Raw genomic sequence first — 55,694 nt, forward strand, 5'->3', positions numbered from 1 at the left:
CGAGCGCGACCACCTGGATCAGGTGCTGGCGACCTTCGGGCTGATCCTGATCCTCAACGAGGGCGTCAAGATGATCTGGGGCGCCGCGCCGATGAGCGTTCCCATTCCGGACCTCCTGTCGGGCTCGATCCCGCTGATCGGCTTCATGCGCTATCCGGTGTTCCGGATCGTGATCATCGCCGCCGGACTGCTGACGGCCCTCGGCCTCTATCTCCTCGTCAGCCACACCCGCATCGGCATGCTGCTGCGGGCCGGCGCGACCGATGCCCCGATGGTCTCGGCGCTCGGCGTCGACATCAAGCGGCTGTTCATGCTGGTCTTCGGCCTCGGGGCGATGCTCGCCGGTTTTGCCGGGGCGATGGTCGCGCCGATCCTGTCGGTGGAGCCGAGCATGGGGGACAGCGTCCTGATCCTCACCTTCGTCGTCATCGTCATCGGCGGCGTCGGCTCGGTGCGGGGCGCCTTCGTCGCAGCGCTCCTCGTCGGCCTCGTCGACACGCTGGGGCGCACCTTCGGCCCGATCCTCCTGCGCTCCATGATGGAGCCCTCGGCCGCCGCGCAGACCGGCCAGACCCTCGCCCCGATGCTGATCTACATCCTCATGGCGGCGGTCCTGTTCTTCCGTCCGTCCGGCCTGTTCCCCTCCAGGGGAGCGGTGGCGTGAGCGCCGCGTCGCAGGTCTCGCCGGCCGCGACGCCGGGCGTCGCGGAGCACCGGCAGGGCGGCATGCTGGCGGGCCGCGGCGCGGCCATGGCCGCCGCGGTGATCTTCCTCCTGCTCGCCCTCCTCCCGCTCGCCGCGACCGCGCTGAACGACCCGTTCCTGATGGTGACGGCGACGCGGATCATGATCTTCGCCCTCGCCGCGCTGTCGCTCGACCTCGTGCTCGGCTACGGCGCGATGGTCTCCTTCGGCCATGCGGCCTTCATCGGCATCGGCGCCTATGCGGTGGCGATCCTGTCGGCCAACGGCGTCGGCGACATCCTCGTCCAGGCCATCGCGGCGGTGGCCGCCTCCGCGCTCTTCGCCCTCGTCACCGGCGCGATCTCGCTGCGGACGCGGGGCGTCTACTTCATCATGATCACCCTCGCCTTCGGGCAGATGGCGTACTTCTTCATGGTGTCGCTGTCGGCCTATGGCGGCGACGACGGCATCACGCTTCCCGCCCGCTCGACCCTCTTCGGCGCGCCGCTGCTCGACGACGACATGGCGCTCTTCTATGCCGTCCTGGCGGTCCTGATCCTTGCCTTCGCCGGGCTGCGGGCCGTGGTCGCCTCGCGGTTCGGTCGGGTGCTCCGGGGCACGCGGGACAACGCCCAGCGCATGCAGGCCATCGGCTTCTCGCCCTTTCGCTACCAGCTCACCGCCTATGTCATGGCCGGCGCGATCGCGGGGATCGCCGGGGTCTTCCTCGCCAACCAGGCCGAGTTCGTCTCGCCGGCCTACATGACCTGGCAGCGGTCGGGCGAACTCATCGTCATGGTGGTCCTCGGCGGGATGGGCACGCTGGTCGGCGCCATCGCCGGCGCCATCGCCTTCCTCCTGGTCGAGGACTGGCTGGCGATCTTCTCCGAGCACTGGAAGCTCGGCCTCGGCATCCTTCTCGTCCTCCTCGTGCTGTTCACCCGCGGCGGCATCGTCGGCGGCGTCGAACGCCTGACCGGGCGGTCGCAACCGTGAGCGACGCGCCGATCCTGTCCGTCGCGGGCCTGCGTAAGGCGTATGGGGCGCTGACGGTGACCGACGACGTCTCCTTCGACGTGCGGCCGGGCGAGCTGCACGCCATCATCGGCCCGAACGGGGCGGGCAAGACCACGCTGATCCACCAGCTGTCGGGAAGCCTTCGCAGCGACGCCGGCCGCGTCTCCTTCGCCGGCGAGGACATCACCCGGCTGGACATGGTCGAACGCGTCCGGCGCGGCGTCGCCCGCTCCTTCCAGATCACCTCGGTGCTGGAGGGCTTCTCCGTCCTGGAGAATGCCGCGCTGGCGGTTCAGGCCCGCTCCGGGTCGAGCTTCCGCTTCTTCGCGCCGGCTGCCCGTGAGGCGCAGCTCAACGCGCTGGCGATGGATGCGCTGGCGCGCGTCCAGCTCGACGACCGGGCGCAGCGGCGGGCCGGCAGCCTGTCGCATGGCGAGAAGCGCAAGCTCGAGATCGCGATCGCGCTCGCCAGCGGGGCCCGGCTGCTGCTTCTCGACGAGCCGCTCGCCGGCGCCGGCAAGGAAGAGACGGCGGTGCTCGTCGAGCTGATGCAGGACCTCAAGCAGACCCACACGATCGTCCTCATCGAGCACGACATGGAAGCGGTCTTCGCGCTGGCCGACCAGGTCAGCGTGCTCGTCTACGGCCGGATGATCGCGACCGGCACGGCCGCGAGCGTGCGCAGCGACCCCGACGTGCGTGCCGCCTATCTCGGCGAAGAGGAGGCGGCGTGATGCCGGGTTCCGCACCATGCTGACGGTCGACGCGCTCGAGAGCGCCTATGGCGACAGCCGCATCCTCTTCGGCATCGACCTCACCGTGCGGGCGGGCGAGGTCGTCACGCTGCTCGGCCGCAACGGCATGGGCAAGACGACGACCGTGAAGTCGATCTTCGGGCTGCTGAAGCCGCGGGCCGGCCGCGTCGCCGTCGACGGCGAGGACGTCACCGGCAAGCCGCCGCACGTCATCGCCAAGCGTGGCCTCGGCCTCGTGCCCGAGGGGCGGCACATCTTTCCGACGCTGTCGGTCGAGGAGAACCTCCTCGCGACCCACCGCAGCGATCGCGGCGGCCCGGCGAAGTGGACGCTCCAGAGCGTCTACGGCCTGTTCCCGCGCCTCAGGGAGCGGCGCCGCAACATGGGCAACCAGCTCTCCGGCGGCGAGCAGCAGATGCTGGCGATCGGCCGGGCCCTGATGACCAATCCCCGGCTGGTCGTCCTCGACGAGGCGACCGAGGGCCTGGCACCGCTGATCCGCGAGGAGATCTGGACTTGTCTGACGGCGATCAAGGACGCGGGCGAGGCGATCCTCGTCATCGACAAGAACGTCGACGCGCTCGCCCGCTTCGCCGACCGGCACGTCGTCATCGAGAAGGGGCGCGTCGCCTGGACCGGCACCACGTCCGAGCTGCGGGCGACCCCGGACATCAAGGACAGATTCCTGCATGTCTGAGACCTCAAGGCCCCAGCACCACCGCTCCGTCGCGCGCCATTCGACAGAGATGCGACAGTCAAACCCGAAGGAGCCCCACCCATGCCCAACATGACCATCGGCGTCACCCCGGCCAACGAGGGGATCGAAGGCATCCGCTGGAACATTCTCGGCCAGATCTACGTGCCGAAGCAGCATTCCGAGCACTCGCTCTCCTGGCATGCGACCTTTCCGGTCGGCACCTTCGTGCCGCCCCACATCCATCCGACCCAGGACGAATTCGTCTACATGCTGGAGGGACGGCTCGACGTCCTCCTCGACGGCAAGGAGGGCTTCGCCGGGCCAGGCGACCTCGTGCGCCTGCCGAAGGGCGTGCCGCACGGGCTGTTCAACAAGTCCCACGCCGAGGTGAAGTGCCTCTTCTGGGTCTCGCCGGCACAGCGCCTCTACGACCTCTTCTGGGCGCTCCACAATCTCGGCCCGACACCCGATCCGGCCGAGGTCGTGGCGATCTCCGCCCGCCACGAGGTGGATTTCCTGCCGCCGCCGGACGCCGGCTGATCCGGCAGGAGGGCCGATCGAGGGCGCAGGGACGTTCGCTGAAGGGAGCGCAGCCATGAAGGTGATCATCGTCGGGGCCGGCATCGGCGGCCTCACCACCGCGCTGATGTTGCATCGGCGGGGCATCCGCGCCGAGATCTACGAGCAGTCGTCGGCCGTGCGTGAGGTCGGGGTCGGCATCAACACCCTGCCGCACGCGATCCGGGAGCTCGCCGAGATCGGCCTGCTGCCGGCGCTGGACAACACCGGCATCCGCACCCGCGAGCTCTTCTACTACAACCGTCAGGGCCAGGAAGTCTGGCGCGAGATGCGCGGCGTCGATGCGGGCCATCCCGTGCCGCAGTTCTCGATCCACCGCGGCCGGCTGCAGAAGGTGATCCACGACGCCGTGATCGACCGGCTCGGCCCTGCGTCGGTCAGGACGGGGCACGCGCTTTCCGGCTTCATCCAGGATGAGGGCGGCGTCACCGCGCATTTCACCGATTCGGTGCGCGGCGCGGCCGGAACGACCGTTCGCGGCGACGTCCTGATCGCGGCCGACGGCATCCACTCCGCCGCGCGGCGGCTCTTCTACCCGCACGAGGGCGCCCCGTCGTGGAACGGCGTCCTGATGTGGCGCGGCGCCACGGAGTGGAAGCCCTGGCGGGACGGACGCAGCATGGCCATCGGCGGCGGCATGGGCGCGAAGTTCGTGCTCTACCCGATCGCCGAGGCCGAGGGCGGCCGGCAGCTGATGAACTGGGTCGTGAACATCAAGATGGCCGACGGCGCGACCTCGCCGCCGCCCAAGGAGAGCTGGTCGCGCGTCGCCCAGCGTTCGCTGGTCCTGCCCTATGCCAAGCGGTTCAAGATCCCGGACTTCGACGTCGAGACTCTCGTCGAGGCGACGCCGCAGGCCTTCGAGTATCCGATGTGCGACCGCGACCCGCTGCCGCGCTGGACCTTCGGCCGCGTCACGCTGCTCGGCGACGCCGCCCATCCGATGTATCCGGTCGGCTCGAACGGTGCCAGCCAGGCGATCCTCGACGCGCGGTCTCTCGCCGACGCCCTGGCCCGCGCCGAGCATCCGCGCCAGGCCCTCTGGGACTACGAGCGCGATCGCCTGCCGAAGACCGCCGAAGTTGTTCGGATGAACCGCAAGGGCGGTCCGGAACGGGTGATCGACGAGGTGGAAAAGCGCGCGCCGGCCGGGTTCGCCAATGTCGAGGACGTGATCCCGCGGGCCGAGCTCAAGGCGATCGTCGGCGGTTATGCCGGCACGGCAGGCTTCTCCGTGGAAACGGAGCGATCCTCGCCAGAGCGGCGCGCGGCCAACGCGTGAGTTGTACTCGCAAGGGGCATACCGGTTGCCGCCGCCTCGCGAAATAGTTTAAGATTAAAAGAACTCGTCACGGACCCGACCCTTGTCATCGACACCTGCGCCCCGTCATGTCCTCGTCACCGGCTCGTCCCGCGGGATCGGCCGGGCCATCGCGGCGGCCTTCATCGCTGCCGGGGACCGCGTCACGGTGCACGGCCGGACGCCGGAGAGCGCCGCACGCGCAATGGCCGAGCTCGGCGCTGCCGGGGCGATCGGCGCCGACGTCACGGAGGGCGCCGCGCTCGAGGGCGCAATCGGCAACGCCGTCGAGGCGAATGGACCGGTGGAGATCCTCGTCAACAATGCCGGCGGCGCGTCGACCGGGCCGCTCTCGCGGCTCGACGTCGATCAGCTGCGCCGGATGATGGCGCTGAACCTCGAGCCGGTGCTGACCGCGACGAAGGCGGTCGTCCCGGCGATGAAGGCAGCGGGCACCGGGCGCATCGTCACGGTCGCCTCGACGGCGGGCCTGAAGGGCTATGCCTATGTCGGCGCCTACACCGCCGCCAAGCACGCCGTCGTCGGCCTCACCAAGGCGCTGGCGCTGGAGCTCGCCGGGAGCGGCATCACCGTCAACGCCGTCTGCCCGGGCTACAGCGACACCGACCTCATCGGCGATTCCCTGGACAAGCTCGCGGCGAAGACGGGTCGCGCGCGGGAGGATCTCCTCGGCGACTTCACCAAGGTGAATCCGCTCGGCCGGTTGATCGAGCCGCAGGAGGTGGCCGACTGCGTGCTCTGGCTCGCCGGCCGCCATGCGGGCGCGATGACCGGCCAGGCGATCGCGGTTGCGGGAGGCGAGATTTGAGCTTCACACGCGCAGTCCTTCCCGAACACATCGACGCCGAGTTCAAGGTCGGCGAGAGCCCGCAGCATCACCGCGGCGAACTGCGGCTCTGGCTGCGGCTCCTGACGGTCGCGAACCTCATCGAGGCGGAGATCCGCAAGCGCCTGCGCGAACGGTTCGGGACGACGCTGCCGCGCTTCGACCTGATGGCGCAGCTGGAGCGGGCTCCGGAGGGCATCTTCCTCGGCGAGCTGTCCCGCCGGATGATGGTCTCCAACGGCAACGTCACCGGCCTCGTCGAGCGCCTGGTCCAGGAGGGCCTGATCGAGCGCCAGGTGTCCGAGCGCGACCGCCGCGCCGCCCTGGTGCGCCTGACCGATCACGGCCACACGGTCTTTGCCGAGATGGCGCGGGCCCACAGCGACTGGGTCGCGGAACTCCTCAGCCAGCTTACGGCCGAGGAGCAGAAGGCGCTGTGGTCGAAGCTCGGCGACCTCAAGCTGTCGGTCCACGCAGCGACCCAGCCCCGCGCCGAAGCCGGAACGACGGAGGAGGATCGATGAAGCGCCAGAACGCCATCGCGGCGCCGCTTGCGGGTTTCGTGCCGGAGCACTTCAGACTGTCGATCGAGGCCGGCATCACCACGATCACGCTGAACCGGCCGGAGAAGAAGAACCCGCTCACCTTCGAGAGCTATGCCGAACTGCGCGACACCTTCCACGCGCTGCGCTTCGACGATGCGGTCACCGCCGTCGTCATCACCGGCACCGGCGGCAACTTCTCCTCGGGCGGCGACGTCTTCGAGATCATCGAGCCGCTGACCCGGATGGAGGCGGCGGAGCTGCACGCCTTCACCGCGATGACCGGCGACCTCGTCAAGGCGATGCGCGCCTGCCCGCAGCCGATCGTCGCCGCGATCGAGGGGATCTGCGCGGGCGCCGGCGCGATCCTCGCCATGGCCTCGGACATGCGGGTCGGCGCGGCGGGTGCCAAAGTCGCTTTCCTGTTCAACCGGGTGGGCCTCGCCGGCTGCGACATGGGCGCCTGCGCGATGCTTCCCCGGCTCGTCGGCCAGGGCCGCGCGTCGGAGCTTCTCTACACCGGTCGCTTCATGGGCGCCGAGGAGGGCGAGCGCTGGGGCTTCTTCAACCGCCTGGCCGAGGCGGGCGGCGCGCTCGCCGCAGCGATGGAGCTGGCGAAGGCGCTGACCGAAGGGCCGACCTACGCCAACGCCGTCACCAAGAAGATGCTGCACATGGAATGGGCGATGGGGGTCGACGAGGCGATCGACGCCGAGGCCATCGCGCAGGCGCTGTGCATGAAGACCGGCGACTTCCGCCGGGCCTTCGAGGCCTTTGCGGCGAAGCAGAAGCCGGTCTTCGAGGGGAACTGACGCCGTGGCCGACCGCAGCTTCCTCGACTGGCCGTTTTTCGAGGCGCGCCATCGCGCGCTGGCGGCGGAGGCCGAGGCCTGGGCGCAGGACCACGTCGCGGGGCTGGTCGATCACCATGACGTCGACGGCAGCTGCCGACGGCTCGTCGAAGCGATGGGCGTGGCGGGCTTCCTCGCCCATGCGGCGCCCGGGGACGGCCGCTTCGACGTTCGCTCGCTGTGCCTCCTGCGCGAGATCTTCGCGCGGCACGACGGCCTCGCCGACTTCGCCTTCGCCATGCAGGGGCTCGGCACGGGGGCGCTGACGCTGTCCGGCAGCGAAGCGCTCAAGGCGGCCGTCCTGCCGGGCGTGCGAACCGGTCGGACCATCGCCGCCTTCGCGCTGACCGAGCCGGAGGCCGGCTCCGACGTCGCCGAGATCGCGCTCGCCGCGACCCTCGTCGACGGCGACACGATCCGGCTCGACGGCGAGAAGACCTGGATCTCCAATGGCGGCATCGCCGGCCATTACGTCGTCTTTGCACGCACCGGCGAGGCGCCCGGGGCGCGCGGCCTGTCGGCCTACTCGGTGCCGGCAGACACACCGGGACTGGCCATCGCCGAGCGGCTGGAGACGATCGCCCCGCATCCGCTCGCCCGGCTGAGGTTCGAGAACTGCCGGATCCCCGCCGCGAACCGCATCGGCGCGGCGGGCGCCGGCTTCAAGATCGCCATGGCGACGCTCGACGTCTTCCGCTCGACGGTCGGCGCGGCGGCGCTCGGCTTCGCCCGGCGGGCGCTCGACGCGACGCTCGACCGGGCGCGCAACCGCAAGCTCTTCGGTGCGCCGCTGGCCGACATGCAGCTGACCCAGACGGCGCTCGCCGAGATGGCGACGGCGATCGACACCTCCGCCCTTCTCGTCTACCGCGCCGCCTGGACACGCGACATGGGAGCGGCCCGCATCACGCGCGAGGCCGCGATGGCCAAGATGGTGGCGACCGAAAGCGCGCAAGGCGTGATCGATCGCGCCGTGCAGCTGCATGGCGGCGAAGGCGTCCGGTCGGGCTCGGTGCCCGAGACGCTCTACAGGGAAATACGGGCGCTGCGGATCTACGAGGGCGCCACCGAGGTGCAGAAGCTGATCATCGCCCGCCAACTCCTGTCGCAGCCTGCCTGAGGAGGCCAGTCATGTCCGGGACCTGCCATGTCGACACCTTCGTCCTCGACAACATGCCGCCGGCGGACCTCATGCCGGACTTCATCAACCTCGACCGGCTCGGCTACCCCGAGGCGCTGAACGCCACCGTCGAACTGGTGGACCGGCACGTCGCGGAGGGCCGCGGCGACCGGGTGGCCCTCCTCGCCCCCGGTGGGATCCGCTGGACCTACGGCGAACTCGCCCGGACCATCGACCGGATGGCCAACGTCCTCACGCGGACGCTCGGCCTCGTCCCGGGCAACCGCGTCCTCCTGCGGTCGGCGAACAACCCGACCAAGGTCGCGCTCTACATGGCGATCATCAAGGCCGGCGGCATCGTCGTCGCGACGATGCCGCTCCTCAGGGCGCGCGAACTCGTCCAGGTGCTCGACAAGGCGAAGATCGGCCTCGCGCTCTGCGACGCGTCGCTCGTCGAGGAGATGGAAAAGGCCGTGGCGGGCGCCGTCGCGCCGGCCCGGATCGTGACCTGGACGGGCACCGCCGGCGGCGAGCTCGGGGCTCTGCTCGAGGGCGCGCCGGACCACTTCCACGCCCCGGCGACGCGAGCCGAAGATCCCTGCCTTCTCGGCTTCACCTCGGGTACGACGGGGATGCCGAAGGCGACGATCCACACCCATCGCGACCTTCTCGTCATCTGCGACTGCTACGCCCGCGAGGTGTTGCAGGCGACCGAGGACGACATCTTCATCGGCTCCCCGCCGCTCGCCTTCACCTTTGGCCTCGGCGGCCTCGTCCTGTTTCCGTTCCGGGTCGGCGCATCGGCCGTGCTTCTGGAGCGTGCGGGCCCGCCGGATCTGGCGAAGGCCATCGGCGAGTACCGCGCGACGATCTCCTTCACCGCGCCGACCGCCTACCGGGCGATCCTCGCCAAGCGCGCGGACTACGACCTCTCCTCCCTGCGCAAGTGCGTGTCGGCCGGCGAGACGCTGCCGAAGCCGACCTTCGACGCATGGCTGGAGGCGACCGGGATCAAGCTGATGGACGGCATCGGCGCGACCGAGATGCTGCACATCTTCATTGCCGCCTGCGAGGACGACATCCGCCCCGGCGCGACGGGCAAGCCCGTGCCGGGCTACGAGGCGAAGATCGTCGACGCGAACGGGGCCGACCTGCCGCGCGGCACGCCGGGCCGGCTGGCGGTGCGCGGCCCGATCGGCTGCCGCTATCTCGCCGACGAGCGCCAGAAGGCCTATGTCGAGAAGGGCTGGAACATCACCGGCGACACTTATGCCGAGGACGAGGACGGCTACTTCTGGTTCCAGGCCCGCAACGACGACATGATCGTGTCGGCGGGCTATAACATCGCCGGACCGGAGGTGGAGGCCGCGCTCCTTGCTCATCCGAGCGTGTTGGAGGCCGGGGTGGTCGGCGCACCCGACGCCGATCGCGGTCGCATCGTGAAGGCCTATGTCGTTCTGAGCGAAGGCCATACAGCATCGCCCGAGCTCGCCAAGGCGCTGCAGGAGCACGTCAAGCGCGAGCTCGCGCCCTACAAGTATCCGAGGTCGGTCGTCTTTGTCGACGCGCTGCCGAAGACCGAATCAGGAAAGCTGCAACGCTTCGCGCTCCGCCGACAGGCCGAGGCGGACGCTGCGAAAGAGGGAGAAAACGTGTGAACCTGCCCCGACCGCTTGCCGGCGAAGCGGCGTCGTCCACGGTGCGACAGAGCGACGAGACGCTGACCGTGCTGCAGCCCTCGAACTGGAAGAAGCCGAAGGGCTACGCCAACGGCATGATGGGCCGCGGCCGCATGGTGCTGACGGGCGGACTGGTCGGCTGGGACGAGAACGAGGTCTTCGCGCACGGCTTCGTCCCCCAAGTCGAGCAGACGCTGAAGAACATCGTCGCCGTGGTCGAGACCGCGGGCGGCGGGCCGGAGCACATCGCCCGCCTGACCTGGTACGTGAAGAGCATTCCGACCTATCGCGCCGCTCTCGGCGAGCTCGGTGCCGTGTACCGCGCGGTGCTCGGCCGGCACTACCCGGCGATGGCGCTCGTCGAGGTCTCCGATCTCGTCGAGCCGGAGGCGCTGGTCGAGATCGAGGCGACGGCGATCCTGCCGGATTGATCGCGCGTCCATCGGGACCGCGCCTCCAGCCGACGCCGACGGCGTCAGACCCCCACCCGGCCGCGCGTCGTGCCCGCCGGTGTGACTCAGCGATGCAAGACGACGACGAGAGGATTACGCCATGTCCACCGCCCCGGCACACACTTCGGCCCATGCCGCGCAGAGCGCCAGCTTCGACTGGGCCGACCCGTTCCGCCTGGAGGACCAGCTGACTGAGGACGAGCGGCTGATCTACGAGACCGCCCGCGCCTTCGCCGAGGAGAAGCTCCGTCCGCGGGTGATCGAGGCCTACCAGAACGAGACCACCGATCGCGCGATCTTCAACGAGATGGGCGAGCTCGGGCTCCTCGGCATCACCGTTCCGGAAGACTACGGCTGCGCCGGCGCCTCCTACGTCTCCTACGGGCTCGTCGCCCGCGCGGTCGAGATGGTCGATTCCGGCTACCGCTCGATGATGAGCGTCCAGTCCTCGCTGGTGATGTATCCGATCTACGCCTATGGCGACGAAGCCCAGCGCAAGAAATATCTCCCCAAGCTGGCGACCGGCGAGTTCGTCGGCTGCTTCGGCCTCACCGAGCCCGACGCGGGGTCCGACCCGGCCGGCATGAAGACCCGGGCCGAAAAGATCGACGGGGGCTACCGGCTCTCGGGGGCCAAGATGTGGATATCCAACTCGCCGATCGCCGACGTCTTCGTCGTCTGGGCGAAGTCGATGGCCCATGACGGCAAGATCCGGGGCTTCATCCTGGACAAGGGCATGAAGGGGCTGACTGCCCCGAAGATCGAGGGCAAGCTGTCGCTGCGGGCCTCCATCACCGGCGAGATCGTAATGGACGGCGTCGAGGTGCCCGAGGAAAACCTCCTGCCGAACGTCTCCGGCCTGCGCGGCCCCTTCGGCTGCCTCAACCGGGCGCGCTACGGCATTTCCTGGGGCACCATGGGCGCGGCCGAGGACTGCTGGAAGCGGGCGCTGTCCTACACGCTGGAGCGCACCCAGTTCGGCCGTCCGCTCGCCGCGACGCAGCTCGTCCAGAAGAAGCTCGCCGACATGCAGACCGAGATCGCGCTCGGCCTCCAGGCCTCGCTCCGCGTCGGCCGCCTGTTCGACGAGGGCAAGATGGCCCCGGAGATGATCTCCATCGTCAAGCGCAACAACTGCGGCAAGGCGCTCGACATCGCGCGGGTCGCCCGCGACATGCACGGCGGCAACGGCATCATGGGCGAGTACCACGTGATGCGGCACGCGCAGAACCTCGAGACGGTGAACACCTACGAGGGGACGCACGACGTCCATGCGCTGATCCTCGGCAAGGCGCAGACGGGGCTTCAGGCGTTCTACTGACCCCCCGGCCGCGCGCATCGATCGGCTCAAAAGGAGCAGCCAGCCATGGACCTCGACACGATCTGGACCGGCGGCGAGCGTCTCGCCGATTATGACACGGCCTATGACAACAGCGGCGCGATCGAAGGCGCCGCCCAGTTCGTGCCGCGCTGGCAGGCCGATGCGAAGGCGTTCCGCAGCGAGCTCGCAGGCGCCGGCCGCGCCGAGCTCGGCCTGCGCTACGGGGACCGTCCTCGCCAGCACTACGACCTCTTCCTGCCCGAGGCTGCACCGGTCGGGCTCGCCGTGTTCATCCACGGCGGCTACTGGAAGAGCCAGGAGATCGGCAACTGGTCGCATTTCGCCGCCGGCGCGCTTGCCCGCGGCTTCGCGGTCGCTCTGCCCGAGTACACCCTCTGCCCGGACGCGACGATCCCCGAGATCACCCGCGAGATCGGCCGCTTCCTGGACCAGGTGGCGGGCCGCTTCGAAGGGCCGATCAACCTGTCCGGCCACTCGGCCGGCGGGCACCTCGTCTCCCGCATGCTCTGCACCGATGCGCAGATCGCGGCCGAGACGGCGGCGCGCATCGAGCGCGTCGTCTCGATCAGCGGCTGCCACGACCTTCGCCCGATCATGCTCACCGGCATGAACGCGGCGCTCCGGCTCGACCGTCCGACGGCGCGCGCCGAGAGTCCGGCCCTTCTGGAGCCGCGCGCCGGCATCGACCTCACCTGCCTCGTCGGCGGCGCCGAGCTTCCCGAGTTCCGCCGCCAGAACGCGCTCCTCGCCAATGCCTGGCATGGCTTCGGCGTGACGACCCGGGCGATCGAGCGGCCGGGACGGCACCACTTCGACGTCGTCGACGACCTGATCGATCCGAACAGCGAGCTCGTCGCACGCCTGACCGGCGCGCGCCCGCTCTAGACCGATCATCCCATCGCCTGGCGGCGATGCCCGCAGGCGCTCACGCAGGCGACAGGAGACCCCCGCCATGCAAGCCATCTTCGTGCAGTTCAAGTGCCGGCCGGGCATGGCCTACAAGGTCGCGGACGACCTCGTTCAGGAGATCGAGGAGATCTCGGAGGTGTTCTCGACCTCCGGGCACTACGACCTGATCGCCAAGTTCTACCTGTCGCACGAGCAGGACATCGGCCGCTTCGTGACCCAGCGCCTCCAGATCATCGACGGCGTCGCCGACACCTTCACCCTCGTCGCGTTCAAGGCGTTCGGGTAGCGCGAACGCCGCGCGTCCTGCTTCAAGGCTGCGGGGCGACCACCGCCTCGGCCTCGATCTCCACGGCATAGTCGCCGACGAGCGCGCCCGCCGCGAGCAGCGTGTTGGCCGGCCGAACGTCGCCGAAGGCCCGGCCATGGGCGCGCGACACCGGCTCCCAGTCGGCGACGTCCCGCAGATAGACGCGCGTGCGCACCACGTCCTCCATCGTGCCGCCCAGCGCCTTGAGGCTCGCGGCGATCTTGTCGAGGGCGTAGGTGGCCTGCGCTCCGGGATCGCCTGACGCGACGACCCGGTCGCTGCCGTGCGTGGCGGTCGTGCCGGAGACGAGGATGCGGTCGCCCTCGCGCACCGCGCGGCTGTATCCGGCGAGCGGCTCCCAGACGCTGCCGGAGGAGACGCGGGCGCGGCCCGGCCGCCCCGGCACCGGCTCGGCCGTGTAGATCGACGGGATCGCATCGAGATGATGGCTGAGGTCGCCGGACGCGGTGAGGTAAGGCGGCTTGCGGTACTCGTCGCCGCAGTCGCCCGGGATCGGCGTCGCCTTGGCCAGCGCCTCGCTCAGCTGCGCCCGGTCGGCCTCGTCGAAGGCGAAGTCGAAGAGCTTCAGGTTGTCGGCGCGGTGCTCACGCTCGCCGAGCCGGGCGCCGATGATCACCCCGGCGACCGCCGGATGATCCAGCACCCAGCGCGTCGCGACATTGGCGATCGAGACGCCGTGTCGGCGGCCGATCGCGGCAGCGGCCTCGAGGATGGCCTGCAGCACGCTCCAGCCGCCGGCGGCGTCGATGAAGCGCTTGTACTTCATGCCGCTCCAGTCGCCGATCGCCTCCGGCTCCGGCTGCCCGAGCCAGCGATCAGTCAGGAACCCGCCGCACAGCGTGCCATAGGCGAAGAGGCTGGTGCCGGTGCGCGCGCAGACCGCCGAAAGGTCGCCGCCGGCCCGCCGGTCGATCAGCGAGAAGGACACCTGGTTGGAGACGACCGGAATGCCGTCCGCGACGGCCAGCGCCAGATGCGCCGCGTCCACGTTCGTCAGTCCGATCGCGCCGATCCGCCCCTCCTCCTGCAGCGCCTTGAACCCGTGCAGCGCATCGAGCCAGGCCGGATGCTCGAAGGTCCACCAGTGGAACTGCAGGAGGTCGACCCGGTCGACGCCGAGCCGCTCCAGCCGCTCCTCGACGCCGGCGCGCACGGTCTGCGGCGTCATCGGGCCAGGCGCGGGGCACCACTTGGTGAAGGCGAGCGGCCGTCCGGCGCCCTGCCGCCCGGCCAGCAGCCGGCCGGCGACGAGCTCGGCGCTGCCGTAGTGATCGGCCATGTCGAAGGTGTCGAAGCCCGCGTCGGCATAGGCGCCGAGCGCGGCGGCCGCCGCGTCGAGCTCGAGCGGGCCGGCATCCTTCTCCATGTCGGCGACCTGCCAGAGGCCGGTCAGGATGCGGCTGATGGAAAGGTCCGGCGTGAGCTGGAAGCGCTCGGGACGGTCGGTCATGGGGATCACTCGTCGTTGTCGGAGAAGCGGCCGGCCTCGTGCCGGCGTCGGACGCAGGATTGAGCGGAGCTCAGAGGCGCGTGCGCAGGTCCCACAGCTCCGGGAAGAGCCGCACCTTCAGCATCGCCTCGAGATAGTTGACGCCGCTGGTGCCCCCGGTGCCGCGGCGATAGCCGATGATGCGCGCGACGGTGGTCATGTGGGCAAAGCGCCAGTTGCGGAAGGCCTGCTCGAAATCGACCAGCTTCTCGGCCAGATGGTACAGGTCCCAGTGGCGGTCGACGTCGCGATAGACCGCGAGCCAGGCCTCCTCCACCGTCGGATCCCCCTCGTAGGGCCGCGTGAGGTCGCGGTCCAGATGCGCCGCGTCGATCGCGAAGCCGCGCCGCGCCAGGAGGCGCTGCACCGCGTCGTAGAGGCTCGGCTCGGCCAGCAGCGCACCGAGCTCGGCATGGATCGGCGGCCGATGCGCGTGCGGGCGCAGCATCGCGGCGTTCTTGTTGCCGAGGATGAACTCGACCGCCCGGTACTGGTGCGACTGGAAGCCGGAGGACTTCCCCAGGAGATGGCGGAACTGCATGTAGTCGGCGGGTGTCAGCGTCGACAGCACGTCCCAGGCCTGGATCAGCTGCACGAAGATCCGCGCCACCCGCGACATCATCTTCTCGGCCTGGTCGATGCGGTCGGCGGCGATCGCCCCGCGCGCCCCCTTCAGCTCGTGCAGGATGAGCTTCAGCCAGAGCTCGGTGGTCTGGTGCTGGATGATGAACAGCGGCTCGTCGTGATGGTCGCTGATCGGATGCTGGGCCGACAGGACCTGATCGAGGGCGAGATAGTCGGCATAGGCCATCTCGCCGGCCATCGAGAGGTGCGCGCCCTCCGTCTCGGCGACCCGCTCGTGGCCGCGCGGATCCGCCCCGACGTCGTGTCCGCCCGTCGTCATGTCACGGCCCTCCGCACGTTGAACTCGGGTCGCTCCCATTCGCCCGACGCGAGAACCTCGTGCATCACCGCCGCGGCGTCGAAGGCGTCGGTGTAGCGCGTGTAGAGCGGGGTGAAGCCGAAGCGCAGGATGTCGGGCGCCCGGAAGTCGCCGACGACGCGGCGGGCGATCAGGGCCTGCATGACGGCATAGGCGTTCGGGTGCGCGAACGACACCTGGCTGCCCCGCCTGTCCGCCTCGCGCGGGCTGACGAGCGCGACGCCGAGACCGCGGCAGCGCGCCTCGACCTGCGCCAGGAAGAGCTCGCACAGGGCCACCGACTTCGTCCGCAGGGCCGCCATCTCGACCGCGTCGAAGATGTCGAGCGCGGCGTCGAGCGCGCTCATCGAGATCACCCCGGGCGTGCCGGTCAGGAACCGGTCGATGCCGTCGGCCGGGCGGTAGCCGGAATCGAAGGCGAAGGGCGCCGCATGGCCGAACCAGCCGGACAGCGGCTGCGTCGCGCGGGCCTGCAGGCCGGGGGCGACATAGAGGAAGGCCGGGGCGCCCGGACCGCCGTTCAGGTACTTGTAGCCGCAGCCGATGGCGAAGTCGGCGTCGGCGCCCTCGAGGTCGACCGGCAGCGCGCCGGCGGAGTGGGCGAGATCCCAGATCGTCAGGGCGCCGCAGTCGTGGGCGCGGCGGGTGAGATCGGCCATGTCGTGGATCAGGCCGGTGCGGTAGCTGACATGGGTCAGCATCAGGACGGCGACGCGCTCGTCCAAAGCGGCAGGAATTTCGGCCGGATCGTCGACGAGGCGCAACTCGTGACCGCGGCCGGCGAGGCTCGCGATGCCCTCGGCCATGTAGAGATCGGTCGGAAAGTTGCTGCGCTCCGAGACGATCACCCGTCGCTCGGGCGATAGCTGCAGGGCGGCGGCGAGAACCTTGAAGAGGTTGACCGAGGTCGAGTCGGTCGCGACCACGCTCCTTGCCTGAGCCCCGACCAGCCGGGCGATCTTCCCGCCGACGCGGCGCGGGAGGTCGACCCAGCCGGCGTCGTTCCACGAGCCGATCAGCCCGTCGGCCCATTCCTGCTCGACCGCCTTGCGCACCCTTTCGCGCACCCGATGCGCCATCGGGCCGAGCGAGTTGCCGTCGAGATAGAGCAGGCCATCGGGCACGTGGAAGGCATCGCGAAGGCCGCGCAGCGGATCGTTCGCATCCAGCGCCTCGACGTCGGCCCGCGCGAGCCCGGCGAAGTTGGTCGTCGTCATGGTGTCGGTGTCTCCCTGCCGGTCGCGACCATGGTCCCTGATCTCTCTCCACGCCGCGCGCCGGCCACGTGCCGCGACACGGTCCGGCGCTCCCCGATCAGGCCTCGGGGCCGCAGCAGCAGAATGACGCACAGCGCGACGCCGATCAGGACGATCTGCAGCGACGCGCCGCGCGCCTGCTCTCCCGCCGGCATGACCTGGCCGATGACCGATGCAGAGACGGCCCAGAGCGCCCAGACGACGACGGACCCGGCGATGGCGCCGCGATTGTTGCCCGAGCCGCCCACGATCAGCATCGTCCAGACCTGGAAGGTCAGGAGCGGCAGGTAGTTGTCCGGCGCGATGAAGCCGATGAAATGCGCCTGCACGGCGCCCCCGAGCGCCATCAGCGCGCCGCCGACCGCAAAGGCCTGGAGGCGGAAGCGCGCCGCGCTCTTGCCAAGCGAGACGGCCGCCGGCTCGTCCTCGCGGATGGCGCGCAGGACCCGCCCCCAGGGCGACGCGGTCAGATGCTCGACGACGAAATAGGCCACGAGCAGGACGAGCGCGACGAGGCCGAGATTGAGGAGGCCGAAGCGCACGGGATCGCCGGCCGCGGACGCGAAGGGCCGCGGGATGAAGCTCATCCCGAAGGGGCCGCCGGTGAGGCTTTCGAGGTTCAGCGCCGCGAGTTGGACCGTGACCGCGAAGCCGAAGGTGGTGATCGCGAGATAATCGGCCCGCAGCCGGATCGTCAGCCAGCCGACCGCGTAGGCGAGCAGCGCGCCGGCGAGGATCGCGGCCAGCCACCCCACGAGGATCGGCAGGCCGAACCCGCCGATCCGCCCGGTCGCATCCGGCGTCGTCAGGAGACCCGAGACATAGGCGCCGATGGCGACGAAGCCCGCCACCCCGACGTTGAAGAGGCCGGTCTGTCCCCACTGCACGTTCAGTCCCAGCGCGATGATCGCATAGGACAAAGCGATGGTCAGGAAGAAGGCGCCGTAGCCGACGAGATCAATCATCGCGCGACCTGTCCCAGGATGCCCTGCGGGCGCAGCAGGAGGACCAGCGTCAGCACGACGAAGCCGACGGCCGCCCGCCACTCGGCGCCGATCAGCTCGACCGCGAAGGATTCGCACAGGCCGACGATCAGCCCGCCGAGGATGGCGCCCGGCACCGAGCCGATGCCCCCGAGGATCGCCGCCGCGAACAGCGGCAGCAGGAGATCGAAGCCCATGTAGGGCCGGATCTGCACGAGGAGGCCCGACATCACGCCGGCCGAGGCGGCGAGCGAACCGCCGAGGAACCACACCCAGCGGATGACCCGGCGCACGTCGACGCCGGCGAGCCGGGCGAGCGTCGGGTTTTCGCTGACCGCGCGCATCTGCCGGCCAATGGCCGAGCGCGTCAGCAGGAGATGGACGCCGAGCACCAGCACCGCCGTCACCGCCAGCATCAGCAGCTGGTCCGGGGTCGCCCGCATGCCGCCGCCGAGCCGCACGGCGATCTGGAGCTCGCGGGTGAAGTAGACGGGCTTCGAGGTGAAAACGAACTCGAGCAGCGCCCGCAGGGCCATCGAGGCCCCGAAGCTCGCGATCACCATGATGATCGTCGCCGACCCCCGGCTGCGGAAGGAGGCGAACAGCAGCCGGTCGAGAAGCACCGCGAGCCCGCCCGTCAGGAGGGCCGCCAGCACCGCCGCGACGATCAGCATCCAGCCGAAGGAGAACGGCCCGATCGGATCCATCCCGACGCCGAGGGTCGAGACCAGCGCGAGGGCGAAGTAGGCACCCCAGGCGATGAACTCGCCATGGGCGAAGTTCGCAAAGCGCAGGATCGAGTAGGTGAGCGTCACGCCAATCGCGCCGAGCCCGATCATCGCGCCGGCGATCAGCCCGTCGATGAGCGCCTGCGCGTTCATGCCGCCCATCCCTGCGGCGCGTGCCGGCCGAGGAACATCTCGCCGAGCGCCGGATCGTCGGCCAGGCCGGCGGCGGGTCCGCGATGCACCACGCGGCCATCGGCAAGGACGAGCGCGGACTTGGCCGCGCCGAGCCCGGCCCGCACGTTCTGCTCGACGAGGACGATGGTGACGCCGGTGGCGTTCACCCGCGCGAGCGTCTCGAAGACCTCGCCGACGAGCTTGGGCGAGAGGCCGGCCGAGGGCTCGTCGAGGATGATGACCCGCGGCTCGATCAGGAGCGCCCGCGCGGTCGCCAGCATCTGGCGCTGGCCGCCCGACAGGCCGCCGGCGGCCATCGCGCGGCGGGCGGCGAGGTCGGGGAACATCGCATAGGCGGCCTCGATCCGTTCGGCTCGTAGCGCTGCGGGGAGAACCCCGGCGCAGAGCTTCAGGTTCTCGTCGATGGACAGCGTCGTGAAGACGTTCTCGGTCTGCGGCACGAAGGCGAGGCCGGCGCCGACCAGCCGGTGCGCCGCGCGTGCGGTGATGTCCTCGTCCTCCAGTGCGATGGTGCCGCCATGGATCGGGACGAGGCCTGCGATCGCCTTGACGAGGGTGGATTTGCCGGCGCCGTTCGGTCCGAGGATCACGAGGAAGTCGCCGCGCTCGACGGCGAGGTCGACGCCCTTCACGATCGGCAGGTCCGGCTCGTAGCCGGCGACGAGTGCGCTGGTGCGAAGCACGACGGAAGGATGCACCGGGGTCATGCCGGGGCTCCGCCGAGATAGGCTTCGACCACGCGCGGATCGGCGGTCACCGCCTCCGGCCGCCCCTCCGCCAGCCATCGACCCGCCGCCATCACGACGACGCGAGTGCAGAGGCGGGCGATCATCTCGATGTTGTGCTCGATCAGGAGGATGGTGATCCCCTCGGCGTTGATCGCGGCGATGCGATCGATGATGAAGTCGAGGAGCGCCGGGTTCACCCCGGCCGCCGGCTCGTCGAGGAGGACGATGCGCGGCTTTGCCATCAGCGCACGGCCGAGTTCGAGCAGCTTGCGCTGGCCGCCCGAAAGAACGCGGGCCTCTTCGCCGGCGAGCCGCGACAGCTGCAGGAAGTCGAGGAGCTCGTGCGCCCGCTCGATGGCCGCGCGCTCTTCGCGCCGAACCCTGCCTGGCGCCAGCAGGTTCCCGAGCAGGCTCTCCCCGGCCTGCCCCTGCACCGCCGTCAGCATGTTTTCCAGAACCGTCATCCCCGCGAAGGGCCGCGGAATCTGGAAGGTGCGCGCCAGCCCCCGGCTCGTCCGGCGCGCGGCAGTCTCACGCTCGACCCGGGCGCCACCGATGGAGATCGCGCCGCTGTCCGGCTGGAGCGTGCCGGCAATGAGGTTGAACATCGTCGTCTTGCCAGCGCCGTTCGGGCCGATCAGCCCGATCACCTCGCCTGTCGCCACCCGCAGCGACATCGCATCGACGGCCTTCACCCCGCCAAAGGCGATCCCAGCATCGCGGACCTCGAGCGCGACCGGCGCCTGCCCGTGCGCAGAACGCCCGGACACGCCGCCGCTTGGCCGGTCCGATCCGTTCGATTGGGGGGATGTAGCGGGGGTGCCGGACACCGCTCGTTCCACTTCGCGCCAGCCACTGCGGGCCATCTGCATGATCTTTGATCAAACTTTACAGCTGCACGCTATTTGGCTAGCGTTTGGTTGGCAAGCCGCAAATGCGCGGCGTCAGACAAGTCAAGCACGGCGAGGATCGATGGCGAAGGGTGGCCCGCTGGCCATCGGGGCTGACGGCTCCGAGGATCCCTGGAACGCGGCGACGAGGGCGTCGGGCCGAGACCGCGCGGGCACAGCCTCCTCGCTGTCGGCGATCGAGCCGGTCGAGCGGCGCACCGTCCAGAGCCGGGTCTACCAGCAGCTGCGCCGCGCGCTGATCGAGGGCCAGTTCGACGCAGGCGAGGTCCTGCGCATCCTCGACGTCGCCGCGCGGCTCGAAACCAGCACCATGCCGGTGCGCGAAGCGCTCGCGCGCCTCGTTGCCGAACAGGCGCTCGAGGCGCTCCCCAACCGGTCCGTCCGCGTGCCGCTCGTCAGCCGCGAGCGGCTGGAAGACGTGGCGCGGGCGCGAGGTCTCATCGAGGGCGAGGCCGTGCGGCTCGCGACGCCGCGGCTCGGCGCCGAGGATATCGCGCAGCTCCGGCAGATCACCCGTGCCTATGACGAGACGATGGTGTCGGGCGGCGACCACGCACACCGCGCCGCCTACAACCACGCCTTCCATTTCGTCATCTACCGGGCGGCCGGATCCAAGGTGCTCCTGCCGATCATCGAGAGCCTCTGGCTGCAGTCCGGCCCCTTCATCCGAGCCTCGGCCAACATCTACGATGCCGCCGACGGCCTGTCGGCGACCCATCATCACTGGCAGATCGTCGAGGCGCTGGAACGGCGCGACGCCGAGGCGGCGATCGAGGCCCTGCGGCAGGACATCGGCCGGGCCTTCGATCTCCTGCGGGCCCGGATCGAGACCGCCGACGACAACAGAGGGGAGGGACAGGATGCAGTCTGACGGCGATGGCGACGTCTTCGAACTCTACGACCTGAAGGTCGAGGTGGTCAGCCCGGCCGGGGCGACGATCTATTGCGGCGCGCGGCCGGGCGACAGCTTCGAGATGCGCGGCGAGATGCTGCATTTTCCCGATGGCCAGGGCTTCTCGATCTACTCCCTCGCGGCCCTCCTGCCGCTGTTGCCGGCCAAGCAGCGGCCGACCCATCGCAACGACTGGATGTCGACCGACGCCGAGGTCGCCTGCCCCGACCCGAACTGCCCGACCCGGTTCCGGATCACCCGCCTCGGCCTGCGGCGGTTCCGTCATGCCGACACGACCGCGGTCCCGCTCTCCGACGCCAAGGACGCCTGATGCAATACGCCGAGCTTTCCGACGACCACCGCATCTCCCGGGTCATCCGCGGCAACTGGCAGCTCGCCGGCGGCCACGGCCCCGTCGACCGCGCCGGGAGCATCGCCGATCTCGCCGCCTTCGCCGACGCCGGGATCGTCACCTTCGATTGCGCCGACATCTACACCGGCGTCGAGGAGATCATCGGCGAGTTCCGGCAAGCCTATCGGCAGGAGCGCGGGCAGGCCGCACTCGACCGGATCCGGGTGCACACCAAATTCGTGCCGGACCTCGACAAGCTCGGCAAGATGAGCCGCCAATCCGTCGAGGCCGCCATCGACGTTTCGCTCGCGCGGCTGAGGACGGAACGGCTGGACCTCGTCCAGTTCCACTGGTGGGATTACGCGGTCGAGGGCTGGCTCGAGACCGCCGGCTGGCTCGGCGAGCTGCGACAGGCCGGAAAGATCCGCAATGTCGGCGGCACGAACTTCGACACCCCGCATGTCGTCGCGATGTGCGAGGCCGGCGTGCCCCTCGTGTCGATGCAGGTGCAGTATTCGGTGCTCGACACGCGCCCCGAGCGCCAGATGGTGGCGGCGGCACGGGAACGTGGCGTCCAGCTGCTGTGCTACGGATCGGTCGCCGGCGGCTTCCTCAGCGAGAAGTGGCTGGGCGTCGCGCGGCCGCAGATGCCGCTCGAAAACCGCTCGCTCACCAAATACGCCCTGATCATCGAGGAGATCGGCGGCTGGGGGGTGTTCCAGGACCTGCTCGCGGCCCTGCGCGCCGTCGCCGACCGGCACGGGACGGACATCGCCACGGTGGCCAGCCGCTGGGTGCTCGATCGCCCGGGCGTCGCCGGGGTGATCGTCGGCGCCCGCAACCGCAGCCATCTCGCGTCCAATCTCGCGATCGCCGACCTGACGCTCGATGCCGAGGACCATCGCACGATCGACGCCGTGCGGGCCCGGATGACCATGCCCCCCGGCAAGGTCTACGAGATCGAGCGGGACCGCGAGGGGCGGCACGGCTCGATCATGCACTACAGCCTCAATTCCAAGGTCGCATGAGCGCCGAGCCGGCCCGTCTCGGACGTCTCGCCATCGAGGAGGTGCGGCTCTGCCACGCCTTCTTCGAAGACCGGTTCGCCGGCCGCGCCGATCCCGACGCGACTGCGCTGCGGCTCGCTGCCTTCTCGCCCGAATTCCGGCGGATCGCCCCGGACGGGAGCACCGTCGCCTATGCCGATCTTCGGGCGTTTCTCGCAACGCGCTCTGCCGAGGAAGCCGGCATGGGCCTCGCGATCCGCATCGAGGACACGGCCGTCGTCTGGGAAAACGCCGATGCCGCGCTCGTCTCCTATGTCGAGCACCAGACCTCGCGCAGCGCCACGAGCCGGCGCCACGCCACCGCCCTCTTCACCGCCGCGCCGCACAGTCCTGCCGGCGTTCAGTGGCGGCACCTCCAGGAAACCCTGATCCCTTCACCCCGAACCGGTGGCGCGTGCCCCCGGCCAAACCCATAGGAAGGCATTGACGATGACGAAATCGCTGCTTCTTTCGACCGCGATCGGCGCGGTCCTGGTCACCGCCGGCACGTCCGCCTTCGCGGCCGACTGCAAGGTGACGGTCGGCATGGTGATGGAGCTGACCGGTCCCGCCGGCCAGTACGGCCAGGCCGGCGCGAAGTCGGTCGACATGGCGCTGCGCGACCTCAACGAGGCCGGCGGCGCCTGCACGCTTGAAAGCGACACCCGCGACTCGCAGAGCCAGGGCAACGTCGCCGTTGACCAGGCGACCCAGCTCGTCAACGTTAAGAAGGTGCCGGTCGTGATCGGCGGCATCATCTCGTCGGTGACGATCCCGATCCTCACCTCGGTGACCGCGCCGGCCAAGGTGCCGCAAATTTCGCCGGCCTCATCGTCCCCGACGCTGACCGAGCTCGGCCGCGAGGGGAAGACCGGCGGGATCTTCTTCCGCACCATCACGTCCGATGCGCTGCAGGGCACCGCGGCGGCGAAATACGCCATCGACCAGGGGCTCAAGAAGCTCGCGATCATCCACGTCAACAACGACTTCGGCGTCAACATGGAGCGCGAGTTCCAGAAGGCCTACGAGGCGCTGGGCGGCACGATCACCTCGGTCACGCCCTACAACGAGAAGCAGTCGAGCTACGCCTCCGAGGCGACGGCCGCGATGAAGGGCGACCCGGAAGGCCTCTACCTGATCAGCTATCCGGTGGACGGCGCGACGATCGCCCGCGCCTGGATCAGCCAGGGCGGTCCCGCGACCTTCCTCCTGAACGACGGGATGAACTCGTCCGACTTCATCGAGGCGGTCGGCGCGAAATACCTCGAGAACGCCTATGGCACCTCGTCCGGCACCAGCCCGACGGCCTCCACGGACTACTTCAATGCCAACTACGCCGCGTTCTCGGGCGGCATCGCGCCCGATGCCCCGGCGGCGGACCGCTCGTATGACGCCGGCGCCATCGTCGGGCTCGCGATCGCTAAGGCGAACAAGGACGGCGACGTGACGCCCGCCGCGATCACCGCGGCGATCCCGCAGGTCGTCGATCCCAAGGGCGCGCCGATCTATGCCGGCCCGGAGGAGTTCAAGAAGGCGCTGCAGCTGATCTCCGAGGGCAAGCCGATCCGCTACGAAGGCGTCATCGGCCCGGTCAACTTCGACCAGTACGGCGACATCACCGGCCCCTTCCGGCTCTGGAAGATCGCCGACGGCAAGGTGACGACGACCGGCGAGATCTCGGCGGACGACGTGACGGCGCTCAAGGCAAAGCTCGGGCAATAGGGCGTTTGCGCCGCGACGGACGCCGCATCGCCCCGCGGGGCGGCGTCCGTTGACACCATGTCGAGATTCATTTTAGGCTTCAAATAATGACGTTCGCCGGAGGTGTTTTTGCGACACCCCCGGCGGACGCGAGCAGATCTCTTATGGCGCCTCGTGACACCGTCGGGCGGCACGCCGAATGGTCGTTGCGGGTTCAGATGCAAACCCCGGACGAGCCGCCGACAGGGGGCTCGACCCGGGCATCCCCACGCTCAACTCGGAGGTTCTCATGAAGACACTGCTGCTGGCTTTCACCGCACTGTCCGGGCTCGCGCTGGCGACCGGATCGGCGAGCGCGCAGATCAAGGTCGGCTTCGTCACGTCGCTGAGCGGACCGGGCGCCTCCATCGGCACGCTCTACGATCAGGGGATGAAGGCGGCCTACGCCTACAAGAGCAAGGTCGGCGACGAGGACATCGACCTCATCCAGCTCGACGACGGCTCCGATCCCAGCACCGCGACGCAGGACGCCCGCAAGCTGATCGAGCAGGAGCATGTCGACATCCTGATCGGCACCGCGACCGCGCCCTCGACCAATGCCATGATGGCGGTCGCCAACGAGTTGCACGTGCCGTTCATCGCGGTCTCGCCCGTGAACGTGCAGCCTCCGGCGACCGGGCGGCTCTGGGGCGTCGCGATGCCGCAGACCCCGGCGCTGATGGTGAAGGTCATCGCCGACAAGATGAAGGCCGACGGCATCAAGACCGCCGGCTATATCGGGTTCTCCGACGCGTGGGGCGACCTCGTCTACAACGGCGCCAAGGCGGCCGAGGCCGACGGCGACCCGACGATCACCACCAACGAGCGCTACGCCCGCACCGACACGAGCGTCACCGCGCAGGCTCTGAAGGTGCTCACCACCAAGCCCGACGCCGTGCTGATCGGCGGCTCGGCGACGCAGGCGGCACTGCCGATCATCCAGCTGCACAAGCTCGGCTACAAAGGCCCCTTCTACGGCACGCCGGCGATGCTGAACGCCGACTTCGTGCGCGTCGGCGGCAAGGACGTCGAAGGCGTCGAGGTGTCCGCCGGGCCGGTGATCGTGACCAGCCAGCTTCCCGACGACCATTTCTCGAAGACGATCGGCACGCAATTCCACGAGGTGTTCCAGAAGGTGAACGGCAAGGACGCCAATGACGGCTTCTCCGGCTACTCCTTCGACGGCTGGCTGGTCTTCCTGAACGCGGCCGAGAAGGCGCTGAAGACGGCCAAGCCGGGCACGCCGGAGTTCCGCGAGGCGCTGCTCGACGGGATCTACGACACCAAGGATCTCGCGGGCGTCCACTCGATCTACAACTTCACCCCCAAGTCGGCCTATGGCGTCGATGCGCGCAGCCTCGTCGTCGTCAAGCTCGAAGAGGGCAAGTGGGTCTATCAGCCCTGACCGGGATGGATGGCGCGCCGGGCTCCGGCCAGGCGCGCCGCTTGCCGGCCGATCGTCGGCCGGGGGACGAACGAGTGTCCGCGCCCCGTTTCGACGGGGCGTCTCGCCGCATGCTGCCGCGCCTCTCGTGAGCCCGCGCGATCGCCGTCCACGCCACGCGCATCGCAGGATCGCGCCTCTCTCCCGATCCGATGCCGAGGACACTCCCTGACCGTGCAGACGTTTCCATGACCTCCGACATCGCCGCGTTCCTGACGATTGACGGGATAGCGACGGGCGCGATCTACGTGCTCATCGCGCTCGGCATCGTGCTCATCTTCACCGTCACCCGGGTGATCTTCGTCCCGTTCGGCGATATCGCGGCCTTCACCGCCCTGTCGCTGGCCGCGCTGGAGATGAAGCAGCTTCCCGGCACCGTCGGCCTCGTCGCCGTCCTCGCGGTGCTGGCGACGCTGGTCGAGACCGCCTCGCTGCTCCGCACCGGCAAGGCGCGTCAGGTCCCGCGCGCGCTTCTGTTCTACCTCGTTCTGCCGATGATCCCCGTCGCCCTCGTCTGGATCGCCGCCGGCGGAGACATCCCGCTGCCGCTGCGAATTATCCTGGCTCTCGCGCTCATCCTGCCCATCGCGCCGCTCCTCGATCGCCTGGTGTTCCGGCCGATCGCCGACGGCACCGTGCTCCTGCTCCTGACCGTCTCGGTCGCGCTGCACTTCGCCCTTGTCGGTCTCGGCCTCCTGTTCTTCGGCCCGGAGGGCGTGCGGACGGAGGCCCTGACCGATGCCGTCTGGATCGTCGGCGGCATTCCGATCGCCGGACAGTCGATCCTGATCGTCGTCGCCGCGATCGTCTTCAGCGGCCTGCTCTTCGCGTTCTTCGGCTTCACCCTTGCCGGAAAGTCGCTGCACGCCACCGCCGTCAACCGGACGGGCGCGCGGCTCATGGGGATCCGGCCGGAGCGCACGGGAACGATCGCCTATCTCCTCGGATCCCTGCTGGCCGGCGTCTCGGGCATCCTGATCGCACCCGTCAACACGATGTTCTACGATTCCGGCTTCCTGCTCGGGCTCAAGGCCTTCGTCGGCGCGATCATCGGCGGGCTCGTGAGCTTTCCAGTCACCGCGATCGGATCGCTGTGCGTCGGCATCCTGGAGAGCTTCGCGGCCTTCCAGAGCAGCGCCTTCAAGGAGGTGATCGTCTTCTCGATCCTGATCCCCGTCCTGCTCTGGCGCTCCTACACCTCAGCGCATCGCGAAGAGGACATCGACGAATGAGCCCGCGCATCACCCAGCTGGCGATCGCGGTGGCCGTCCTGCTCCTCGCCACGGCGCCCTTGTACGTCGCCCCCTTCACCGTCACACTGCTCGACTATATCGGCATCTACGCCCTCGTCGCGCTCGGCATCGTGCTGCTGACCGGGATCGGCGGCATGGTCTCCTTCGGGCAGTCGGCCTTCATGGGCGTCGCCGCCTACTCGACCGCCTGGGCGACCGCCCTCATGGGCTTCTCGCCCTGGCTCGGCCTGCTCCTCGCGCTCGTCCTGACCGGCGCCCTCGCCGCCGTCCTCGGAGCGGTGACGCTGCGCCTCAACGGTCATTTCCTGTCGCTCTCGACGATCGCCTGGGGGCTCGCGATCTACTTCACCTTCGGCAATGTCGAGGGGCTCGGCAACTTCAACGGCATCACCAACGTGCCGCCGATCACGATCGGCGCGACGCCGCTCCTCGGCAGCGACCAGATCTACTTCCTAATCTGGGGCATTCTCCTCGTCGCGCTGCTTCTCGCGCACAACCTGCTCGGCTCGCGCATCGGGCGGGCGATGCGATCCCTGCGCGGCGGCAAGGCGATGGTGGAATCGCTCGGCGTCGATGCGTTTCGCGTGAAGCTCGTCACCTTCGTCATCGCCGCGCTGCTCGCCACCCTCGCGGGCTGGCTCTACGCCCACATGAGCCGCTTCGTCAGCCCGGCACCCTTCGACGTCACCAAGGGCATCGAGTTCCTGATGATGGCGATGGTCGGCGGCTCCGGCCACCTCCTCGGCGCCGTGGTCGGCGCGGCCCTGATCACGGTCCTGAAGAACGCCGTGCAGGACTACCTGCCGCTGATCGCGCCGGCCTCGGCCGGCCAGCTCGAGATCGTCGCCTTCTCGCTGCTCTTCATCCTCTTCCTGCAATATGCCCGCGACGGCATCGTCCCCTTCGTCGCCGGCCTCCTGCCCGAGCCGAAGCGGCGGCTGCCGGAGACCGCCGAGCCGCTGGCGCGCCGCGCGCAGCCGGCCCGCGGCACCCCGCTTCTGTCGGCCGAGGCCTGCACGCGCCGCTTCGGCGGCCTCATCGCGGTCAACGACGTGAGCTTCGAACTCAAGTCCGGCGAGATCCTCGGCCTGATCGGCCCGAACGGCGCCGGCAAGAGCACGATGTTCAACCTCCTGACCGGTGCCCTGCCGGTTTCGGAGGGCAGGATCACCTTCGCCGGAGCGGACATCACGCGGACGGCGCAGCGCAGGATCGCCCGGGCCGGCATCGCCCGCACCTTCCAGCACGTGAAGCTCCGGCCGAAGATGTCCCTGATCGACAACGTCCTCCTCGGCACGCACACGCGCACGCATTCCGGCTTCCTGTCCGGCGCTCTCCGGCTCGACCGTGCGGAGGAGCGCCGGGCGCGCCACGAGGCGCTCGTCCAGCTGCGCCGCGTCGGGCTCGGCGACCAGCCCTACGAGCTCGCGGGAAACCTGCCCCTCGGCAACCAGCGGATCCTCGAGATCGCACGCGCGCTGGCCGCCGATCCCATCCTGCTCGTGCTCGACGAGCCGGCCGCAGGCCTGCGCCGCCAGGAGAAGCTCGCGCTGGCGGAGCTCCTGCGGGCGCTGCGGACGGAGGGCCTCACGATCCTCATCGTCGAGCACGACATGGAGTTCGTGATGAACCTCGTCGATCGGATCGTTGTGATGGAGTTCGGCTCCAAGCTCGTCCAGGGCGACCCGGCGAGCGTGCGCGCGGACGCGCGGGTGCAGGAAGCCTATCTCGGGGGTGTCGCCTGATGCCGCTCCTCGCCTTCGACAAGGTCGGTGTCTCCTACGGCAAGGCCGAGGCCGTCCGCGGCGTCTCGCTCGCCGTGGAGACGGGCCAGATCGTCACCGTCATCGGGCCGAACGGCGCCGGCAAGACGAGCCTCCTGACCGCCGCGATCGGGCTGCTGCCGTCGAGCGGACGGATCACCTTCGCCGGCGAGAACGTCACGCGGCTGGAGACCGAGCGCCGCGTCGAGATGGGCCTCAGCCTCGTTCCGGAACAGCGCGAGCTCTTCACCGACATGTCGGTCTACGACAACCTTCTCCTCGGCGCTTTCGTGCGGCGCGGCGACAAGGCCGGCATCCGGCGCGACATGGGCGAGATCTTCGACCGCTTTCCGCGCCTTGCCGAGCGACGCAGGCAGCTGGCCGGCACGCTGTCCGGCGGCGAGCGGCAGATGCTGGCGCTCGGCCGCGCGCTGATGACCAAGCCGAAGCTCCTGATGCTCGACGAGCCGAGCCTCGGCCTCGCCCCGCTGATCATCCGCGAGATCTTCGTGATCATCGCCTCGCTGCGCGAGCTCGGCGTCTCGATCCTCCTCGTCGAGCAGAACGCCAAGGCGGCGCTCGAGACCGCCGATTTCGGCCACGTGATGGAGACCGGCGAGATCAACCACTCCGGACCGGCCGGGGAGCTGATCAACGACCCCCGGCTGATCTCGACCTATCTCGGCGGCAACGAGGGCGAATGACGCCCGCGCCGAGCCCCCCGCGCCGCCGGGCCCGCAGGGCCGGCCGCGCGCTTCCACGCCCCGACGGGCACGTTCGAAGGACATCGACATGACGACGCCGGACAAGATCCTCTACGAGGCAGAGATGACCGCGAGCGGCGGGCGGGACGGGCGCGCCGTCAGCCCGGATGGCAGCTTCAGCCTCGATCTGTCCGTGCCGAAAGGCCTCGGCGGCCCCGGCGGGGACGGCACCAATCCGGAGCAGCTCTTCGCCGCCGGCTACGCGGCCTGCTTCCTCGGCGCGCTGAAGCTCGTCGCGCGGCAGGGCAACGTCGCGCTCCCGGCAGACACCACGATCACCGCGAAGGTCGGCATCGGACCGGTGGCGACCGGCTACGGGCTGGCCGTCGGGCTGACGGCGACGCTTCCCGGCATCGATCGCGCGGCGGCGGAGGACCTGATGGAGAAAGCCCACCAGCGCTGCCCCTACTCCAACGCAACGCGCGGCAACGTCCCGGTCACGCTGAGCGTCGGCTGACGCGATACGGACGCCGGACGACGATCGCCATTGCTGCGCCCGCCTTCGCTTCTTCGAATTGACCTGAAGCACGGCATCCGCATGCCCCTACCGAACCGGGAGGCCGTGCGCCTCCCGGTCGAAGGTGTCGGGCGTCACGCCCCGCTCGGTCAGCGCATACTTCTTGACCTTGCCGTTCTCGGTCGTCGGAAGACTGTCGAGGACCTCAATGTAGCGCGGGATGGCGAAGTAGCTGAGACGGGGGCGGCAGAAGCCGATCAGCTCGACCGGATCGAGGCTGGCGCCGGCGGCCGGGACGATGGCGGCGGCGACCTCGTCCTCCGCCATGTCCGAGCGGACCGGAAAGACCGCGACCGACGCGACGGCCGGATGGGCGAGCAGCACCTGCTCGACCTCGTAGGAGGAGATGTTCTCGCCGCGGCGGCGGATCGCGTCCTTCATCCGGTCGATGAAACGGAAGCTGTCCGCTTCCCGAACCACGCGGTCGCCGGTGTGGAACCAGAGGTTCCGCCACGCCTCGACGGTCTTCTCCGGCATCTCGAAGTAGCCGCTCGAAAAGGCGAAGGGTTCGTCGGCCCGCAGCACGAGTTCGCCGGCTTCGCCGGGGGGCACCGTCTCGTCCCGCTCGTCCACCACCTTGGCCTCGAAACCCGGTCGCACCCGTCCCATTGCGCCGGAACCGCCTTCGCCCGGCGCGCCGGCGATGACGAAGTTCGTCTCGGTCGAGCCGTAGCCCTCGACGAGCGGAAAGCCGAAGCGCTCGACGAAGGGCGCGTGGAACCGCGGCGGCACGCCCGGACCGAGCGCCACGCGCACATGATGGGCGCGGTCGAGATCGGTCGGCGGCCGCGAGAGCAGGATCGGCACCATGGCGCCGAGCAGGTAGGTAACCGTCGCGCCATGCTCGACGAGCGCCGGCCACAGGCCGGAGGCCGAGAAGCGCTTGCCGATGACCACCGTGGAGCCGGTGATCAGCGCCTGATAAACCGTGTTCAGCGCGTTGACGTGGAACAGCGGCAGTGCCGTATAGAGCCGTTCGCCTTCCCCGAGCCCGAGGATGTCGGCGGTGTTGGCGCCCCACCAGAACAGCTGGCCGTGCGGGCAGCAGACCCCCTTCGAGGGGCCGGTCGTCCCCGACGTGTAAATGATGGCGGCGAGATCGCCGGCGCCGAGCGCGGCCGGCGGGATCGGATCGCCCGGCGCGGGCAGCGGCGCGGCAAGAGGATGGTCGATCCGGGCCGGCGCGCCGATCACCCAGATCGCCTCCAGCGCCAGCCGCGCCGTATCGATCGTGCCGAGGCCCTCGCCGAGCGCATCCTCGATGACCAGCAGCCGGGCGCCGGAGTTCGACAGGATGTGATCGAGCTGCGCGCCCCGGGAGGCGACGTTGATCGGCACGGCCACCGCGCCGAGCCAGGCGCAGCCGAAGACGAGCTCGAGAAACTCCGCCCGGTTCGTGCAGATGATCGCGACGCGGTCGCCGCGGCGGATCCCGGCCGCCTGCAGGCCGCCGGCGCGGCGGGCGGCGATGGCGGCGGCGTCGGCGAAACGCCAGCGCACGCCGTCGACGACGATCAGCTCGCGCTCGCCGAAGCGCTCGGCCTGCATGGCGAGTAGGTCCGGCAGGACGCGCCTATCCATCACAAATCCTCTTTGTCCTCCGCTCGCCGGACGGGTCGCTCCGCCCGTCCGGCAGACGCAGGCCGCTGCGCCGTCACGCCTGCGCGTCGCCGATCAGGAAGCGCGCCATCGAGAGCTTGAGATCGTCCGGCAGGGGAAGCGACTTCGGCACCCCGTCGGACAGGTCGCAGTGAACGATGGTGTGGCGCGCGGACAGGATCGGGCGGCCGTCCTCGTGCGCGGCGCGGATGTCGAGCGTGATCGAGCTGCGGCCGATCGCGACCACGGCAAGGCGGTAGACGGCGACGTCGCCCAGCCGGACCGGGCCGAGGAAGTCGACGGCCACCGAAACCGCCGGCATGCCGCGCTTCTCGTCCATGTGGATGTGGCGGAAGTCGTCGCCGAGCGCGGTGTCGAACCAGTCCTCGACGGTCCAGTTCACCATCTCGACGAGCCGCGGAAAGAACGCGATGCCCGCCGGATCGCACTGGCCGAAGCGCAGCTTGTAGCGGCCCTCGAAGATCTCGCCCGGCATCAGCCCCGCCCCGTCATTCGGCCGCCTCGCGCCGGTCCGCCTGGCCCTCGTCCGTCTCGTGCGGCCTCGGCCGGGCCTTGCGGCGCAGCTCGATCTCCTGTTCGCGCTTCTTCGGCAGTTCGCGATGCGCCTGGTCCCGGCCCGCCAGATACTGCTTCGGCCAGTGCTGGTTGCGTGCGTCGTACCAGGCGGCGGCCTCGCGCGTGAAATACGGGTTCCACAGGTGCGGCCGGCCGAGCGCGACGAGGTCGGCGCGGCGGGTGTGCAGGATGGTGTTGACCTGCCCCGCCTCGGTGATGGCACCGACCGTCATCACCGCCATCTTCGGCACGTTGCGGATCGCCTCGGCGAACTTGACCTGGAACATCCGGCCGTAGATCGGCTTCTGGCCCGCGACCGTCTGGCCGGCCGACACGTCGATGAGGTCGCAGCCGGCCTCGGCGAAGGCTTCTGAGATTGCGAAGCTGTCCGCTTCCGAGATGCCGCCCTCCGCCCAGTCCGTGGCCGAAATGCGCACCGACATCGGCTTTTCGGCCGGCCAGACCTCACGCATCGCCTGGAAGACCTCCAGCGGATAACGCAGGCGGTTTTCGATCGAGCCGCCATAGTCGTCGCCGCGACGGTTGGTGAGCGGCGAGAGGAAGGAGGCGAGAAGATAGCCGTGGGCGCAGTGCAGCTCGACCATGTCGAAGCCGGCGCGGTCGGCCCGCTCGGTCGCCTGGACGAAATCCGCCTTGATCCGGTCCATGTCGACGCGGTCGAGGGCCTTCGGCGTGGCGCTGATCTCGTCCATGTAGGGAATGTCGGAGGCCGAGAAGAGCGGCCAGTTCTGCGCCTTCTCCGCGAGCGGCATGTCCATCTTGTGCCAGCCGAGCTGGGTGGATCCCTTGCGGCCGGCATGGCCGAGCTGCATCACCATCTTCGTCTTCGTATTGGCATGGACGAAGTCGACGATGCGCTTGAACTGCGCCTCGTGCGCGTCCGTCCACAGGCCGGGGCACCCCGGCGTGATGCGCGCATCGGCCGAGGGGCAGGTCATCTCGACGAACACCATGCCGGCGCCGCCGAGCGCGTGCGAGGTGTAGTGGACGAAATGCCAGTCGGTGAGATTGCCGCCGTCGTCGGCCGAGTATTGCGCCATCGGCGACATCACCACGCGGTTCTCGACGGTCATGTCGCGCAGCTTGAACCGCGTGAACATCGGCGTCGGCCGCGACGTGCGGTAATCCTCGCCAGTCTCGCGATAGAGCCGCTCGTAGAAGGCCGTGTCGACCTTCTCGACGAAGTCCGGATCGCGAACCAGGAGGTTGTCGTAGGTGATCGACTTCGCCCGGCACATCACCACCATGGCGAACTGCTCCGGGCTCATGTCCCAGGACCAGTTCATGTGCTCGAACCAGGCGAGCGACACGTCGGCATTGTGCTGGATGATCTGGCAGGGCGTGCGCCGCTCGTCCTCATAGGCCTTGAAGGCCGCCGCGACGCTCGTCTCGGCATGGTCGACGACCGCGTCCGAGAGCGAGATCGCGCACTCCATCGCCAGCTTGGTGCCCGAGCCGATGGAGTAGTGCGCGGAGGCCTTCGCATCGCCGAGCAGCACGATGTTCTCGTGCGTCCACTGCTCGGAGAAGATCCGCGGAAACTGCCGCCAGTTCGATCGGTTGAGGAGCAGCGGGTGGCCCTGCAACTCCTCGGCGTAGAGCATCTCGAGCCGCTGCTTCGACTGCGCCTCGTCCATCCCGTCGAAGCCGTGCCCGCGCCAGCAGGCGTCGTCCATCTCGAAGATCCAGGTCGAGCGGCCGACCTCGTACTGGTAGGTGTGGGCGCAGATGATCCCGTGCTCGGTCTCGCGGAAGAAGTAGTTGAACTCGTCCATCGGACGGGTGGAGCCCATCCAGCAGAAGCGGTTGGACTTGATCGTCACCTCCGGCCGGAAGCTCTCGCGGAAATGCTCGCGGATCTTCGAATTGACACCGTCCGAGCCGACGACGACGTCGCTGTCGGCGAACCGCGTCGCGATCTCCTCCGGCGCGATCGACACGCCGAACTGCATCTCGACGCCCTCCTCGCCGGCGCGCTGCTGCAGGATGTTGAGGAGCTTCCTGCGCGAGATGCCGGCAAAGCCGTTGCCGGCGCAGCGTATCTCCGTGCCCTGCTTGTGAACGGCGACGTCGTCCCAGTAGGCGAATTCGCCGCGGATGCGATCGAAGCTCTTGCGGTCGCGGGACAGGAACTCGTGCAGCGTCTCGTCGGAGAAGACGACGCCGAAGCCGAACGTGTCGTCGGCCTGGTTCTGCTCGTAGACGGCGACCTGCCAATCCGGCCGCCGCTTCTTGGTCAGGAGCGCGAAATAGAGCCCGCCGGGCCCACCGCCGATCACCGTGATGCGCATCGCTCTCTCTCCTCTCGGGTCCCGCGGCATTAGTTTAGGCTTAAAGTATATCGATTTCAATGCGTGCGCGGCGGAGCGACGGGCCCCGCCGCGCCTACGGGCTCAGAGCGAGAGGCCGCCGAGGCTCGATCCGCCGCAGACGAACAGCACCTGCCCGGTCACGTAGCCCGCCGCCTCGTCGGCAAAGAACATCACCGCCCGCGTCACGTCCTCGACCGTGCCGAGGCGGCGCACCGGCAACTGGTCGGCGATCTTCTGCTGGCGTTCTGAATCCTTCGGGATGATCCCCCAGAAGTTGTCGGTGAGGATGGGGCCGGGCGCGACGACGTTGACGGTGATCCCGTCCGGCCCGAGCTCGTGCGCCCAGGTGCGCGCCATGCCGTGCACGGCTGCCTTGGTGGCGGAGTATGCGGTGCGCGAGGCGACGCCCATCGCGGCGCGCGAGGAGATGAAGACGATACGCCCGAAGCCGGCGCGCCGCATCGTCGGGACGAAGGCCTGGCTGAGGATCATCGGCGAAGTGACGTGCAGGCGGGTGAGCCCGTCGATCTCCTCCGGCTTCACGTCCGCGAGGAGGTTCGGCCAGATCAGGCCGGCGCAGTGGACCACGTGCGAGACGGCGTAGCGGCCGGAAAGATCCTGCGCGACGCGCGTGGTCGCGGCCTCGTCGAGAAGATCGACCGCCACGGGCACGAAGTCGGCATGGACGATGTCATGCGGCTGCCAGGACAGCCCGATCACGCGCCATCCCCGATCCAGCATCCGAAGGGCGATGTCCCGGCCGATGCCGGAGCTGGCGCCGGTGACGACGGCGGTGAACGGCGTCTCGCTCATTCCTCAATCCTCTGCCCGAGGCACCAGCGCGAAGACCCGCAGCGGGCTTCCCGAACCATGGCGGATCTTCAGGGGTGCGGCGAAGAGCAGGGCGCCGCGCGTCGGCAGCCGGTCCAGCGCGTCGAGGCATTGCAGGCCGTAGCGGCCGTTGCCGTGCAGGATGAAATGCGCCGGATAGGGTGGCGAGAGGTGGCTGCCCTGGCCCGCATCGGTGCCGATGGTCTCGGTGCCGAAGCCGACGATGCCGCGCTCCTTGACGAGGAACTCCATCGCGTCCGACGCCGGACCCGGCGAGTGGGCGCCATCCTCCCGCAGGTTGAGATATTTTGCCGTGCCGAGATGCTTCGACCAGCCGGTGCGAAACAGCGCCCAGCTGCCGGCCTCGATCGCGCCGTTCTCCGCCTCCCACGCCTCCAGATGCGCGCGGGTCAGCAGGAAGTCCTCGTCCTTCGCGCTCTCGCCGGAAAAGTCGAGCACCACCGCCGGCCGGGCGAGCCGGTCGAGCGGGATCGCGTCGACGGTCGCCTCCGGCAGGTTCTTTCCCGAGATCCAGTGCGCCGGCGCGTCGAAATGCGTGCCGGCGTGCTCGGACATCGAGATGTTGTTCCAGTACCAGCCGGGCCCCCGACCGTCGTAACGCGACACCTCTTCGATGCGGAAGGGCTGGCACTGCCCGAATTCGGGCGGCAGCACCATGACCGGGAAGTCCGGCGAGAGCGTGTGAGCGAGATCGACGATCTCGACGCTGCCCGACACCAGTCCGGCGGCGAGCGCCTGCAGGAGATCGGCGCCGGAGGTCGCGGCTGCAGTGGTCATGAGCCGAGCTCCCGTTCCAGCACCTTGGGATCCTGCGCGAACCGTGCGGCCACGTCGATGGCGACATCGCCGACGAAGCTCTCCTCGATGCCCTCGGCGAGCGCGGTGACGACGGCTCGGGCGATCTGCGCCGGCGCGACCTTGGGCGGCGGCACAGTCTGGCGCCACGCGTCGTCCACGGGGCCGGTGAAGACGCTCATCACCCGCACGCCCCCCGGCCGCATCTCGGCCCGCAGGCACTGCAAGAGCGAATGACGCGCCGCGGCGCTGGCGCCGTGAAAGCCGAAACCGGGCGTGTTGCCGAGCGCCTCGACCGGCAGGACGTCGACGATCGCGGCTGCGCTGTTGACGCCGTCGGCGCCCCGGCTCCGCATGCCCGGTCCGAACGCCGCCGCCAGCCGCTGCAATCCGAAGACGTTGACCTCGAAGCTGTCGCGCGCGGCGACCAGCGTGTTCGCGTCGACGATGCCGCCGGGGCGGACGTGGTCGGCGGTGTTGACGATGATGTCGGTCTTGCCGCCGATCTCGCCGGCGAGCTCGTGGACCGAGGCGGTGTCGGTGAGGTCGAGCGGCATGATCTGCACGTTCGGGATCGCCCGCAGCTGCGCTTCGCCGGCGAACGGCTTCCAGGGTTCGGCGATGCCGACGAAAACGATCGCTGCGCCGGCCTTGGACAGCGCGGCGGCAACCGCCTGGCCGACCGGCTCCCGGCCGGCCGTCACCAGCACGCGCCGGAACTTCGGATGCGCGGTGAGCTCGCGCCACTCGGGATCGTCGGCCATCGCCTCGCTCCATGTCTCGGGCCGCGCCATCAACACGGCGTTGCCGCCCTTGTCGAGCCTCGCCACCATGCGGCACCGTCCCGGCACCTCGACGTCGCCATGCAGGTGGGCGACGATCGAGGGACCGCAGTCCATCCGCACCATGCCGACCCGCCACGGGGTCCGATCGCGGAAATAGAGATCGGGCGTGGCGCGGATCACCGTCTGCGCGATCACCTCGCCGCCGTCGGCGACCGGCCGGAAAACGAGTTCGGTCGAGAGGCATCCGGCGCAGGCGTCGCGCGGCGGGTAGGCGACCGTTCCGCACGCCCCGCAGACCTGCAGCGCGAAGACGCCGCGTGCCGCCCGGGCGGTCAGCCCGAGCGCGGCGCGGCTGCGCTGGACCGGCGGCAGCTCCGGCGGGCGCGTCGCCCTTTGCGGGTCCTTTCTCGGCGGCGGGGCGAGCGGGCGGGTCACGCCGCGCCTGCCTGCAGGATCGCCGCGCCGGAGCAGAGCCCGCGGTCGTAGTTGATCATGCCGAAGCCCGAGACGAGCGCGGTCCGCGCGCCCTCGACCGGCCGCGAGAGCGACTGCCCGGTGACCTGCCGGAGCGCCTCGACGAGGCCGAGATAGCCGCCGGCCGCCCCCGCCTGCCCGGCCGAGAGCTGGCCGCCGGAGGTGTTCTGCGGGAAGCTGCCCGCGTTGGTCAGGTCGTGCGCGCGCACGAAGTCCTTGGCCTCGCCCTTGGCGCAGAAGCCGAGATCCTCGAACTGCATCATGACGATCACCGGGTAGTCGTCATAGGTTTCGAGGACGTCGATGCCGTCCGGCGTCGTGCCCGCCATCGCATAGAGCTCCCCGACGTCCATCGCCCAGCCGCCGCGCATCTGGATGGGATCGTCCGGAAAGGCGTTGTGCCGCTCGATCGTGGACAGAAGCCGGGCGTGCGGGAGGCCGAGATCGGCCGCGATGTCGGCGGTCGTCACCAGGAACGCCTCGGCCCCGGCGCAGGGCATCACGCAGTCGAACAGGTGGATCGGGTCGGCGATCGGCCGCGCGTTCATATAGGCCTCGAGCGTCAGCGGACTGCGCATGATCGCCTGCGGGTAGGTCAGCGCGTTGTCGCGCTGGGCGACGCAGATCCTGCCGAAGTCCTCGCGGGTCGCGCCATACTGGCGCATGTAGTGGTCGGTCAGGAAGGCGAAGGAGCCGTTCGGGCCGCCATATCCGTAAGGATAGCTCGCATCCTGGGCAAAGCGCGAAAAGGACGACAGGAGCTTGCGGAAGCTGTCGATCCCGTTGGCGTCGCCACCGACACAGGCGACGATCGACGCATCGCCGGCCTCGACGGCGCGGGCCGCGCGGCGCAGCGCGACGACGGCGCTCGCCCCGCCCATCGGGATGTTGTCGAGCCAGCGCGGCGAAAGCCCGAGATGCTGGGTCAGGCCGACGGCGGTGTCCGGCGCCAGGGTGAAGCTCGCGACCGACAGCCCGTCGAGATCGACCGGGCGGATGCCCGCCCGCGTGACCAGCTCCTTCAGCGCCCGGGCGATCCACCAGTGCGCCGTCTCGTTGGAATAGCGGACGTAGGGAATGCTGACCGGGACCGCCACGGCGACATCCCGGTAGGGTCGGCGCGGATTGCCGGCGGGCGAGCGGCTGCGAACGGGGGGAGCCTCGGACACCATGTCAGGCCGTCCGCTTCTTCAGGCCCGTCGTGTCGATCGCCTTGCCTTCGCCGAGCGCCGCAGCGACCGCATCCTTCAGCGCGCCGCGCTGGATCTTCGCCGTCGAGGTCAGGGGGATCGCCGGCACGAAGGCGACGAAGCCCGGCGCCTTGTAGTAGGCGAGCCGCGCGAGGCACCAGCGCGTGATCTCCTCGGCGAGCCGCGGGCCGGCCTCGTCCGGCGCCTTCGGCACGATCAGCGCGACGACCTCCTCGCCGCGGACCGGATCCGGCGTCGGCGCGACGGCGACCTGCGCCACCGCCGGATGGCGGCCGAGCACGGTCTCGACCTCGACCGCGGCGATGTTCTCGCCGGAGCGGCGGATGACGTTCTTCTTGCGGTCGACGAAGTGCAGCTGTCCCTCCGCGTCGCGCGACACGACGTCGCCGGTGTGCAGCCAGCCGCCAGCCCAGGCCTCGGCGGTGGCGGCCTCGTCCTTCAGATATTCGCGGAAGAAGCCGCGGCGCGGGTTCCCGCCCGCCGCCCGGACGAGCAGCTCGCCTGGCTCGTCGATGCCGGCCTCCGTGCCCGCATCGGTCCGGATCGACGTCTCGACCGCCGCCTCCGGCCGGCCGAAACAGCTCGTTCCGACCTGCCGCGGCTCCCTGCTGGCGATGATCACGGCGCCCGCGCCTGTCTCGGTCATCGCCCAGGCCTCCAGCAGCGGAAAGCCGAACCGCGCCTCGAACGGCGCATGCAGGCTCTTGTCGACGCCGGCCCCGAAGCCGAAGCGTACGCTGTGCGCCGTGTCCGAGGCGGATTCGGGCGCCGACATCAGCATGGCCGGCATGACGCCGAGATAGTGCAGGACGGTCGCGTCGAAGGTCCTGACGCTGTCCCACCAGCTGCGGGGATGGAAGCGGTCGAGGATCGCGATCGACCCGCCGACGGTCACCGTCGCGATCAGCGAATAGGCCATCGCGTTCATGTGGAAGAGCGGCAGCGGCGTCAGCATCCGCTCGGGCGGCGCGCTTCGCAGGTCGCAGAGCCCGCCGATGGTGGCGTACCACTCGCCCGCGATGAGGAAGTAGTCGTTGGCGAGCACGCAGCCTTTCGGCCGGCCGGTGGTGCCGGAGGTGTAGAGCAGCGCACATTCGGTGTCGCGCGCCGGGTCGGCGTTCGAGCGCGGCGGCCGCGACGATGCCGGCGGTGCCGCGTCGGGCGCGATCGCCGCGAGCGACGATCCGCCGGCCTGCGCCGCGGCTTCGAGGTCGGCGATGCGCTCGGGGATCGCGACGGCGAGAGCCATTTCGGAATGCGCGATCAGGTATTCGAGCTCGGCCGAGCGCAGATCCGGGTTGATCGGCACGACGGAGACGCCGAGCGCATTCAGCGCGAACCAGTGGAAGACGTAGTCCGGCCGGTTCTGCAGCAGCAGGCCGACGCGGTCGCCCGGCCCGTAGCCGCCGGCCCGATAGGCCGCGGCGAGGCTCTCCACCCGCTCCAGCGCCTCGCCATAGGCGATGCTGCCCGCCGCAATGCCGTAAGCCGAGGCCGTTTCCGGCAGGATGGCGAGAAACGGCCGCTCCCGGAACTGCCGGGCGGTGCGGGCGAACCGCGCAAAGACCGTGGCGTCCTCGGTGACGCCGGGAAGGAGGCTCATTCTCGATCGCTCACATGAACAGCTGGATGTTGCCGAAGGGCGCGTCGAAATTGACGAGGTCGACGCGCTTCAGGACGATCTTCAACGCGCCGTCCTCGACCCGCAGCTCGTGCCGCGCCCAGCCGGCATAGGTGGTGAACTCGTCGCCCCGCGTCTCGGCATAATGGAAGGAGGTCCAGGTGCGATATCGGTTTTCGGCCGGGTTGATCTCGTCCACCTGCGGGGCCTGCAACAGATGCTGCGCGCGGCTTTTCGGCTTCTGGCTGTAGGTGCGGTTGCCGCCGAGCCGTTCGACGCGGATGCGCAGCAGGAGAATGTCCTCGTACATCAGCGAGACCTGGAGGCGGGGATCGGTCTGCTGCCACTCGGCCGGCATCCAGTAATGCGCGTCCTCGGCATAGAGCGAGAGCCATTCCTCGTAACGCAGCTCGTCGAGAAGCCGTGCCTCGCGATAGACGAAGTCGGTCAGATCCTTCTCGGTGATGTCGGTCATCACTCGGCCGCCTCCCGCAAGCCGGCACCTTCAGGCGTCATCGACATCGTCATGTACTTCACCCAGGCCTGGAACTGGTTGCGCATCTGCCGCTCGGAAGTGCCGCCGGCGACGTCGGTCACGTCCTCGGCCTCGCCCGGCTGGTAGAGCCGCTGGATGTTGACCCATTCGTAGCCGTCGGCGTGAAGCCCAAGCTGGGCGCGCTCGTACATCTCGAGGTCGTCGTGGCCGACGATCGAGGTCGGCGCGTTGATCAGCCGGTTGTACATCAGCGTGCGCTCGAACAGCATGTCCGGCGCGTCGACGAGCCGGAAGGTGTAGCTCTCGACCAGCGTCCGGTCCGCGGCGATCGGCCTGAACACCCGCAGCGTCTGGATCGGCCCCTTCACCATGATGTTCGGGAAGTAGCAGGTGTTGTGCCGGTTCTCGCCGAGGATCGCCTTCGCCCGCGCCTCGCCATAGGCCGCGACCATCTGGTCGAAATAGCCGGGGACGGCGGAATAGTCCGCATGGATCGACGTCGTCACGCCGGTGTGGCCGTGGCCGTTCGGCCAGACGCGCAGGCCCATCTTCTCGAAGAAGTCGTAGGGCGCCATGAAGGGCGCGTAGACCTCGACCGCCATCGGCTTCTTGCCGCCCTTGGCCTCCTCGCGCTCCCAGACCGAGACGGCGGTGCCGGCGGAGGATTCGTGGGCGACCATCGGGTGGCAGGTGTCGGTCTGGTTCTCGACCAGCATCTTCCAGTTGCACGGGTGCATGTAGCGCAGCGGCGCGCCCTCCAGCACGAGCTTCCCGGCCGGGGACCGGTCGACCATGTTGTCGATCGAGGAGAGGCTGTCGCCGAAGAAGCTCTCGAAATCGACGCCATCCGTGGCGAGGCGGGCGAAGATGAAGTCGCGATAGACCTTGTAGTCGCCGACCCTCGGCAGGCCCGCCGCCGCCTCGCTCGCCATCAGGTCGGTGTCCTGATAGCCGCGATGATACGGGATCGCGTGGAGCGAGCCGTCGGTCCTGAACAGCCAGGCGTGATAGGGGCAGCGGAAGACGAAGCCGGTGTTGCCGCAGGTCTCCGACACGATCTTGGTGCCCTTGTGCGGGCAGCGATTGCGCAGGACGTGGATCGAGCCGTCCTTGTGCCGCGAGGCGAGGACCGGCTGGCCGCCGATCTCGGTGGAGAGATAGTCTCCCGGATTCGGGATCTGGCTGGCGTGGCCGACATAGACCCAGGTGTTGGCGAAGAGGTGCTCCATCTCCAGACGGAAGATCTCGGGGCTCGTGTAGACGTCCCGGTGGACGCGCTCCGGGGTGACGAGCGCCTTCACGAGAGCGGGATCGGCCTGGTGGCGGGACATGGCATGGATCTCCTAGACGGGTTCACGGGCGTCGGCGGATACGGTCCCTGACGGCCCCGGCATTCGAGGATAACTCGGTCATGCGCGTCAGTGCGCCGCTCATGCCCTCTCCTGCGGGACTTCGGCGGGCGGACGGTGGAGGCCGGAGCGCTTGAGCATGCCGAGGAAGGCCCCCATCCGCTCCTGCCGGTAGGCTGCGACGTCGGCGTCGCGGTAGTCGTAGAAGCCGCGGCCGTCGCGCAGGCCGTTGCGGCCCTCGGCCATGTTCGCCTGGACGATCGCCGGCGCCGCGAAGCGCGCGTCGCCCATCGCCTGCGTCATGTAGCGGCTGGCGTGATAGAGGATGTCGCCGCCGCCCCAGTCGATGAACTCGAGAAGCCCGAGCACGGCAAAGCGAAAGCCGAAGCCGTATTTCACCGCCTTGTCGACGTCCTCGGCCGAGGCGACCCCTTCCTCGACCAACCTTGCGGCCTCGTTCATCGCCAGCGCCTGGATGCGCGGCACGATGTAGCCGGGCGAGGCCTTGCAGACGACCGGCACCTTGCCGATCGCTTCAAAGAGCGCGTTGAGTTCGGCGACGACGCCCGGATCGGTGTCCTCGGTCGGGCTGACCTCTATCAGCGGCACGATAAAGGCCGGGTTCAGCCAGTGGGCGTTGAGGAAACGCGCGGGGCGGCCGCTCCAGGCGGCAAGCTGCGTCGAGAGATAGGTCGAGGTGGTCGAGGCGACGATGGCCCCGGCGTCCGCGAGTTGGTCGATGAGCCGCAGGCCGGCGCGCTTGGCCTCGTCGGTCTCCGGCACGGCCTCGAAGACGATACGGGCGTCCTTCAGAGCCGGTTCCGCCGCGTCGAGCGGGACGATCTCGATCCGCCCCATGATCGCCTCGATCGCCGCCGCGTCGAACCCGCCGAGCCCGGCGACCATCGCGAGGCTGCCGCGGATCTCAGCGCGCGCCGCGTCCGCCATTGAAGCAAAGACCTCCGGATCGCGCGGCTTGGCGTCGACCAGACGGACTTCGTGGCCGGCATAGGCGAAGGCGTGCGCGATGCCCCGCCCCATGCGACCGACGCCGACGCAGGCAATGACCGGGCGGGCCTCCATCGTCACAGCCCCTCGCGAAGGAGGGCCTGCAGCTCGGCCGGGGCCATCTGCGCCAGGCCGAGCCGCTCCAGCGTGCGGCCCGTCCGGCGGAAGTCGTCCCCGGCGGCCGCGCCGGCGATCGCGAGGAGGCCCGCCGCGACCGGCACCGGCGTTTCCGTCCACTCGCCGACCGAGACGAGGAAGGCGAGTCCGAGGGCGACGTCCTCGCTCATGTAGCGATGGGTCTTGAGGTTCAGGTGCTCATGCCAGTCGCCGGAGCCGACGAGCTTGTCGTGGGCGAGATTGCCGTACATCCAGTTCGACGTCTCGTAATGGTCGGCGAGCGGGAAGTGCGGCGCGCCGTAGCCGAGCGCCTCGCGCACCACGATCCGTTCGGCGTCGAGCGTGGCGTGGACCCGCCGGATCGAGGCCTGCGTGCCCTCGTTGTGGATGTCCCAGCGGTCGAAATGCTCGATCGGCCCGGCATTCATGAGGATCAGCGGCGGGTGGATGATCGGACCGGCGTTCATCAGCGCCCCCGACAGGGCGTCCTCCACCGGCTCGATCGCCCCCGGAAACGCCTGCGCGATGACCGCCAGCGCCTCGTCCGTGCGCCGCGCCGGGAACACCCCGGTCGGCAGTCGCGTCGCGCGGGTGGTGATCGCGACCTCGCCGGAGGCGTGCTTGCGCGTCAACCAGGGCAGCGTCCCGGTTTCGGCGATGGCGACGTCGGCCGTCGAGCCTGCGTCGCGAAGCGTCCTGGCCATCAGGTACGAGCCGAAGGTGCCGGGCGGCAGGTAGATCACCTGCCCGTCGGCCAGATGCGGCGCGAGCCGCCGCGCCAGATCCTCCTGGGCGAAGGCGGGGACCGGCGCGAGGATCAGGTCCGCGCCGCGAACCGCGAGCGCGATGTCGTCGGTCACCACCGCGATCTCGACCTCGCGCACGCCCCTGAAATCGCGGACCGTCAGCCGGCGCGTCTCGGCCAGCGGGCCGAAGGCGCTTCGCTCGCGCCGCCAGAAGCGGACCGTGTGGCCCGCCTCGGAGAGATCGGCAGCGGCCGCGTAGGAGCCGTTTCCACCGCCGAGTACCGCGATCTTCATCAGCCGTCCTCTCCCGTCCACCGGCGATCAGTAAATGCTTTAGGCTTAAAGGTTTCAAGCCGGCCGGTGGCGATTTTTCCGGAAGACCTTTTCATCCCCGCACCGCGCCTCGGATTGGAGGCACCGCCCTCACCGTCATCCTCGGGCCCCGTCCCGAGGACCCAGAGCAACGGGTCAGACAGCAGGCCTTCACAGGACAAGACCGGTCGCGGGACGGTCGCCGTCGAAACTCGCCGCTTGCAGTCCCGGATCCTCGAAACTGAGGTCGAGGACAACGACGCATCGCGGGGAGCGCCTCATCCGACGGCGCCGCCCCTGGCAGCTATCGATCACAGCCTCCGATGCACCGAGCCAAGTTGACAGTCCTGCACAGCGCGATCAGTTTAAGCTTAAACTTTTCGACGACATGCGGCGGCCACGAGGGCCCGCACGCGCCCGTCACCCGGAGCGTTCGATGCAGGACCCGCACTGCCACTCCAGCAGCATCGCCGTCGACCGTCCGGCTGAAACGGCCTTCGAGATCATGGCGGAGGGCCTCAGCCAGGGTCGGTGGACGCTCGGCAGCTACGACCGGCGCCAGATCGAGCCCGGGCTCTTCGTCGGCACCTCGCTGTTCTCGGGCAGGGAGACCTATGTGCGCCTCCACGTCGACCGGGAGCGCTTCGTCGTCGACTACGACGTCGGCCCGAGCCCGGACGCCTTGAGCTTCCGCAACATGTCGCGCGTGATCCCCGGGGCCGTCCTCAACATGCCGCCCGGCAGCTGCGTCGTGACGCTGCTCTCCTGGCGTCGGGCGGACCAGAGCGAGGCGGCCTGGATGCAGACCTCGACCTCGCACGAGGCCGAGATGTTCCTGATCAAGGGGCTGCTCGAGCGATGAGGATCTTCTGGCAGAGCTTCATCGACGAGACGGCGAGCCGGCCGTACATGGAGCGCCTCACCGCCTATCTAAACGAGATCGCGGCGCCCGGGACGAGCGTGACGGTGGCCGGCATCTCGCCGCCGGACCGTGATTTCGGGCGCCTTGCCGAGATGCGCTGCGCGATGCTCGCCGTCGACAACGGCATCGGCGCCGAGGCGGAGGGGTACGACGCCTTCGTCATGGGCCACTTCCAGGATCCGGGGCTCTACGAGCTGCGCTCGGCGGTCCGCATCCCCGTCGTCGGGGTCGGGGAAGCGACGCTGTTCGCCGCCGCACAGCTCGGCCGCCGGCTCGGCCTCGTGACCCTCGATCCGGTCTTCGAGGTCTGGCACCGCGAGCAGGCCGAGCGCTACGGCCTCGGCGATCGGGTGCGCCACATCACCGGCATGGCGTGCCGGCCGGAGGATTTTTCGGAGGCCTTCGCGGGCAATGACGAGGCGCGGCGCCGCATGCTCGCCGACTTCGCCGCCTGCGCCCTGCCGCTCGTCGAGGCCGGCGCCGACGTCATCGTGCCGGCCGGCGTGCTGCCCGGCCTCCTGTGCGGCGGCGAGCACGGGTTCACCGTGGGCCATGCGCCGGTGATCAACTGCGCGGCGGTGGGCCTGAAGAGCGCGGAGATGTGGGTGCAGCTGCACCGGCTGAACGGACTGGAGCCCAGCCGGGGGCCGAGCTTCGCGCTCGCGCCCGAGCGCGCCAAGGCGGATTTCCGCAATCTGGTCGCCCGCGGTCGACAGGGCTGACCGTCGCCCGCGATGCCATTCGCAGCTCGGGCCCGCAGCGCTGCGATGCCGCAAATTCTGCCGCTCTGCACAAACAATCAGCAGCTTGAAAAATGCCTCCGAATCCCTCTTGGCAAAGTGCAGCACCGGGCTTTTAATGCCTGAGAATTTTAAGCCTAAAGCAGTCTGGCGACCCGCCGAGGCTGCCGAGGGCCCGATCCGGGGCGCGCCTGAACGGCCGTCTCAAGGCCACTCTCTTTGCGGGACGCGATCGGCATGAGCATCGACACCACCAGGCGCAATCTTCTGAAGGCGGCAGGCGCGGGACTGGCGATCGCGAGCTTCCTGAGGGGCGGCCTCGCCCAGGCGGCCGACAGCGACACCGTCACCATCGCCTACAACGTCAATCTCCCGGCCTTCGACCCGACGGTCGGTCCCTCGGCCGTCAACCCGACGATCCAGGCGATCTACCGCTCGGTGTTCGATCAGTATATCGGCCAGAAGCCGGATCTCTCCTTCGAGCCGGGCCTGCTGACCGAGTGGGGCTGGAACGAGGACAAGACAAAGATCCACATGACTGTGCGCGACGGCGTGAAGTGGCACGACGGCTCGGACTTCACCGCGCAGGACGTCGTCTGGTCGCTCGAGCGCGCCGGTGACGCCAAGACCGGCAATCCGATCCAGTTCGTCTGGTCGACCATCGGCAACATCAAGGCCGAGGGCAACACCATCACCGCCGACGTCAAGTCCTACGACCCGACCCTCTTCAAGTGGATGGCCTTCCTCACCGGCTACGTCATGCCGAAGGCCTATTACGAGACGGTCGGAGCAGAGGGCTTCGAACAGAAGCCGATCGGCACCGGGCCCTACATGGTCGACGAGTTCCAGTCGAATGGCTTCCTTCGGCTGAAGCGCAACCCTCACTACTGGGGCGACAAGCCGGCCTTCGAGACGGTGATCTTCAAGTTCGTCACCGATCCGACCAGCCGCGTCGCGGAGGTGGAGAGCGGCGGCTCGGACGTGACGCTGCAGATCCCCTACGAGGAGTATGACCGGCTCACCAAGGGCGGGACGTTCGACGGCATCTGCGAGCCGGTGTCCGACATCGGGATGATCTTCATCAACAATGTCGAGCCGCTGCTCGACAGAAACGTGCGCCTCGCCGCCACCCACGCGGTCGACAAGGAGGCGATCATCAAGCGCCTCCTGCGCGGCTACGGCACGCCGATCGACACGCTCGAGGCGCCGGGCTACCTCGCCTACGACGCCGCGATCACCGTCCCGTACAACCCGGACATGGCAAAGAAGCTCCTCGCCGACAGCGGCTTCTCGCCCGACAAGCCGGTGAAGGTGACGATCCAGACGACCCGCGGCTACATGCCCAAGGACTACGAGATGATCCAGGCGATCGTCGGCATGTGGCGCAAGGTCGGCATCGAGGCGAACATCGAGGTCTACGAGATCGCCAAGCACTACGAGTTGCGCGCGGCCGACCAGCTGGCACCCTTCGCCTTCTACAACTGGGGCAACGCCATCGGCGACCCCGCGACCTCGACGGGCTTTGCGATGTTCGGCCCCTCGCCCCACTCGGTCTGGAACACCGACGACCTCGACGGGAAGATCGCGCCGCTCTGGGGCGAGAAGGACGAGGACAAGCGCGTCGCCGGGTGGAAGGCGGTGGACAAGTATATCGCCGAAGAGGGCTACGTGCTGCCGCTGCTGCAGTATTCGCAGCCCATCGTGTTCCGCAAGGGTCTCAAGGTCGCGGCGAACCAGTCCGAGGCGTTGCAGCCGACGCTGATCGCAAAGAGCTGAGGTCGCCGGCGCAAGCCCCGCGCATAAAGGCCATGCGATGCGCATGATGCCCCTCGCCGTCCTGCCCTGGCGCTCGCTGCTGCTCGCCGCCGTGACGCTGTTCGGCGTCGCGGTCATCTCCTTCGTCCTGCTCCGAGTCGTGCCCGGCGATCCGATCGCGATGATGATCGCGCCGGGCGCCAGCGCGGCGGATATCGCGCAGCTGCGCGCGTCCTACGGCCTCGACCGCAGCATTGCCGTGCAGTTCCTGATCTGGCTCGGCCACGCGATCACCGGCGACTTCGGCACCTCGATCTCGATGCGCCAGGACGTGGTCCACCTGATCGCCGCGCGGCTTCCGGCGACGATCGAGCTGACGCTGCTCGCCCTCGTCATCGCGCTCATCCTCGGCATCGGCACGGCGGTCCTATCGACGCTGTCGCGCCGCCGCCTGGTCGGATCGGCGATCGACAATTCGAACGGCGTGCTTCTCGCCGTTCCGGACTTCGTGTGGGCGCTGGCGTTCGTCGTCCTCTTCGGAGTCGCCCTGCCCGTCCTGCCGATCTCCGGCCGCGTCGACCCGCGGCTCTCGATCGACTTCGCGACGTCCTTCATTCTCATGGAAAGCCTCGCGCGCCTGCACTTCGACATCGCGCTCGACGTCCTGGCCCACATGATCATGCCGGCGCTGGCGCTCGCCCTGCCGCTCGCGGCGGTGATCCTGCGGGTCCTGAAGGGCGCCCTGGAGGCCGAGGCGCACCAGGATTACGCGCTTCTCGCCCGCATTCGCGGCAAGTCGCGCCTGCGCGTGACGCTCGAGGAGACGCTGCGCAACGCGCTGGTCCCGACACTCGCGCTGACCGGCGTCCAGTTCACCTTCATGTTCGGCGGAACGGTCATCGTCGAGCGCATCTTCGCCTATCCCGGCATCGGCAATCTAGCGATCGACGCCGTCATCAACCGCGACCTGCCGCTGATCCAGGGCCTGATCCTGACCTTCGGGCTGATCTTCATCCTGATCAACCTCGCCGTCGAGGCGAGCTTCGGCCTGCTCAACCCGAGGCTTCGCCATGGTTGAGCACCGGCTTGCGGAACCCACCGCGACGATAGCCCCCCATGCGATCGGGAAGCCGTCCCGCCGCCGTCTCTCCGGCCTGTCCTTGCTCCTGCGCGAACCGCGGGTGCTCCTCGCCGGGGGCTTCCTCCTTCTTCTTCTGGCCGCCGCGATCGTCGCGCCGGCGGTCGCGCCGCATGATCCGCTCGAGCAGGATCTGATGCTCAACACACTGCCGCCCGCCTGGGACAGCGAGGCCGAGCCCGGCTATCTCCTCGGCACCGACAGCCTCGGGCGCGACGTCCTCTCCCGACTGATCTATGGCGGCCGGGTGGCCTTCACAGTCGCCATCGTCGCCGCGCTCGCCGCCGGGGTAATCGGCACGGCGCTCGGGCTCGTCGCCGGCTATTTCGGCGGCTGGGTCGACGCGGCGATCTCCCGCGTCATCGACATCTGGATGGCGTTTCCGCCGGTGCTCCTGTCGATCCTGCTCGTCGCGGTGATCGGCACCGGCGTCACCTCCGTCATCCTCGCCATCGTCGTCATCGACTGGACGCGGTTCTGCCGCGTGGTCCGATCGGAGACCCTGCAGCAGGCGAAGATGGAGTATGTCGACGCCGCCGTGACGCTCGGCACCGGCCGCTGGCGCATCCTCCTGAAGGAGATCCTCCCCAACGTCCTGCCGGTGGTCGTCGTGCTGCTCAGTCTCGAAATGGGGATTGCTGTCATCGTCGAGGCGGTGCTCTCCTTCGTCGGCCTCTCGGTCTCGTCGGACACCCCGACCTGGGGCGGGATGATCGCCGAGGGGCGGCAGATCATCTACCAGGCCTGGTGGGTCCTGGTCTTTCCGCTCGTCCTTCTCTTCGCCACCGTGCTCGCCTTCAACCAGCTCGGCGACGGCATCCGCCGGCTCACCGACCCGGTGCTGCGGCGATGACCGACCCGCTGCTCGCCATCGACGGGCTGTCGGCCCGCCTGCGCAAGCCGCTGCTGCGCCCGCTCCTGCGCTCGGTCAGCCTCGACGTGAAGGCCGGCGAAGTGCACGGCCTCGTCGGCGAGAGCGGCGCCGGCAAGTCGACCATCGGCAAGGCGGTCCTCGGCATCCTGCCGAGGGCGATCGAGATCTGCGGCGGCGCCATCCACTTTGCCGGCGAGGACCTCCTGCGCCTGCCGCATCGGCGCCTCGACGCCATTCTCGGCGACGAGATCGCGCTGATCCCGCAGGACCCGATGACGGCGTTGAACCCGTCGCGGCGCATCGGCGATCAGCTGACGGACGGGCTGAGACTGAAGCGCGGGATGCGCGGGGCCGCGCTCCATGCCAGGGCCGTCGAGCTTCTCGCCGACGTCCAGATCCCGGAGCCCGAGGCCGTCCTGAAGCGCTACCCGCACGAGATTTCGGGCGGCATGCGCCAGCGCATCCTGATCGCCGCCGCCTTCTCGCTCGATCCGAAGCTGATCCTCGCCGACGAGCCGACGACCGCGCTCGACGTGACCGTCCAGAAGGAGGTGCTGCGTCTGATCCGGCGGATGCAGGCGGCGCACGGCACCGGCGTCGTCTTCGTCACCCATGACCTCGGCGTCGTGGCGCAGATCTGCGACCGGCTGACGGTGCTCTACGGCGGCATGGTCGTCGAGCAGGGCGAGACCGCCACGATCCTCGCTTCGCCCGCGCATGCCTACACACGGGCGCTGCTCGCGGCGACGCCGCGGCACGACCAGGCGGGCAGCGGGACGACGCCGATCCCGCCCGCCGTCACGGCGGCGCTGGCGACCGAGGTGGCGTGTTACGGGATGGGGCCCGCCGCCCATGGCTGAGGCGCCCGCCCTCATCGAGGCGAAGGACCTCGCGCTCGAGCTGCCGGACATGACCGCCCGCAGGGGGCTCGGCCCGCGCCCGCTCGCCAGGATCCTGCATCCGGTCTCGCTCACCGTGCGGCGGGGGGAAATCGTCGGGATCGTCGGCGAGTCCGGCTCCGGAAAGTCCTCGCTCGGGCGCACCCTGCTTCGGCTCTACCGGCCGACCGGCGGCCGGCTCGCCTTCGACGGGACGGACATCACGCACGCCAGCGAGGCGGAGCTGCGTCCCTTCCGGCGTCGCATGCAGATGGTCTTCCAGGACCCGCAGTCCTCGCTCAATCCGCGCCATCGGATCCGCACCATCGTCGGTGCCGGGCTCGATCTCGCACCGGGCGCGGCGCGTGGCCGCGAGGACGCGCTCGTCGCCGCGCTCGAAGAGGTCGGCCTCGAGCCGGCGCTGCTCGACCGCTTCCCGCACGAACTCTCGGGCGGCCAGCGCCAGCGCGTCGGCATCGCCCGGGCCATCGCGACGCGACCGGAGTTCGTGCTCGCCGACGAGATCGTCTCCGGTCTCGACGTCTCCACGCAGGCCCAGGTCCTGACGCTTCTCAAGACCCTTGCCCGCGACCGGCGTCTCGCCCTCGCCTTCATCAGCCACGACCTTTCCGTGATCCGCAACCTGTGCGACCGGGTGGTCGTCATGCGCGCCGGGCGGATCGTCGAGGAGGGCGCCTGCGCAACGCTCTTTGCGCAACCGGCGACGCCCTACACGCGCCAGCTCCTCGACGCCATTCCGTCCCCGGCCCCCGATCCAGGCTGGCTGACGCGCGGCGCCGTCCCACCCGCTTCGACGGCGATCGTCCGGTGAACCCTCGCCGAAACGCCTGGGCGAACGCCGCCCGAACGCCCCACCCCTATCGACACATGGAAGGACCACGCTCATGCGAACAGTTGTCAGATTTGCCCTCGCCTGCGGGATGCTCGCCCTGACGGCGGGCGGCAGCCGCGCTGCGGAGGTCACCCTCAACGCGGCCCACTTCACCCCGGCACAGAATTCCTACGCCCAGAGCTTCCTGAAGTTCGTCGACGAGGTGAACGAGGCCGGCAAGGGCGTCGTGCAGATCAAGGTGCGCGGCGGCCCCGAGGTGATCCCGCCGCTGCAGCTCGGTCTCGCCCAGAAGAACGGGCTCATCGACGTGATCGACAATCCCGCCGGCCAATATCTCGAGCTCGTGCCGGAAGGCGAGGTCTTCTCCGCGTCCACCAAGACGCCCGACGAAATCCGCAAGAACGGCGGCTGGGACCTGATGCAGAAGATCTACGGCGAGAAGGGCAACGCCCATCTCCTCGCCCATGTCGATGCGGGAACCGGCTTCAGCATCTTCACCGTCGACGAGCCGAAGCGCAGTGCCGACGGCGGCGTCGAATGGGCCGGGCTGAAGATCCGTTCCTCGCCGCTCTACCGCCAGTTCTTCGAGTCGCTCGGCATGACGGTGATCGTGATGCCTCCGGGCGAAGTCTACACCGCGCTGGAGCGCGGCGTGATCAACGCCAACGCCTACCCGGTGTTCGGCTACAAGTCCTTCGGCTGGGACAAGTTCACCAAGTGGCGCGTCGAGCCGACCTTCTTCCAGACAGACGTGCTGATCTCGATGAACAAGGACAAGTGGGACAGCCTCTCGCCTGAAGCGCAGAAGATCCTCACCGACGTGTCGCTGAAGTACGAACAGGAGAGCATGGAAGCGATCGAGGCCGAGAATGCCCGTCAGGCGAAGGTGATGGAGGACGAGGGCCAGACGGTCTTCGAGCTGAAGGACCAGGGCCGCGACGACTTCCTCGCCAAGGCCGCCAAGGCGAGCTGGGACCGCATGGAAGCGCGCGATCCGACGAACGTGCCCGAGCTGCGCAAGCTCTTCCAGAACTGACACCCCGCTTGGCGGACGTCGACCGGCGCCCGATCGGACGCCGGTCGACGATTGGAGCCCGACTGCCGGATGGATACCTTCTTCAAGCTGGTCGGCTGGCTGAGCCTTGCGCTCGCCGCGCTGGTCAAACTGATCCTCGCGGCGATCGTCGTCGAGGTGATCTCAGACGTCGTTCTGCGCAACCTCAACTACCGGCCGATCTCCTGGGGCGTCTCGGCGACCGAGTATGGCCTGCTCTACTCGGCCTTCCTGCCGATGCCCTGGCTGGTGCGGATCAAGGGCCACGTCTTCGTCGAGTTCCTGCGCCGTGCGCTTCCCGGTCCCGGCCGCCTTGTCCTCGAAAAGCTGGTCTATGCGGTCTGCATCGGCCTCTGCCTCTACCTCACCTGGTACGCCTTCGCCGCCTTCCTCGACGCCGTGGGGACCGGGGCCTACGAGACCAAGACCTTCGACATGCCGAAATGGCTGATCTTCCTGCCGATCTCCCTCGGCTTCTTTCTCTCGGCGCTCGAGTGGACCCGCTACCTCGTCGGCCGTGACAGCCTCTACGACATCGACGTTCTCGACCGGGAAGGCCTCTGAGCGATGGACTGGCTGTTTCCCTTCGCCCTGATGGTGGGGCTGATCCTGTTCTTCATGGGCGTCGGGCTCCCGGTCGCCTTCGCCTTCTTCATCACCAACATCGTCGGCCTCTTCCTGTTCTTCGGCGGCTCGGCCGGCGTCTCCCAGATGATCTCGAACTTCTCGGACGCGATCGCCACCTACTCGCTGGCGCCGCTGCCGCTGTTCCTGATCATGGGCAGCCTGTTCTTCCGCTCCGGCCTCGGCGATGGCGTGATGCACGCGCTGGACCTGTGCATCGGCAATCTCAGGGCGCGCCTCTCCTACGTGGTGCTCGCCGCCGGCGCGGTGTTCTCGGCGCTGTCCGGCTCCAGTCTCGCCAACACCGGCATGATGGGGTCGCTGATGGTCCCGGAGATGCTGAAGCGCGGCTACAAGCCGAAGATGGCCTACGGGCCGATCCTCGGCGCCGGCAGCCTCGCGGTCATCATTCCGCCCTCCTCGCTCGGCGTCCTCCTCGGCTCGCTCGCCAACATCAACGTCGGCGCGCTGCTGATCGCCGGCGCCCTGCCGGGCCTCCTCCTCTGCCTGATCTTCGCCGGCCTGATCTACGTGCAGACCCTGCTCGACCCGGACTGCGCGCCGCTCTACCCGGTCGAGCAGATCTCGCTCGGCAAAAAGCTGAAAGCCATCGCGATCAACGTCGTGCCGATGGGCGTGATCATCTTCCTCGTCGTCGGCACCATCCTGCTCGGCATCGCCACGCCGACGGAATCGGCCGCGCTTGGCTGTGCCGGGGTGTTCGGCCTCCTGATCGCCTATGGGCGCTTCTCCCTGGAATCGGTCTGGGCGGCGCTCGACGACGCGATGAAGGTCACCGCCATGACCTTCCTCATCATCTCGGCCTCGACGACATTCAGTCAGGTCTTCGCGTTCTCGGGCGCATCGAACGGCTTCATCGACTACGTCACCGGCTTCGACCCCGGACCCTACACCTTCCTGTTCCTGATGGTGCTGGTGATCCTGATCCTCGGCATGTTCATGGACCAGGTGTCGATGATGCTGATAACCCTGCCGATCTTCCTGCCGATCGCCAACCATTTCGGCTTCGATCTCGTCTGGTTCGCGCTGATCCTGCTGCTCGCCTACGAGGTCGGCTTCACCACGCCGCCCTTCGGCCTCCTGCTCTTCGTCATGATCGGCGTCGCGCCTCCGGGCACAAGCCTGAAGACCGTCGCGCTTGCCGCCGCCCCGTTCATCCTGTGCACGCTGCTCCTGATCGTGCTGATCATCATCTTCCCGCAGATCGCGCTGTTCCTGCCGCAGCTGTTGTGAGGCCTTCGATGACCCTCTCCTACATCGTGTTCTTCACGGCCGACGATCCCGCCGCGCGCGTCTCTGACGGCGATCGGACGGCTGTCCGCTCGGTGCTGCAGAGCGTCCCGGGCCTCGTGAGCGCGCGGCTCTACACGCCGCAGACCGCCTCCGACCTCTACAATGACGACGGCCACTCGCCGGTCTTCGGCTTCCAGCTGTACTTCACCGAGATCGAGACGCTCGAAGCCGCGGTCGGCACGGACGGCCCGCTCCGGGCGCTCGCCGCGCCGGGCACCCTCCAGAGCCTTGCAGGCGCCGAGGCGACGCAGCAGGCGATGCTGGTCCGCCGCTTCGCGGTGCCCGAGCCGGCGCCGCTGTCCCCGCAAGCCTGCAGCTACGTTGTCCATTATCCCGGGCCGGCGGCCGACACCAATGCCTGGCTCTCCCACTACATCCACCATCATCCGCCGATCATGCGGCGCTTTCCGGCAGTGCGGGAGCTCGAGATCCTGACCCGGATCGACTGGATCGACGCGATGCCGTGGCGCCGGGTCCACCACCTGCAGCGCAACCGCATCCTGTTCGACAGCGCGGGCGCCCTCGAGGCCGCGCTGCACTCGCCGGTGCGCCATGAGATGCGGGCCGACTTCGGTGAGTTTCCGCCCTATGAGGGAGGAAACTTCCACTACCCGGTCGCCACCGAGGAGGTCATGCCCGCGCGCTAAGCACGCGAGCATGGATGACGTCAGCCTCGCTATGCGCTGCGATAAGCCGGTTCCGCTGCCAAGCTATCCACCGGCAATGACGCATTGCGTTATATGCCGTCTTGCGTTATGGTGTTCTGACACCTTCACGGCGTGCCGATCGGATGATCGTCAGCTTCAACGACAAAGAGACCGAGACGATCGCCAGCGGCCGGGCGGCTCGAAAGCTCCCCGACGGCATCCAACGCACGGCGCTGAAGAAGCTGCGACAGCTGGATGCCGCAGCGGCGCTGGACGACCTGCGCACCCCTCCCGGCAATCGGCTGGAGGCGCTCCAGGGCAACCGCGCGGGCCAGCACAGCATTCGCATCAACGACCAGTGGCGCATCTGCTTCCGATGGGACGCCGGCCACGCTTACGATGTCGAGATCGTCGATTACCACTGACCTTGAGGAGGCAGACTTGAGCGAAGGGATTACCCAGGACTGGCTGCCCAACGTGCACCCGGGCGAGATCCTGCGTGAGGACTATCTGGA

57 protein-coding genes (2 of these 57 only partly in view) are annotated in these 55,694 nt (G+C 69.1%); 38 read left to right on the plus strand and 19 right to left on the minus strand.

Features of this window, described 5'->3' with window-relative positions:
• From NPA30_RS07870 to NPA30_RS07940, 15 genes are all read left to right on the plus strand, one after another.
• Positions 1-664, plus strand: partial view of a branched-chain amino acid ABC transporter permease gene (locus NPA30_RS07870; RefSeq protein WP_256802038.1) — the 3' portion only. 263 nt of this gene lie to the left of the window's left edge; only the last 664 of its 927 coding nucleotides appear in the window; the start codon falls outside the window, past its left edge; its stop codon occupies positions 662-664.
• 62 nt (positions 665-726) lie between these two features.
• Positions 727-1,680, plus strand: a complete 954-nt coding sequence (locus tag NPA30_RS07875) for a branched-chain amino acid ABC transporter permease (RefSeq protein WP_256802407.1) — start codon at positions 727-729, stop codon at positions 1,678-1,680.
• Positions 1,677-2,435 (plus strand): ABC transporter ATP-binding protein, encoded by a 759-nt coding sequence (locus tag NPA30_RS07880; RefSeq protein WP_256802039.1) that lies wholly within the window; start codon positions 1,677-1,679, stop codon positions 2,433-2,435. The genes NPA30_RS07875 and NPA30_RS07880 overlap by 4 nt, the downstream gene beginning before the upstream one ends.
• A 16-nt stretch (positions 2,436-2,451) precedes the next feature.
• Positions 2,452-3,153, plus strand: coding sequence for an ABC transporter ATP-binding protein (locus NPA30_RS07885; protein ID WP_256802040.1), 702 nt, complete (start codon positions 2,452-2,454; stop codon positions 3,151-3,153).
• Between the two features lie 81 nt (positions 3,154-3,234).
• Positions 3,235-3,693: a cupin domain-containing protein gene (locus NPA30_RS07890; protein WP_256802042.1), complete on the plus strand. Its 459-nt coding sequence runs from the start codon at positions 3,235-3,237 to the stop codon at positions 3,691-3,693.
• Positions 3,694-3,748: 55 nt separating this feature from the next.
• The gene (locus NPA30_RS07895) at positions 3,749-5,014 is read left to right on the plus strand and encodes a flavin-dependent oxidoreductase (RefSeq protein WP_256802043.1); all 1,266 of its coding nucleotides are present in this window, start codon (positions 3,749-3,751) and stop codon (positions 5,012-5,014) included.
• 82 nt (positions 5,015-5,096) lie between these two features.
• Positions 5,097-5,861, plus strand: coding sequence for an SDR family NAD(P)-dependent oxidoreductase (locus tag NPA30_RS07900; protein WP_256802044.1), 765 nt, complete (start codon positions 5,097-5,099; stop codon positions 5,859-5,861).
• Positions 5,858-6,403 carry a MarR family winged helix-turn-helix transcriptional regulator gene (locus tag NPA30_RS07905; protein ID WP_256802046.1) on the plus strand — a complete coding sequence of 182 codons (546 nt, stop codon included), beginning with the start codon at positions 5,858-5,860 and terminating at the stop codon, positions 6,401-6,403. The genes NPA30_RS07900 and NPA30_RS07905 overlap by 4 nt, the downstream gene beginning before the upstream one ends.
• On the plus strand, positions 6,400-7,233 hold the full coding sequence (locus NPA30_RS07910; RefSeq protein ID WP_256802048.1) for an enoyl-CoA hydratase family protein: 834 nt from the start codon (positions 6,400-6,402) through the stop codon (positions 7,231-7,233). Before NPA30_RS07905 ends, NPA30_RS07910 begins: the two co-directional genes overlap by 4 nt.
• A 4-nt stretch (positions 7,234-7,237) precedes the next feature.
• Positions 7,238-8,392, plus strand: a complete 1,155-nt coding sequence (locus NPA30_RS07915) for an acyl-CoA dehydrogenase family protein (protein ID WP_256802052.1) — start codon at positions 7,238-7,240, stop codon at positions 8,390-8,392.
• Positions 8,393-8,403: 11 nt separating this feature from the next.
• Positions 8,404-10,050: an AMP-binding protein gene (locus tag NPA30_RS07920; protein WP_256802053.1), complete on the plus strand. Its 1,647-nt coding sequence runs from the start codon at positions 8,404-8,406 to the stop codon at positions 10,048-10,050.
• Between the two features lie 41 nt (positions 10,051-10,091).
• A complete protein-coding gene (locus NPA30_RS07925) occupies positions 10,092-10,502 on the plus strand; it encodes a RidA family protein (protein ID WP_256802408.1) in 411 nt (136 codons plus the stop codon).
• Positions 10,503-10,623: 121 nt separating this feature from the next.
• Positions 10,624-11,844, plus strand: a complete 1,221-nt coding sequence (locus tag NPA30_RS07930; RefSeq protein ID WP_256802054.1) for an acyl-CoA dehydrogenase — start codon at positions 10,624-10,626, stop codon at positions 11,842-11,844.
• A 45-nt stretch (positions 11,845-11,889) separates the two neighbouring features.
• On the plus strand, positions 11,890-12,750 hold the full coding sequence (locus tag NPA30_RS07935; protein WP_256802055.1) for an alpha/beta hydrolase: 861 nt from the start codon (positions 11,890-11,892) through the stop codon (positions 12,748-12,750).
• A 67-nt stretch (positions 12,751-12,817) separates the two neighbouring features.
• A complete protein-coding gene (locus NPA30_RS07940) occupies positions 12,818-13,060 on the plus strand; it encodes an Lrp/AsnC family transcriptional regulator (RefSeq protein ID WP_256802056.1) in 243 nt (80 codons plus the stop codon).
• A 22-nt stretch (positions 13,061-13,082) separates the two neighbouring features.
• Here NPA30_RS07940 and NPA30_RS07945 read toward each other — a convergent pair whose 3' ends face one another.
• The 7 genes from NPA30_RS07945 to NPA30_RS07975 form a co-directional block, all read right to left on the minus strand.
• The gene (locus tag NPA30_RS07945; RefSeq protein WP_256802060.1) at positions 13,083-14,552 is read right to left on the minus strand and encodes an aldo/keto reductase; all 1,470 of its coding nucleotides are present in this window, start codon (positions 14,550-14,552) and stop codon (positions 13,083-13,085) included.
• A gap of 70 nt (positions 14,553-14,622) precedes the next feature.
• The gene (gene kynA, locus NPA30_RS07950; RefSeq protein ID WP_372338766.1) at positions 14,623-15,495 is read right to left on the minus strand and encodes a tryptophan 2,3-dioxygenase; all 873 of its coding nucleotides are present in this window, start codon (positions 15,493-15,495) and stop codon (positions 14,623-14,625) included.
• Positions 15,492-16,751 carry a kynureninase gene (gene kynU / locus NPA30_RS07955; RefSeq protein WP_256802063.1) on the minus strand — a complete coding sequence of 420 codons (1,260 nt, stop codon included), beginning with the start codon at positions 16,749-16,751 and terminating at the stop codon, positions 15,492-15,494. Before kynU ends, kynA begins: the two co-directional genes overlap by 4 nt.
• Positions 16,748-17,755 carry a branched-chain amino acid ABC transporter permease gene (locus NPA30_RS07960; RefSeq protein WP_256802064.1) on the minus strand — a complete coding sequence of 336 codons (1,008 nt, stop codon included), beginning with the start codon at positions 17,753-17,755 and terminating at the stop codon, positions 16,748-16,750. Before NPA30_RS07960 ends, kynU begins: the two co-directional genes overlap by 4 nt.
• On the minus strand, positions 17,752-18,654 hold the full coding sequence (locus NPA30_RS07965) for a branched-chain amino acid ABC transporter permease (RefSeq protein WP_256802065.1): 903 nt from the start codon (positions 18,652-18,654) through the stop codon (positions 17,752-17,754). Before NPA30_RS07965 ends, NPA30_RS07960 begins: the two co-directional genes overlap by 4 nt.
• Positions 18,651-19,403 carry an ABC transporter ATP-binding protein gene (locus NPA30_RS07970; protein ID WP_256802066.1) on the minus strand — a complete coding sequence of 251 codons (753 nt, stop codon included), beginning with the start codon at positions 19,401-19,403 and terminating at the stop codon, positions 18,651-18,653. The genes NPA30_RS07965 and NPA30_RS07970 overlap by 4 nt, the downstream gene beginning before the upstream one ends.
• Complete coding sequence (locus NPA30_RS07975; RefSeq protein WP_256802067.1) at positions 19,400-20,194, minus strand: ABC transporter ATP-binding protein; 795 nt, start codon at positions 20,192-20,194, stop codon at positions 19,400-19,402. Before NPA30_RS07975 ends, NPA30_RS07970 begins: the two co-directional genes overlap by 4 nt.
• Before the next feature lie 202 nt (positions 20,195-20,396).
• Between NPA30_RS07975 and NPA30_RS07980 the strand changes: the two genes are divergently transcribed.
• The 10 genes from NPA30_RS07980 (at position 20,397) to NPA30_RS08025 (ending at position 30,046) form a co-directional block, all read left to right on the plus strand.
• Entirely contained in the window at positions 20,397-21,206 is an 810-nt protein-coding gene (locus NPA30_RS07980) for a GntR family transcriptional regulator (RefSeq protein WP_256802069.1), read from the plus strand.
• The gene (locus tag NPA30_RS07985; RefSeq protein WP_256802070.1) at positions 21,196-21,558 is read left to right on the plus strand and encodes a TIGR04076 family protein; all 363 of its coding nucleotides are present in this window, start codon (positions 21,196-21,198) and stop codon (positions 21,556-21,558) included. Before NPA30_RS07980 ends, NPA30_RS07985 begins: the two co-directional genes overlap by 11 nt.
• Positions 21,558-22,607, plus strand: a complete 1,050-nt coding sequence (locus NPA30_RS07990) for an aldo/keto reductase (protein WP_256802071.1) — start codon at positions 21,558-21,560, stop codon at positions 22,605-22,607. The genes NPA30_RS07985 and NPA30_RS07990 overlap by 1 nt, the downstream gene beginning before the upstream one ends.
• On the plus strand, positions 22,604-23,062 hold the full coding sequence (locus NPA30_RS07995; protein WP_256802072.1) for a hypothetical protein: 459 nt from the start codon (positions 22,604-22,606) through the stop codon (positions 23,060-23,062). The genes NPA30_RS07990 and NPA30_RS07995 overlap by 4 nt, the downstream gene beginning before the upstream one ends.
• A 13-nt stretch (positions 23,063-23,075) precedes the next feature.
• Positions 23,076-24,347, plus strand: a complete 1,272-nt coding sequence (locus tag NPA30_RS08000; protein WP_256802073.1) for an ABC transporter substrate-binding protein — start codon at positions 23,076-23,078, stop codon at positions 24,345-24,347.
• Positions 24,348-24,615: 268 nt separating this feature from the next.
• A complete protein-coding gene (locus NPA30_RS08005) occupies positions 24,616-25,770 on the plus strand; it encodes an ABC transporter substrate-binding protein (RefSeq protein ID WP_256802074.1) in 1,155 nt (384 codons plus the stop codon).
• Between the two features lie 227 nt (positions 25,771-25,997).
• Complete coding sequence (locus NPA30_RS08010; protein ID WP_256802075.1) at positions 25,998-27,041, plus strand: branched-chain amino acid ABC transporter permease; 1,044 nt, start codon at positions 25,998-26,000, stop codon at positions 27,039-27,041.
• Positions 27,038-28,807, plus strand: coding sequence for a branched-chain amino acid ABC transporter ATP-binding protein/permease (locus NPA30_RS08015; RefSeq protein ID WP_256802077.1), 1,770 nt, complete (start codon positions 27,038-27,040; stop codon positions 28,805-28,807). The genes NPA30_RS08010 and NPA30_RS08015 overlap by 4 nt, the downstream gene beginning before the upstream one ends.
• The gene (locus NPA30_RS08020; protein ID WP_372338780.1) at positions 28,804-29,529 is read left to right on the plus strand and encodes an ABC transporter ATP-binding protein; all 726 of its coding nucleotides are present in this window, start codon (positions 28,804-28,806) and stop codon (positions 29,527-29,529) included. The genes NPA30_RS08015 and NPA30_RS08020 overlap by 4 nt, the downstream gene beginning before the upstream one ends.
• 88 nt (positions 29,530-29,617) lie before the next feature.
• Positions 29,618-30,046, plus strand: a complete 429-nt coding sequence (locus NPA30_RS08025; RefSeq protein WP_256802080.1) for an organic hydroperoxide resistance protein — start codon at positions 29,618-29,620, stop codon at positions 30,044-30,046.
• Between the two features lie 87 nt (positions 30,047-30,133).
• Here NPA30_RS08025 and NPA30_RS08030 read toward each other — a convergent pair whose 3' ends face one another.
• The 12 genes from NPA30_RS08030 to NPA30_RS08085 form a co-directional block, all read right to left on the minus strand.
• Positions 30,134-31,690 (minus strand): ATP-dependent acyl-CoA ligase, encoded by a 1,557-nt coding sequence (locus NPA30_RS08030; RefSeq protein ID WP_256802082.1) that lies wholly within the window; start codon positions 31,688-31,690, stop codon positions 30,134-30,136.
• Positions 31,691-31,760: 70 nt separating this feature from the next.
• Positions 31,761-32,201, minus strand: a complete 441-nt coding sequence (locus NPA30_RS08035; RefSeq protein ID WP_256802083.1) for an acyl-CoA thioesterase — start codon at positions 32,199-32,201, stop codon at positions 31,761-31,763.
• A gap of 13 nt (positions 32,202-32,214) precedes the next feature.
• Positions 32,215-34,593 (minus strand): oxidoreductase, encoded by a 2,379-nt coding sequence (locus NPA30_RS08040; RefSeq protein WP_256802084.1) that lies wholly within the window; start codon positions 34,591-34,593, stop codon positions 32,215-32,217.
• A 102-nt stretch (positions 34,594-34,695) separates the two neighbouring features.
• Positions 34,696-35,427 carry an SDR family NAD(P)-dependent oxidoreductase gene (locus tag NPA30_RS08045; protein WP_256802085.1) on the minus strand — a complete coding sequence of 244 codons (732 nt, stop codon included), beginning with the start codon at positions 35,425-35,427 and terminating at the stop codon, positions 34,696-34,698.
• A 3-nt stretch (positions 35,428-35,430) separates the two neighbouring features.
• The gene (locus NPA30_RS08050) at positions 35,431-36,243 is read right to left on the minus strand and encodes a cyclase family protein (protein ID WP_256802086.1); all 813 of its coding nucleotides are present in this window, start codon (positions 36,241-36,243) and stop codon (positions 35,431-35,433) included.
• Positions 36,240-37,481, minus strand: coding sequence for an SDR family NAD(P)-dependent oxidoreductase (locus NPA30_RS08055; protein WP_256802090.1), 1,242 nt, complete (start codon positions 37,479-37,481; stop codon positions 36,240-36,242). The genes NPA30_RS08050 and NPA30_RS08055 overlap by 4 nt, the downstream gene beginning before the upstream one ends.
• Complete coding sequence (locus NPA30_RS08060; RefSeq protein WP_256802091.1) at positions 37,478-38,692, minus strand: thiolase family protein; 1,215 nt, start codon at positions 38,690-38,692, stop codon at positions 37,478-37,480. The genes NPA30_RS08055 and NPA30_RS08060 overlap by 4 nt, the downstream gene beginning before the upstream one ends.
• 1 nt (position 38,693) lies before the next feature.
• Positions 38,694-40,334, minus strand: a complete 1,641-nt coding sequence (locus NPA30_RS08065) for an AMP-binding protein (RefSeq protein ID WP_256802092.1) — start codon at positions 40,332-40,334, stop codon at positions 38,694-38,696.
• 10 nt (positions 40,335-40,344) lie between these two features.
• Positions 40,345-40,827, minus strand: coding sequence for an aromatic-ring-hydroxylating dioxygenase subunit beta (locus NPA30_RS08070; protein WP_256802093.1), 483 nt, complete (start codon positions 40,825-40,827; stop codon positions 40,345-40,347).
• Complete coding sequence (locus NPA30_RS08075) at positions 40,827-42,179, minus strand: aromatic ring-hydroxylating dioxygenase subunit alpha (protein ID WP_256802095.1); 1,353 nt, start codon at positions 42,177-42,179, stop codon at positions 40,827-40,829. The genes NPA30_RS08070 and NPA30_RS08075 overlap by 1 nt, the downstream gene beginning before the upstream one ends.
• A gap of 99 nt (positions 42,180-42,278) precedes the next feature.
• Positions 42,279-43,280, minus strand: coding sequence for a 3-hydroxybutyryl-CoA dehydrogenase (locus tag NPA30_RS08080; protein WP_256802096.1), 1,002 nt, complete (start codon positions 43,278-43,280; stop codon positions 42,279-42,281).
• Positions 43,281-43,282: 2 nt separating this feature from the next.
• Positions 43,283-44,362: an NAD/NADP-dependent octopine/nopaline dehydrogenase family protein gene (locus NPA30_RS08085; protein ID WP_256802098.1), complete on the minus strand. Its 1,080-nt coding sequence runs from the start codon at positions 44,360-44,362 to the stop codon at positions 43,283-43,285.
• Positions 44,363-44,816: 454 nt separating this feature from the next.
• Here NPA30_RS08085 and NPA30_RS08090 point away from each other — a divergent pair, with 454 nt between their 5' ends.
• From NPA30_RS08090 to NPA30_RS08150, 13 genes are all read left to right on the plus strand, one after another.
• A complete protein-coding gene (locus tag NPA30_RS08090; RefSeq protein WP_256802099.1) occupies positions 44,817-45,242 on the plus strand; it encodes a hypothetical protein in 426 nt (141 codons plus the stop codon).
• Complete coding sequence (locus NPA30_RS08095) at positions 45,239-46,024, plus strand: aspartate/glutamate racemase family protein (RefSeq protein ID WP_256802100.1); 786 nt, start codon at positions 45,239-45,241, stop codon at positions 46,022-46,024. The genes NPA30_RS08090 and NPA30_RS08095 overlap by 4 nt, the downstream gene beginning before the upstream one ends.
• A 261-nt stretch (positions 46,025-46,285) precedes the next feature.
• Entirely contained in the window at positions 46,286-47,818 is a 1,533-nt protein-coding gene (locus NPA30_RS08100; RefSeq protein ID WP_372338781.1) for an ABC transporter substrate-binding protein, read from the plus strand.
• A 37-nt stretch (positions 47,819-47,855) separates the two neighbouring features.
• Positions 47,856-48,875, plus strand: a complete 1,020-nt coding sequence (locus tag NPA30_RS08105) for an ABC transporter permease (RefSeq protein ID WP_372338767.1) — start codon at positions 47,856-47,858, stop codon at positions 48,873-48,875.
• A complete protein-coding gene (locus NPA30_RS08110) occupies positions 48,868-49,788 on the plus strand; it encodes an ABC transporter permease (protein WP_372338768.1) in 921 nt (306 codons plus the stop codon). Before NPA30_RS08105 ends, NPA30_RS08110 begins: the two co-directional genes overlap by 8 nt.
• Positions 49,785-50,669 (plus strand): ABC transporter ATP-binding protein, encoded by an 885-nt coding sequence (locus NPA30_RS08115; protein ID WP_256802103.1) that lies wholly within the window; start codon positions 49,785-49,787, stop codon positions 50,667-50,669. The genes NPA30_RS08110 and NPA30_RS08115 overlap by 4 nt, the downstream gene beginning before the upstream one ends.
• Complete coding sequence (locus tag NPA30_RS08120) at positions 50,662-51,519, plus strand: ATP-binding cassette domain-containing protein (protein WP_256802104.1); 858 nt, start codon at positions 50,662-50,664, stop codon at positions 51,517-51,519. Before NPA30_RS08115 ends, NPA30_RS08120 begins: the two co-directional genes overlap by 8 nt.
• A gap of 73 nt (positions 51,520-51,592) precedes the next feature.
• Complete coding sequence (gene dctP, locus NPA30_RS08125; protein ID WP_256802106.1) at positions 51,593-52,576, plus strand: TRAP transporter substrate-binding protein DctP; 984 nt, start codon at positions 51,593-51,595, stop codon at positions 52,574-52,576.
• Between the two features lie 69 nt (positions 52,577-52,645).
• Entirely contained in the window at positions 52,646-53,158 is a 513-nt protein-coding gene (locus NPA30_RS08130) for a TRAP transporter small permease (RefSeq protein ID WP_256802108.1), read from the plus strand.
• A 3-nt stretch (positions 53,159-53,161) separates the two neighbouring features.
• Positions 53,162-54,472, plus strand: coding sequence for a TRAP transporter large permease (locus tag NPA30_RS08135; RefSeq protein WP_256802110.1), 1,311 nt, complete (start codon positions 53,162-53,164; stop codon positions 54,470-54,472).
• 8 nt (positions 54,473-54,480) lie between these two features.
• Complete coding sequence (locus NPA30_RS08140) at positions 54,481-55,179, plus strand: hypothetical protein (protein WP_256802111.1); 699 nt, start codon at positions 54,481-54,483, stop codon at positions 55,177-55,179.
• A gap of 143 nt (positions 55,180-55,322) precedes the next feature.
• Positions 55,323-55,604 carry a type II toxin-antitoxin system RelE/ParE family toxin gene (locus NPA30_RS08145; RefSeq protein WP_256802116.1) on the plus strand — a complete coding sequence of 94 codons (282 nt, stop codon included), beginning with the start codon at positions 55,323-55,325 and terminating at the stop codon, positions 55,602-55,604.
• Positions 55,579-55,694 carry the 5' end (the start) of a HigA family addiction module antitoxin gene (locus tag NPA30_RS08150; protein WP_372338769.1) on the plus strand. The gene runs 229 nt beyond the window's last position, so 116 of the gene's 345 nt are visible here — the first part of the coding sequence; the start codon lies at positions 55,579-55,581; its stop codon lies off the right edge, out of view. Before NPA30_RS08145 ends, NPA30_RS08150 begins: the two co-directional genes overlap by 26 nt.

Origin of the sequence: Mangrovibrevibacter kandeliae (assembly GCF_024519155.1) — a bacterium.
Lineage (GTDB): Bacteria > Pseudomonadota > Alphaproteobacteria > Rhizobiales > Rhizobiaceae > Mangrovibrevibacter > Mangrovibrevibacter kandeliae.

Excerpts from the sequence above, each read along its gene's own strand:
- NPA30_RS07875 (WP_256802407.1), top strand. The coding sequence starts at position 727 with ATGCTGGCGGGCCGCGGCGCGGCCATGGCCGCCGCGGTGATCTTCCTC.
- NPA30_RS07885 (WP_256802040.1), top strand. The coding sequence starts at position 2,452 with ATGCTGACGGTCGACGCGCTCGAGAGCGCCTATGGCGACAGCCGCATC.
- NPA30_RS07890 (WP_256802042.1), top strand. The coding sequence starts at position 3,235 with ATGCCCAACATGACCATCGGCGTCACCCCGGCCAACGAGGGGATCGAA.
- NPA30_RS07895 (WP_256802043.1), top strand. The coding sequence starts at position 3,749 with ATGAAGGTGATCATCGTCGGGGCCGGCATCGGCGGCCTCACCACCGCG.
- NPA30_RS07910 (WP_256802048.1), top strand. The coding sequence starts at position 6,400 with ATGAAGCGCCAGAACGCCATCGCGGCGCCGCTTGCGGGTTTCGTGCCG.
- NPA30_RS07920 (WP_256802053.1), top strand. The coding sequence starts at position 8,404 with ATGTCCGGGACCTGCCATGTCGACACCTTCGTCCTCGACAACATGCCG.
- NPA30_RS07930 (WP_256802054.1), top strand. The coding sequence starts at position 10,624 with ATGTCCACCGCCCCGGCACACACTTCGGCCCATGCCGCGCAGAGCGCC.
- NPA30_RS07935 (WP_256802055.1), top strand. The coding sequence starts at position 11,890 with ATGGACCTCGACACGATCTGGACCGGCGGCGAGCGTCTCGCCGATTAT.
- NPA30_RS07940 (WP_256802056.1), top strand. The coding sequence starts at position 12,818 with ATGCAAGCCATCTTCGTGCAGTTCAAGTGCCGGCCGGGCATGGCCTAC.
- NPA30_RS07945 (WP_256802060.1), bottom strand. The coding sequence starts at position 14,552 with ATGACCGACCGTCCCGAGCGCTTCCAGCTCACGCCGGACCTTTCCATC.
- kynA (WP_372338766.1), bottom strand. The coding sequence starts at position 15,495 with ATGACGACGGGCGGACACGACGTCGGGGCGGATCCGCGCGGCCACGAG.
- kynU (WP_256802063.1), bottom strand. The coding sequence starts at position 16,751 with ATGACGACGACCAACTTCGCCGGGCTCGCGCGGGCCGACGTCGAGGCG.
- NPA30_RS07960 (WP_256802064.1), bottom strand. The coding sequence starts at position 17,755 with ATGATTGATCTCGTCGGCTACGGCGCCTTCTTCCTGACCATCGCTTTG.
- NPA30_RS07965 (WP_256802065.1), bottom strand. The coding sequence starts at position 18,654 with ATGAACGCGCAGGCGCTCATCGACGGGCTGATCGCCGGCGCGATGATC.
- NPA30_RS07970 (WP_256802066.1), bottom strand. The coding sequence starts at position 19,403 with ATGACCCCGGTGCATCCTTCCGTCGTGCTTCGCACCAGCGCACTCGTC.
- NPA30_RS07980 (WP_256802069.1), top strand. The coding sequence starts at position 20,397 with ATGGCGAAGGGTGGCCCGCTGGCCATCGGGGCTGACGGCTCCGAGGAT.
- NPA30_RS07985 (WP_256802070.1), top strand. The coding sequence starts at position 21,196 with ATGCAGTCTGACGGCGATGGCGACGTCTTCGAACTCTACGACCTGAAG.
- NPA30_RS07990 (WP_256802071.1), top strand. The coding sequence starts at position 21,558 with ATGCAATACGCCGAGCTTTCCGACGACCACCGCATCTCCCGGGTCATC.
- NPA30_RS07995 (WP_256802072.1), top strand. The coding sequence starts at position 22,604 with ATGAGCGCCGAGCCGGCCCGTCTCGGACGTCTCGCCATCGAGGAGGTG.
- NPA30_RS08000 (WP_256802073.1), top strand. The coding sequence starts at position 23,076 with ATGACGAAATCGCTGCTTCTTTCGACCGCGATCGGCGCGGTCCTGGTC.
- NPA30_RS08005 (WP_256802074.1), top strand. The coding sequence starts at position 24,616 with ATGAAGACACTGCTGCTGGCTTTCACCGCACTGTCCGGGCTCGCGCTG.
- NPA30_RS08010 (WP_256802075.1), top strand. The coding sequence starts at position 25,998 with ATGACCTCCGACATCGCCGCGTTCCTGACGATTGACGGGATAGCGACG.
- NPA30_RS08015 (WP_256802077.1), top strand. The coding sequence starts at position 27,038 with ATGAGCCCGCGCATCACCCAGCTGGCGATCGCGGTGGCCGTCCTGCTC.
- NPA30_RS08025 (WP_256802080.1), top strand. The coding sequence starts at position 29,618 with ATGACGACGCCGGACAAGATCCTCTACGAGGCAGAGATGACCGCGAGC.
- NPA30_RS08035 (WP_256802083.1), bottom strand. The coding sequence starts at position 32,201 with ATGCCGGGCGAGATCTTCGAGGGCCGCTACAAGCTGCGCTTCGGCCAG.
- NPA30_RS08040 (WP_256802084.1), bottom strand. The coding sequence starts at position 34,593 with ATGCGCATCACGGTGATCGGCGGTGGGCCCGGCGGGCTCTATTTCGCG.
- NPA30_RS08045 (WP_256802085.1), bottom strand. The coding sequence starts at position 35,427 with ATGAGCGAGACGCCGTTCACCGCCGTCGTCACCGGCGCCAGCTCCGGC.
- NPA30_RS08050 (WP_256802086.1), bottom strand. The coding sequence starts at position 36,243 with ATGACCACTGCAGCCGCGACCTCCGGCGCCGATCTCCTGCAGGCGCTC.
- NPA30_RS08060 (WP_256802091.1), bottom strand. The coding sequence starts at position 38,692 with ATGGTGTCCGAGGCTCCCCCCGTTCGCAGCCGCTCGCCCGCCGGCAAT.
- NPA30_RS08065 (WP_256802092.1), bottom strand. The coding sequence starts at position 40,334 with ATGAGCCTCCTTCCCGGCGTCACCGAGGACGCCACGGTCTTTGCGCGG.
- NPA30_RS08070 (WP_256802093.1), bottom strand. The coding sequence starts at position 40,827 with ATGACCGACATCACCGAGAAGGATCTGACCGACTTCGTCTATCGCGAG.
- NPA30_RS08075 (WP_256802095.1), bottom strand. The coding sequence starts at position 42,179 with ATGTCCCGCCACCAGGCCGATCCCGCTCTCGTGAAGGCGCTCGTCACC.
- NPA30_RS08080 (WP_256802096.1), bottom strand. The coding sequence starts at position 43,280 with ATGGAGGCCCGCCCGGTCATTGCCTGCGTCGGCGTCGGTCGCATGGGG.
- NPA30_RS08085 (WP_256802098.1), bottom strand. The coding sequence starts at position 44,362 with ATGAAGATCGCGGTACTCGGCGGTGGAAACGGCTCCTACGCGGCCGCT.
- NPA30_RS08090 (WP_256802099.1), top strand. The coding sequence starts at position 44,817 with ATGCAGGACCCGCACTGCCACTCCAGCAGCATCGCCGTCGACCGTCCG.
- NPA30_RS08095 (WP_256802100.1), top strand. The coding sequence starts at position 45,239 with ATGAGGATCTTCTGGCAGAGCTTCATCGACGAGACGGCGAGCCGGCCG.
- NPA30_RS08105 (WP_372338767.1), top strand. The coding sequence starts at position 47,856 with ATGCGCATGATGCCCCTCGCCGTCCTGCCCTGGCGCTCGCTGCTGCTC.
- NPA30_RS08110 (WP_372338768.1), top strand. The coding sequence starts at position 48,868 with ATGGTTGAGCACCGGCTTGCGGAACCCACCGCGACGATAGCCCCCCAT.
- NPA30_RS08115 (WP_256802103.1), top strand. The coding sequence starts at position 49,785 with ATGACCGACCCGCTGCTCGCCATCGACGGGCTGTCGGCCCGCCTGCGC.
- NPA30_RS08120 (WP_256802104.1), top strand. The coding sequence starts at position 50,662 with ATGGCTGAGGCGCCCGCCCTCATCGAGGCGAAGGACCTCGCGCTCGAG.
- dctP (WP_256802106.1), top strand. The coding sequence starts at position 51,593 with ATGCGAACAGTTGTCAGATTTGCCCTCGCCTGCGGGATGCTCGCCCTG.
- NPA30_RS08130 (WP_256802108.1), top strand. The coding sequence starts at position 52,646 with ATGGATACCTTCTTCAAGCTGGTCGGCTGGCTGAGCCTTGCGCTCGCC.
- NPA30_RS08135 (WP_256802110.1), top strand. The coding sequence starts at position 53,162 with ATGGACTGGCTGTTTCCCTTCGCCCTGATGGTGGGGCTGATCCTGTTC.
- NPA30_RS08140 (WP_256802111.1), top strand. The coding sequence starts at position 54,481 with ATGACCCTCTCCTACATCGTGTTCTTCACGGCCGACGATCCCGCCGCG.
- NPA30_RS08145 (WP_256802116.1), top strand. The coding sequence starts at position 55,323 with ATGATCGTCAGCTTCAACGACAAAGAGACCGAGACGATCGCCAGCGGC.